This is a genomic window from Bacillus sp. EB106-06-01-XG163, assembly GCF_058791615.1.
On record NZ_JBYTDS010000002.1, the window covers coordinates 113,321 to 169,853 of the forward strand.

At 46.6% G+C, this 56,533-nt stretch carries 64 protein-coding genes, 1 other RNA gene and 1 pseudogene (1 of these 66 only partly in view); 60 read left to right on the top strand and 6 right to left on the bottom strand.

Features of this window, described 5'->3' with window-relative positions; all coding sequences use genetic code 11:
- The first annotated feature begins 153 nt into the window (after window positions 1-153).
- The 29 genes from hbs to AC3WTF_RS02590 all read left to right on the top strand — a co-directional run bounded on the left by hbs (window position 154) and on the right by AC3WTF_RS02590 (window position 25,558).
- Complete coding sequence (hbs, locus tag AC3WTF_RS02450) at window positions 154-432, top strand: non-specific DNA-binding protein Hbs (RefSeq protein ID WP_003153447.1); 279 nt, start codon at window positions 154-156, stop codon at window positions 430-432.
- Window positions 433-618: 186 nt separating this feature from the next.
- Complete coding sequence (folE, locus tag AC3WTF_RS02455) at window positions 619-1,191, top strand: GTP cyclohydrolase I FolE (protein ID WP_003153448.1); 573 nt, start codon at window positions 619-621, stop codon at window positions 1,189-1,191.
- Between the two features lie 20 nt (window positions 1,192-1,211).
- Window positions 1,212-1,439 (top strand): trp RNA-binding attenuation protein MtrB, encoded by a 228-nt coding sequence (gene mtrB, locus AC3WTF_RS02460; RefSeq protein ID WP_003153449.1) that lies wholly within the window; start codon window positions 1,212-1,214, stop codon window positions 1,437-1,439.
- A 156-nt stretch (window positions 1,440-1,595) separates the two neighbouring features.
- Window positions 1,596-2,351 carry a heptaprenyl diphosphate synthase component 1 gene (gene hepS, locus AC3WTF_RS02465; protein WP_007409455.1) on the top strand — a complete coding sequence of 252 codons (756 nt, stop codon included), beginning with the start codon at window positions 1,596-1,598 and terminating at the stop codon, window positions 2,349-2,351.
- 5 nt (window positions 2,352-2,356) lie between these two features.
- Entirely contained in the window at window positions 2,357-3,058 is a 702-nt protein-coding gene (gene menG, locus AC3WTF_RS02470) for a demethylmenaquinone methyltransferase (protein ID WP_003153453.1), read from the top strand.
- 28 nt (window positions 3,059-3,086) lie between these two features.
- The gene (hepT, locus tag AC3WTF_RS02475; protein WP_003153454.1) at window positions 3,087-4,049 is read left to right on the top strand and encodes a heptaprenyl diphosphate synthase component II; all 963 of its coding nucleotides are present in this window, start codon (window positions 3,087-3,089) and stop codon (window positions 4,047-4,049) included.
- Between the two features lie 121 nt (window positions 4,050-4,170).
- Window positions 4,171-4,617: a nucleoside-diphosphate kinase gene (ndk, locus tag AC3WTF_RS02480; protein WP_007409456.1), complete on the top strand. Its 447-nt coding sequence runs from the start codon at window positions 4,171-4,173 to the stop codon at window positions 4,615-4,617.
- Between the two features lie 189 nt (window positions 4,618-4,806).
- Window positions 4,807-5,577: a protein-glutamate O-methyltransferase gene (locus AC3WTF_RS02485; protein ID WP_007409457.1), complete on the top strand. Its 771-nt coding sequence runs from the start codon at window positions 4,807-4,809 to the stop codon at window positions 5,575-5,577.
- Between the two features lie 71 nt (window positions 5,578-5,648).
- Window positions 5,649-6,821 (top strand): chorismate synthase, encoded by a 1,173-nt coding sequence (aroC, locus tag AC3WTF_RS02490; protein WP_003153459.1) that lies wholly within the window; start codon window positions 5,649-5,651, stop codon window positions 6,819-6,821.
- Window positions 6,821-7,909 carry a 3-dehydroquinate synthase gene (gene aroB / locus AC3WTF_RS02495; protein ID WP_007409458.1) on the top strand — a complete coding sequence of 363 codons (1,089 nt, stop codon included), beginning with the start codon at window positions 6,821-6,823 and terminating at the stop codon, window positions 7,907-7,909. Before aroC ends, aroB begins: the two co-directional genes overlap by 1 nt.
- The gene (gene aroH, locus AC3WTF_RS02500; protein ID WP_003153463.1) at window positions 7,906-8,289 is read left to right on the top strand and encodes a chorismate mutase; all 384 of its coding nucleotides are present in this window, start codon (window positions 7,906-7,908) and stop codon (window positions 8,287-8,289) included. Before aroB ends, aroH begins: the two co-directional genes overlap by 4 nt.
- Before the next feature lie 223 nt (window positions 8,290-8,512).
- The gene (trpE, locus tag AC3WTF_RS02505; RefSeq protein WP_007409459.1) at window positions 8,513-10,060 is read left to right on the top strand and encodes an anthranilate synthase component I; all 1,548 of its coding nucleotides are present in this window, start codon (window positions 8,513-8,515) and stop codon (window positions 10,058-10,060) included.
- Window positions 10,032-11,048 (top strand): anthranilate phosphoribosyltransferase, encoded by a 1,017-nt coding sequence (gene trpD / locus AC3WTF_RS02510; protein WP_047935898.1) that lies wholly within the window; start codon window positions 10,032-10,034, stop codon window positions 11,046-11,048. The genes trpE and trpD overlap by 29 nt, the downstream gene beginning before the upstream one ends.
- Entirely contained in the window at window positions 11,041-11,793 is a 753-nt protein-coding gene (trpC, locus tag AC3WTF_RS02515; protein WP_007612237.1) for an indole-3-glycerol phosphate synthase TrpC, read from the top strand. Before trpD ends, trpC begins: the two co-directional genes overlap by 8 nt.
- A gap of 4 nt (window positions 11,794-11,797) precedes the next feature.
- Complete coding sequence (locus tag AC3WTF_RS02520; RefSeq protein ID WP_047935897.1) at window positions 11,798-12,451, top strand: phosphoribosylanthranilate isomerase; 654 nt, start codon at window positions 11,798-11,800, stop codon at window positions 12,449-12,451.
- Complete coding sequence (gene trpB / locus AC3WTF_RS02525) at window positions 12,432-13,634, top strand: tryptophan synthase subunit beta (RefSeq protein ID WP_020954213.1); 1,203 nt, start codon at window positions 12,432-12,434, stop codon at window positions 13,632-13,634. Before AC3WTF_RS02520 ends, trpB begins: the two co-directional genes overlap by 20 nt.
- Window positions 13,627-14,424, top strand: a complete 798-nt coding sequence (gene trpA, locus AC3WTF_RS02530) for a tryptophan synthase subunit alpha (protein ID WP_007409464.1) — start codon at window positions 13,627-13,629, stop codon at window positions 14,422-14,424. Before trpB ends, trpA begins: the two co-directional genes overlap by 8 nt.
- Before the next feature lie 11 nt (window positions 14,425-14,435).
- The gene (gene hisC, locus AC3WTF_RS02535; protein WP_047935896.1) at window positions 14,436-15,518 is read left to right on the top strand and encodes a histidinol-phosphate transaminase; all 1,083 of its coding nucleotides are present in this window, start codon (window positions 14,436-14,438) and stop codon (window positions 15,516-15,518) included.
- A 51-nt stretch (window positions 15,519-15,569) separates the two neighbouring features.
- Complete coding sequence (locus tag AC3WTF_RS02540) at window positions 15,570-16,685, top strand: prephenate dehydrogenase (protein WP_041482497.1); 1,116 nt, start codon at window positions 15,570-15,572, stop codon at window positions 16,683-16,685.
- Between the two features lie 11 nt (window positions 16,686-16,696).
- Window positions 16,697-17,983, top strand: a complete 1,287-nt coding sequence (gene aroA / locus AC3WTF_RS02545) for a 3-phosphoshikimate 1-carboxyvinyltransferase (protein WP_042635305.1) — start codon at window positions 16,697-16,699, stop codon at window positions 17,981-17,983.
- A 317-nt stretch (window positions 17,984-18,300) separates the two neighbouring features.
- The gene (locus tag AC3WTF_RS02550) at window positions 18,301-19,572 is read left to right on the top strand and encodes a tetratricopeptide repeat protein (RefSeq protein ID WP_047935895.1); all 1,272 of its coding nucleotides are present in this window, start codon (window positions 18,301-18,303) and stop codon (window positions 19,570-19,572) included.
- A gap of 73 nt (window positions 19,573-19,645) precedes the next feature.
- A complete protein-coding gene (locus AC3WTF_RS02555; RefSeq protein ID WP_003153482.1) occupies window positions 19,646-20,185 on the top strand; it encodes a ReoY family proteolytic degradation factor in 540 nt (179 codons plus the stop codon).
- A gap of 54 nt (window positions 20,186-20,239) precedes the next feature.
- Window positions 20,240-20,686, top strand: a complete 447-nt coding sequence (locus AC3WTF_RS02560) for a YpiF family protein (protein ID WP_012117852.1) — start codon at window positions 20,240-20,242, stop codon at window positions 20,684-20,686.
- 137 nt (window positions 20,687-20,823) lie between these two features.
- A complete protein-coding gene (locus AC3WTF_RS02565; RefSeq protein ID WP_003153484.1) occupies window positions 20,824-21,327 on the top strand; it encodes a Rieske (2Fe-2S) protein in 504 nt (167 codons plus the stop codon).
- Window position 21,328: 1 nt separating this feature from the next.
- Complete coding sequence (gene qcrB / locus AC3WTF_RS02570) at window positions 21,329-22,003, top strand: menaquinol-cytochrome c reductase cytochrome b subunit (protein ID WP_003153485.1); 675 nt, start codon at window positions 21,329-21,331, stop codon at window positions 22,001-22,003.
- Between the two features lie 31 nt (window positions 22,004-22,034).
- Complete coding sequence (locus AC3WTF_RS02575) at window positions 22,035-22,802, top strand: menaquinol-cytochrome c reductase cytochrome b/c subunit (RefSeq protein ID WP_007409471.1); 768 nt, start codon at window positions 22,035-22,037, stop codon at window positions 22,800-22,802.
- A 107-nt stretch (window positions 22,803-22,909) separates the two neighbouring features.
- A complete protein-coding gene (gene lhaT / locus AC3WTF_RS02580; protein ID WP_021734183.1) occupies window positions 22,910-23,503 on the top strand; it encodes a lipoprotein heptaprenylglyceryl N-acetyltransferase LhaT in 594 nt (197 codons plus the stop codon).
- 67 nt (window positions 23,504-23,570) lie between these two features.
- Window positions 23,571-24,353, top strand: coding sequence for a sporulation protein YpjB (gene ypjB / locus AC3WTF_RS02585; RefSeq protein ID WP_020955993.1), 783 nt, complete (start codon window positions 23,571-23,573; stop codon window positions 24,351-24,353).
- Between the two features lie 29 nt (window positions 24,354-24,382).
- Entirely contained in the window at window positions 24,383-25,558 is a 1,176-nt protein-coding gene (locus AC3WTF_RS02590; protein WP_039063261.1) for an oxalate decarboxylase family bicupin, read from the top strand.
- Between the two features lie 23 nt (window positions 25,559-25,581).
- Here AC3WTF_RS02590 and AC3WTF_RS02595 read toward each other — a convergent pair whose 3' ends face one another.
- On the bottom strand, window positions 25,582-26,454 hold the full coding sequence (locus AC3WTF_RS02595; RefSeq protein WP_003153493.1) for a YitT family protein: 873 nt from the start codon (window positions 26,452-26,454) through the stop codon (window positions 25,582-25,584).
- 142 nt (window positions 26,455-26,596) lie between these two features.
- Between AC3WTF_RS02595 and AC3WTF_RS02600 the strand changes: the two genes are divergently transcribed.
- The 18 genes from AC3WTF_RS02600 (at window position 26,597) to AC3WTF_RS02685 (ending at window position 42,812) form a co-directional block, all read left to right on the top strand.
- Window positions 26,597-26,932, top strand: coding sequence for a nucleotide pyrophosphohydrolase (locus AC3WTF_RS02600; protein ID WP_003153495.1), 336 nt, complete (start codon window positions 26,597-26,599; stop codon window positions 26,930-26,932).
- A gap of 8 nt (window positions 26,933-26,940) precedes the next feature.
- Complete coding sequence (dapB, locus tag AC3WTF_RS02605) at window positions 26,941-27,744, top strand: 4-hydroxy-tetrahydrodipicolinate reductase (protein ID WP_003153497.1); 804 nt, start codon at window positions 26,941-26,943, stop codon at window positions 27,742-27,744.
- Between the two features lie 23 nt (window positions 27,745-27,767).
- The gene (gene mgsA, locus AC3WTF_RS02610; RefSeq protein WP_003153499.1) at window positions 27,768-28,181 is read left to right on the top strand and encodes a methylglyoxal synthase; all 414 of its coding nucleotides are present in this window, start codon (window positions 27,768-27,770) and stop codon (window positions 28,179-28,181) included.
- Window positions 28,174-28,887, top strand: coding sequence for a bacillithiol biosynthesis deacetylase BshB1 (gene bshB1, locus AC3WTF_RS02615; RefSeq protein WP_032866298.1), 714 nt, complete (start codon window positions 28,174-28,176; stop codon window positions 28,885-28,887). Before mgsA ends, bshB1 begins: the two co-directional genes overlap by 8 nt.
- Window positions 28,884-30,017 carry an N-acetyl-alpha-D-glucosaminyl L-malate synthase BshA gene (bshA, locus tag AC3WTF_RS02620; RefSeq protein ID WP_020955989.1) on the top strand — a complete coding sequence of 378 codons (1,134 nt, stop codon included), beginning with the start codon at window positions 28,884-28,886 and terminating at the stop codon, window positions 30,015-30,017. The genes bshB1 and bshA overlap by 4 nt, the downstream gene beginning before the upstream one ends.
- A gap of 4 nt (window positions 30,018-30,021) precedes the next feature.
- Window positions 30,022-31,212 carry a CCA tRNA nucleotidyltransferase gene (locus AC3WTF_RS02625; RefSeq protein WP_335390355.1) on the top strand — a complete coding sequence of 397 codons (1,191 nt, stop codon included), beginning with the start codon at window positions 30,022-30,024 and terminating at the stop codon, window positions 31,210-31,212.
- On the top strand, window positions 31,197-32,174 hold the full coding sequence (locus AC3WTF_RS02630; protein WP_012117846.1) for a bifunctional biotin--[acetyl-CoA-carboxylase] synthetase/biotin operon repressor: 978 nt from the start codon (window positions 31,197-31,199) through the stop codon (window positions 32,172-32,174). The genes AC3WTF_RS02625 and AC3WTF_RS02630 overlap by 16 nt, the downstream gene beginning before the upstream one ends.
- A 244-nt stretch (window positions 32,175-32,418) precedes the next feature.
- Window positions 32,419-33,252 carry a 3-methyl-2-oxobutanoate hydroxymethyltransferase gene (gene panB / locus AC3WTF_RS02635; protein ID WP_492314169.1) on the top strand — a complete coding sequence of 278 codons (834 nt, stop codon included), beginning with the start codon at window positions 32,419-32,421 and terminating at the stop codon, window positions 33,250-33,252.
- A 3-nt stretch (window positions 33,253-33,255) separates the two neighbouring features.
- The gene (gene panC / locus AC3WTF_RS02640; protein ID WP_007409481.1) at window positions 33,256-34,116 is read left to right on the top strand and encodes a pantoate--beta-alanine ligase; all 861 of its coding nucleotides are present in this window, start codon (window positions 33,256-33,258) and stop codon (window positions 34,114-34,116) included.
- Between the two features lies 1 nt (window position 34,117).
- On the top strand, window positions 34,118-34,501 hold the full coding sequence (gene panD, locus AC3WTF_RS02645) for an aspartate 1-decarboxylase (RefSeq protein ID WP_003153510.1): 384 nt from the start codon (window positions 34,118-34,120) through the stop codon (window positions 34,499-34,501).
- 121 nt (window positions 34,502-34,622) lie between these two features.
- Entirely contained in the window at window positions 34,623-37,409 is a 2,787-nt protein-coding gene (dinG, locus tag AC3WTF_RS02650; RefSeq protein ID WP_492314170.1) for an ATP-dependent DNA helicase DinG, read from the top strand.
- A 147-nt stretch (window positions 37,410-37,556) separates the two neighbouring features.
- Complete coding sequence (locus tag AC3WTF_RS02655; RefSeq protein ID WP_003153512.1) at window positions 37,557-37,727, top strand: YpmA family protein; 171 nt, start codon at window positions 37,557-37,559, stop codon at window positions 37,725-37,727.
- A gap of 9 nt (window positions 37,728-37,736) precedes the next feature.
- Window positions 37,737-38,222, top strand: coding sequence for a cell wall elongation/penicillin-binding protein regulator TseB (gene tseB, locus AC3WTF_RS02660; protein ID WP_047935890.1), 486 nt, complete (start codon window positions 37,737-37,739; stop codon window positions 38,220-38,222).
- A 22-nt stretch (window positions 38,223-38,244) separates the two neighbouring features.
- Window positions 38,245-39,426, top strand: a complete 1,182-nt coding sequence (locus AC3WTF_RS02665; RefSeq protein WP_007612190.1) for a pyridoxal phosphate-dependent aminotransferase — start codon at window positions 38,245-38,247, stop codon at window positions 39,424-39,426.
- A 134-nt stretch (window positions 39,427-39,560) separates the two neighbouring features.
- Window positions 39,561-40,853 carry an asparagine--tRNA ligase gene (gene asnS, locus AC3WTF_RS02670; RefSeq protein ID WP_003153515.1) on the top strand — a complete coding sequence of 431 codons (1,293 nt, stop codon included), beginning with the start codon at window positions 39,561-39,563 and terminating at the stop codon, window positions 40,851-40,853.
- A 94-nt stretch (window positions 40,854-40,947) separates the two neighbouring features.
- On the top strand, window positions 40,948-41,646 hold the full coding sequence (gene dnaD / locus AC3WTF_RS02675; RefSeq protein WP_003153516.1) for a DNA replication protein DnaD: 699 nt from the start codon (window positions 40,948-40,950) through the stop codon (window positions 41,644-41,646).
- 18 nt (window positions 41,647-41,664) lie between these two features.
- The gene (gene nth, locus AC3WTF_RS02680) at window positions 41,665-42,324 is read left to right on the top strand and encodes an endonuclease III (RefSeq protein ID WP_047935888.1); all 660 of its coding nucleotides are present in this window, start codon (window positions 41,665-41,667) and stop codon (window positions 42,322-42,324) included.
- Complete coding sequence (locus tag AC3WTF_RS02685) at window positions 42,321-42,812, top strand: YpoC family protein (protein WP_015240085.1); 492 nt, start codon at window positions 42,321-42,323, stop codon at window positions 42,810-42,812. The genes nth and AC3WTF_RS02685 overlap by 4 nt, the downstream gene beginning before the upstream one ends.
- A 77-nt stretch (window positions 42,813-42,889) precedes the next feature.
- Here the strand turns inward: AC3WTF_RS02685 and AC3WTF_RS02690 are convergent, their stop codons facing one another.
- Both AC3WTF_RS02690 and recU read right to left on the bottom strand, forming a co-directional pair.
- Window positions 42,890-45,673 carry a PBP1A family penicillin-binding protein gene (locus AC3WTF_RS02690; protein WP_042635292.1) on the bottom strand — a complete coding sequence of 928 codons (2,784 nt, stop codon included), beginning with the start codon at window positions 45,671-45,673 and terminating at the stop codon, window positions 42,890-42,892.
- 38 nt (window positions 45,674-45,711) lie between these two features.
- The gene (recU, locus tag AC3WTF_RS02695) at window positions 45,712-46,320 is read right to left on the bottom strand and encodes a Holliday junction resolvase RecU (RefSeq protein WP_007409489.1); all 609 of its coding nucleotides are present in this window, start codon (window positions 46,318-46,320) and stop codon (window positions 45,712-45,714) included.
- Between the two features lie 41 nt (window positions 46,321-46,361).
- Here recU and AC3WTF_RS02700 point away from each other — a divergent pair, with 41 nt between their 5' ends.
- On the top strand, window positions 46,362-47,324 hold the full coding sequence (locus tag AC3WTF_RS02700) for a DUF2515 domain-containing protein (protein WP_032866291.1): 963 nt from the start codon (window positions 46,362-46,364) through the stop codon (window positions 47,322-47,324).
- Window positions 47,325-47,367: 43 nt separating this feature from the next.
- Here AC3WTF_RS02700 and sspM read toward each other — a convergent pair whose 3' ends face one another.
- Window positions 47,368-47,472, bottom strand: a complete 105-nt coding sequence (gene sspM / locus AC3WTF_RS02705; RefSeq protein ID WP_003153525.1) for an acid-soluble spore protein SspM — start codon at window positions 47,470-47,472, stop codon at window positions 47,368-47,370.
- Between the two features lie 205 nt (window positions 47,473-47,677).
- On the opposite strand from sspM, the gene AC3WTF_RS02710 reads away from it, so the two are divergent.
- Both AC3WTF_RS02710 and AC3WTF_RS02715 read left to right on the top strand, forming a co-directional pair.
- Window positions 47,678-47,923, top strand: a complete 246-nt coding sequence (locus AC3WTF_RS02710; protein ID WP_007409491.1) for a DUF5446 family protein — start codon at window positions 47,678-47,680, stop codon at window positions 47,921-47,923.
- Between the two features lie 45 nt (window positions 47,924-47,968).
- Window positions 47,969-48,337, top strand: coding sequence for a YppE family protein (locus AC3WTF_RS02715; protein WP_007409492.1), 369 nt, complete (start codon window positions 47,969-47,971; stop codon window positions 48,335-48,337).
- Window positions 48,338-48,375: 38 nt separating this feature from the next.
- On the opposite strand, the gene AC3WTF_RS02720 is transcribed toward AC3WTF_RS02715, so the two are convergent.
- Entirely contained in the window at window positions 48,376-48,558 is a 183-nt protein-coding gene (locus tag AC3WTF_RS02720) for a YppF family protein (RefSeq protein WP_003153532.1), read from the bottom strand.
- A gap of 186 nt (window positions 48,559-48,744) precedes the next feature.
- On the opposite strand from AC3WTF_RS02720, the gene AC3WTF_RS02725 reads away from it, so the two are divergent.
- Window positions 48,745-49,179 carry a YppG family protein gene (locus AC3WTF_RS02725; RefSeq protein ID WP_032866289.1) on the top strand — a complete coding sequence of 145 codons (435 nt, stop codon included), beginning with the start codon at window positions 48,745-48,747 and terminating at the stop codon, window positions 49,177-49,179.
- 29 nt (window positions 49,180-49,208) lie between these two features.
- Here AC3WTF_RS02725 and AC3WTF_RS02730 read toward each other — a convergent pair whose 3' ends face one another.
- Window positions 49,209-49,622 (bottom strand): Hsp20/alpha crystallin family protein, encoded by a 414-nt coding sequence (locus AC3WTF_RS02730; protein ID WP_017418017.1) that lies wholly within the window; start codon window positions 49,620-49,622, stop codon window positions 49,209-49,211.
- 138 nt (window positions 49,623-49,760) lie between these two features.
- Between AC3WTF_RS02730 and AC3WTF_RS02735 the strand changes: the two genes are divergently transcribed.
- The 9 genes and pseudogenes from AC3WTF_RS02735 to AC3WTF_RS02775 all read left to right on the top strand — a co-directional run.
- Window positions 49,761-50,267 carry a PTS sugar transporter subunit IIA gene (locus AC3WTF_RS02735; RefSeq protein WP_012117833.1) on the top strand — a complete coding sequence of 169 codons (507 nt, stop codon included), beginning with the start codon at window positions 49,761-49,763 and terminating at the stop codon, window positions 50,265-50,267.
- Between the two features lie 98 nt (window positions 50,268-50,365).
- Window positions 50,366-52,612: a DEAD/DEAH box helicase gene (locus AC3WTF_RS02740; protein ID WP_032866287.1), complete on the top strand. Its 2,247-nt coding sequence runs from the start codon at window positions 50,366-50,368 to the stop codon at window positions 52,610-52,612.
- Between the two features lie 19 nt (window positions 52,613-52,631).
- On the top strand, window positions 52,632-53,870 hold the full coding sequence (locus tag AC3WTF_RS02745; protein WP_032866286.1) for a ribonuclease H-like domain-containing protein: 1,239 nt from the start codon (window positions 52,632-52,634) through the stop codon (window positions 53,868-53,870).
- Window positions 53,871-53,991: 121 nt separating this feature from the next.
- A pseudogene (locus AC3WTF_RS02750) lies at window positions 53,992-54,099 on the top strand (hypothetical protein); the annotation flags it as partial.
- Between the two features lie 83 nt (window positions 54,100-54,182).
- Window positions 54,183-54,419 carry a spore coat protein CotD gene (gene cotD, locus AC3WTF_RS02755; RefSeq protein WP_003153539.1) on the top strand — a complete coding sequence of 79 codons (237 nt, stop codon included), beginning with the start codon at window positions 54,183-54,185 and terminating at the stop codon, window positions 54,417-54,419.
- 88 nt (window positions 54,420-54,507) lie between these two features.
- On the top strand, window positions 54,508-55,056 hold the full coding sequence (locus tag AC3WTF_RS02760) for an SLOG family protein (protein ID WP_007409499.1): 549 nt from the start codon (window positions 54,508-54,510) through the stop codon (window positions 55,054-55,056).
- A gap of 79 nt (window positions 55,057-55,135) precedes the next feature.
- A complete protein-coding gene (gene gpsB / locus AC3WTF_RS02765; RefSeq protein ID WP_003153541.1) occupies window positions 55,136-55,435 on the top strand; it encodes a cell division regulator GpsB in 300 nt (99 codons plus the stop codon).
- Window positions 55,436-55,490: 55 nt separating this feature from the next.
- Window positions 55,491-55,872: RNase P RNA component class B (gene rnpB / locus AC3WTF_RS02770), an RNA gene on the top strand.
- 96 nt (window positions 55,873-55,968) lie between these two features.
- Window positions 55,969-56,533 carry the 5' portion of a THUMP domain-containing class I SAM-dependent RNA methyltransferase gene (locus AC3WTF_RS02775; protein WP_015417697.1) on the top strand. 602 nt of this gene lie beyond the right edge of the window, so the window shows 565 of its 1,167 coding nt (coding positions 1-565); its start codon is at window positions 55,969-55,971; its stop codon lies beyond the right edge, outside the window.

Below are 56,533 nucleotides of genomic sequence, written 5' to 3' on the forward strand. Positions count from 1 at the left end.
TCCTCAAAGTGTCTGTTTTCTTTTGAAAAGCCGTTTACTTGTCTGTTCTTCCCTGCTTTGATTTTTTATCAGACAGGTTTAGAATCAGGCTGAACTGTGAAGAAATGATAATAAACTGCTGATTTGATACCCTTTTGGGAGGAGGTGAAAGGCATGAACAAGACAGAACTAATCAATGCGGTTGCTGAAGCAAGCGAATTGTCTAAAAAAGACGCTACAAAAGCAGTTGATTCTGTTTTTGATACGATTTTAGATGCACTTAAAAACGGTGATAAAATCCAACTGATCGGTTTCGGTAACTTTGAGGTGCGCGAGCGCTCTGCACGTAAAGGACGTAACCCGCAAACAGGTGAAGAAATCGAAATCCCTGCAAGCAAGGTACCTGCTTTCAAACCAGGTAAAGCTCTTAAAGACGCTGTTGCAGGAAAATAATTGTGAATATAGATCGTGTATGCATCTGATACATACACTTTGTTTCTTCACAGAAAAGCCCCTTGATAAAGGGGCTTTTCATATTTAAGCAGCCTCGGTCACCGGGCAGGACTTTCGTTTTGCTTTTGGCGCGGCAAATGTGCTAGAATCGAAATTAAATGTATTCAATGGTGGAGGACACAGACAATGAAAGAAGTTAATAAAGAACAGATTGAACAGGCGGTTCGCCAGATTTTAGAGGCGATTGGAGAAGACCCGGACCGGGAAGGGCTTTTAGATACGCCGAAACGCGTGGCAAAAATGTACGCGGAAGTATTCTCGGGATTAAATGAAGACCCGAAAGAACACTTTAAAACCGTTTTCGGAGAAGACCATGAGGAGCTTGTTCTTGTAAAAGATATCGCGTTTCATTCCATGTGTGAACATCACCTTGTTCCTTTTTACGGAAAAGCGCATATTGCCTACATTCCGCGCGGCGGCAAAGTGACGGGCCTGAGTAAATTGGCGCGGGCGGTGGAAGCCGTCTCAAAACGCCCGCAGCTACAGGAGCGCATCACTTCAACGATTGCAGAAAGCATCGTAGAGACCTTAGATCCCCACGGCGTCATGGTTGTCGTCGAAGCTGAGCATATGTGCATGACGATGAGGGGCGTAAGAAAGCCGGGTGCAAAAACAGTGACTTCCGCTGTAAGAGGTATTTTTAAAGATGACGCAGCGGCGCGTTCCGAAGTGTTAGAACATATTAAACGTGCGGATTAATAATGATAGAGGGTGCAGATATGAATTCAAAGCATTCAAGTGATTTTGTCGTCATTAAAGCGGTCGAGGACGGCGTGAACGTCATCGGTTTAACGAGAGGAACGGATACGAAATTTCACCATTCCGAAAAACTGGACAAAGGCGAAGTGATTATCGCTCAGTTTACTGAGCATACCTCTGCCATCAAAGTGAGAGGCAACGCCCTCATCCAGACCGCTTACGGAGAAATGAACAGCGAAAAAAAATAAGCCGGCTGTTTCCCGCTTTTGCCAAATGCCCGCAAACGGCGGGAGAATACAGCCAATTTCTTTTTTTTATGCTATAATGATACCTGCGTATAATAATGACGAGTAAATCTCATACATATTAGAATAAATGTGAATTTGGGGACAAGGGTGATATTTTTGCAAGACATCTACGGAACTTTAGCGAATCTAAATACGAAATTAAAACAAAAGCTGTCTCATCCTTATTTAGCGAAACATATTTCCGCGCCTAAAATCGATGAGGATAAGCTTCTTCTTTTTCACGCTTTGTTTGAAGAGGCGGACATTAAGAACAACGACAGAGAAAATTACATAGTAACTGCGATGCTTGTCCAAAGCGCCCTTGATACCCACGATGAAGTGACAACAGCCAGAGCGTTAAAGCGAGACGAAAATAAAAACCGGCAGCTCACCGTGCTTGCCGGCGACTATTTCAGCGGACTGTATTATTCGCTTTTATCTGAAATGAAGGATATCTATATGATTCGGACGCTCGCTACGGCAATTAAAGAAATCAATGAGCATAAAATCCGTCTGTACGATCGGTCTGTCAATGACTTGAATCAATTGATCGAAAGCATGGCGATTGTGGAAGCGGCCCTGTTTCACAGAGTGTCAGACCACTTTAATCTTCCGCGCTGGAAAGAGCTGGCGAGTGATTTTTTTGTATATAAGCGGCTGATGAATGGCAATGCTATATTTCTCGATGTCATCGGCAATATTGTAAAGTCAGGGAAATCAAAGGCTGACATAATGGAAGATAGCTTCCGAAAGGCAAAGCAAAGCATTGAAACGCTGCTGCCGCTCAATTCACCAATCCAAAACCTAATGCTGAACCGGCTTAAAGCGATCAGCCAGGACAAAACATATCATCAGAAAGTGGAAGAAGGGTAATCAACATGCAGGAGTCAAAAGAACAGCGCGTACACGGCGTGTTTGAAAAAATCTATAAAAATTATGACCAAATGAACTCTGTTATCAGTTTTCAGCAGCATAAAAAATGGCGCGATAAAACGATGCAGATCATGAATGTAAAAGAAGGCGCAAAAGCGCTTGATGTCTGCTGCGGGACGGCTGACTGGACGATTGCCCTCGCAGAAGCTGCCGGAAAAAGCGGCGAAATCAAAGGACTGGATTTCAGCAAAAATATGCTGAGCATCGGTGAGAAAAAAGTGAAAGAGGGCGGTTACAGCCAAATTGAGCTTTTGCACGGAAATGCGATGGAGCTTCCTTTCGCTGATGATTCTTTTGATTTTGTCACCATCGGCTTCGGGCTGCGGAACGTTCCCGACTATCTGACCGTGCTGAAAGAAATGCGGCGGGTCGTCAAACCGGGCGGGCAGGTCGTATGTCTGGAAACATCCCAGCCGGAAATGTTCGGATTTAGACAGGCATATTTTCTTTATTTTAAATACATCATGCCTTTCTTCGGAAAAATGTTTGCGAAGAGCTATAAAGAATATTCTTGGCTTCAAGAATCGGCAAGAGAATTTCCCGGTATGAAAGAACTTGCGCGTCTGTTTGAAGAAGCGGGCCTGACGAATGTCAAATACCATTCGTTTACCGGCGGAGTGGCCGCTACGCATATCGGTTGGAAATGATGAATATACAGATGTTTGGGTGAATGATATGAAATTTAAAATGGCCTATTCTTTTTTAAATGACGATATTGATGTGATCGAAAGGGAGCTTGAGCAAACGGTGCGGTCAGACTATCCTTTGCTGAGTGAAGCCGGGCTCCACCTGCTCCAGGCGGGCGGCAAGCGGATCCGCCCTGTTTTCGTATTGCTTTCCGGCATGTTCGGCGACTATGACATTAATAAAATAAAATATGTTGCGGTGACGCTGGAAATGATTCATATGGCGTCCCTCGTGCATGACGACGTCATTGATGACGCCGAGCTGCGGAGGGGAAAACCGACCATCAAAGCCAAGTGGGACAACCGCATCGCCATGTATACCGGTGATTATATGCTTGCGGGCTCACTTGAGATGATGACGAGATTGGATGAGCCGAAAGCCCACCGAATCCTGTCCAAAACCATCGTAGAAGTATGCCTCGGAGAAATTGAACAGATCAGAGATAAATACAATATGGAACAAAACCTCAGAACCTATTTGCGCCGCATCAAACGGAAAACGGCTCTTCTCATTGCCGTCAGCTGCCAGCTCGGCGCCATCGCTTCGGGAGCTGATGAGAAGATTCACAAAGCATTATATTGGTTCGGTTATTACGTGGGCATGTCCTATCAGATTATTGACGACATTCTTGATTTCACTTCAACGGAAGAGGAACTGGGAAAACCGGTCGGAGGGGATCTGCTGCAAGGAAATGTCACTCTGCCCGTTTTGTACGCGCTCCGTCAGCCTGAATTGAAAAATCAGCTGAAATTAATTAACAGTGAAACAACACAGGAGCAGCTCGCCCCCATTATTGAAAATATTAAACGCACAGACGCGATTGAAAAATCAATGGCCGTCAGTGACAGGTACTTAAAAAAAGCGTTTGAAAAACTGAATACACTGCCGAGAGGACGTGCGCGCTCATCATTGGCCGCCATCGCCAAATATATCGGCAAACGGAAATTTTAAATTCCTTTTTACGAACAAGATGTGAACATTCTCCGCCCTGGATTGATTAATTGTCAGAAAGATGTTACGATTTCGGTGTGCAACTTGAAAGCCTATACATAATGATGGGGTGGAGAATCTTATGGAAAAAACTTTTATCATGGTAAAACCGGACGGCGTACAGCGCCAGCTGATCGGAGAGATTTTATCCAGATTTGAGCGTAAGGGCTTACAATTGGCAGGAGCCAAGCTAATGCAAGTTTCAGAACAGATGGCTGAAAACCATTATGCTGAACATAAAGGGAAGCCGTTTTTCGGCGAGCTTGTGGAATTCATTACATCAGGACCCGTATTTGCAATGGTATGGGAAGGGGAAAATGTAGTAGAGATCACAAGACAGCTGATCGGAAAAACGAACCCGAAAGATGCACTGCCGGGCACAATCCGCGGTGACTACGGCATGTTTGTCGGCAAAAATATCATTCACGGTTCAGACTCCTTAGAAAGCGCTGAGCGGGAAATTCACATTTTCTTTAAACAGGAAGAGCTTGTACCGTATCAAAAATTAATGGCCGACTGGGTGTACTAAACCGTCAGCCTTTCTTTTTCTCGTATTATGAAAAGGTTTACATCATTTATGAAAGACAGAGGCTGCGCTGCCCTGTCTTTTCGTTTCTCACAAATCAGCCCGCGGGCTGATTTTTTTATTGAAATCGTACAATTTCGACAGAAAACAGGCTATACTAGGACAAAAGACAGCGAGATTGGGAGAGAAGCAATGGAGCCTTACGACATTTTTATCACCAAGTGGAAACAAATAACCGGCGTTGATTTATCTTTATACAAAGAAGCACAGATGAAAAGGCGGCTGACGTCCCTTTATGAAAAGAAGGGGTTCAGAGATTTTCAGGAATTTGCCGCCGCTTTGGAAAAGGACAAGCTTTTATTAAACGAAACATTGGACAGAATGACGATCAATGTTTCTGAATTTTACCGAAATTATAAACGGTGGGAAGTTCTTGAAACCTCAATTCTTCCGTTAATAAAGCATAAAAAACCGTTAAAAATATGGAGTGCGGCCTGTTCAACGGGAGAGGAGCCCTATACTTTGGCTATGATTCTCAATCAGCAGACGGGACTGGCCGGATTTGATATATTGGCGACAGATATTGATGAAAAGGCGTTAAGCAAAGCCAAGCGGGGCATCTATCAGGAACGCTCGCTGCAAGAGGTGCCGGCTTCCGTGAAAAGCCGTTATTTCACTAAGCAGGCTGACAGCAGTTATCAAGTAAAACAAGAGATTCAGAAAAACATCCGGTTTAAGCGGCACAACCTGCTTGCCGACAGCTATGAACAGGATTTTGATCTGATCGTCTGCCGCAACGTCTTTATTTATTTTACTGAAAAAGCAAAAGAAGAGCTGTATGTAAAAATGGCGGGCAGTCTGAAAAAGAACGGAATTCTGTTTGTAGGCAGTACAGAACAAATTTTCAGCCCGGAAAAATTCGGCCTTGAGAGCACTGATACATTTTTTTATCAAAAAAGATAGAAGACATTTAATGAAAACTTGTGGTATAGTTTTACTTAAAAGCGTTAATGCGATGAAGGGAGAAGAAAGAAATGAGATACTTAACAGCCGGAGAATCACACGGTCCGCAGCTGACGACAATTATAGAAGGTGTGCCTGCGGGGCTTTATATAACTGAAGAAGACATTAATTTTGAGCTTGCCAGACGTCAAAAAGGGCACGGCCGCGGACGCCGCATGCAGATTGAAACGGACAGAGCGAAGATCACAAGCGGCGTGCGGCATGCCCGGACACTCGGTTCACCGATCGCGCTCGTTGTAGAAAATAAAGACTGGACCCACTGGACAAAAATTATGGGCGCCGCACCGATTACAGAAGAAGAAGAAAGTGAAATGAAACGCCAGATTTCAAGACCGAGACCGGGACACGCAGATTTGAACGGTGCTATTAAGTATAATCACCGTGATATGAGAAATGTGTTAGAACGATCTTCCGCGCGTGAGACAACGGTTCGCGTGGCTGCCGGAGCCGTCGCTAAAAAGATTTTAGCGGAGCTTGGCATTAAAGTCGCCGGGCATGTCCTGCAAATCGGCAGCGTAAAAGCAGAGAAAACCGATTACACATCCATTGAGGATCTCAAACGGGTAACGGAAGAATCACCGGTCAGATGCTACGATGAAGAAGCAGGCCGTCAAATGATGGCAGCCATTGATGAAGCGAAGGCAAACGGCGACTCGATCGGCGGAATCGTTGAAGTGATCGTCGAAGGTATGCCGGTCGGTGTCGGAAGCTATGTCCACTATGACCGTAAGCTGGACAGCAAGCTCGCTGCTGCCGTTCTGTCGATTAACGCGTTTAAAGGCGTAGAGTTCGGCATCGGTTTTGAAGCGGCCGGCAAAAACGGCAGTGAAGTTCATGATGAAATCGTATGGGATGAAGAGAAAGGCTATACACGCGCCACAAACAGGCTCGGAGGATTAGAAGGCGGTATGACGACGGGAATGCCGATTGTCGTCCGCGGCGTTATGAAACCGATCCCTACTTTGTACAAGCCGCTGAAAAGCGTCGACATTGAAACGAAAGAACCGTTTACAGCGAGCATTGAACGTTCAGACAGCTGCGCGGTTCCGGCAGCAAGTGTAGTGGCTGAAGCAGCAGTGGCCTGGGAAATCGCAAATGCTGTCGTAGAACAATTCGGGCTTGACCAGATCGACCGAATTAAAGAAAATGTTGAAAACATGAAAAAATTATCGAGGGAATTCTGATGAAAGAGCTTGAGGTTCGGACAGCTTCCTCCGCATATCCGGTGTATATCGGTGAAGGTATAAGGAAACAGGCCGCTGCCCTTTTGTCTTCACTGAACAGGCCGCTGACAAAGATCCTTCTCATCATTGATGCTGAAGTTGACCGGCTTTACGGTGATGAGATGTTCCGGCTTTTAAACGAAACATGGTCCGTGAAAAAAGTGATCGTTCCAAGCGGAGAAGAAGCGAAGTCTCTAAAAGAGTATGAACGGATTCAAACGGAAGCGATCGCTTTCCATATGGACCGCTCCTCATGTATGATCGCCTTTGGAGGCGGCGTGACGGGTGATTTGGCTGGCTTTTGCGCAGCAACTTTTATGCGCGGAATTGATTTCATTCAAATGCCGACGACACTGCTTGCCCATGACAGCGCGGTCGGCGGCAAGGTGGCCGTCAACCATAAACTCGGAAAGAATTTAATCGGCGCGTTTTATCAGCCGAAAGCGGTGATTTACGATACGGAGCTACTGAAAACCCTGCCGGAACAAGAGCTGAGATCGGGCATGGCTGAAGTGATCAAACACGCGTTTATCGCCGATCATGCTTTTTTAGAAAAACTTCTCACGTTTGACACGTTACAAGGACTGACAAGCGCTGAGCTGAATGAAATGATTTATAAAGGAATTTCAATCAAATCGGCCGTCGTGCGTGAGGACGAAAAGGAAGAGGGGATAAGAGCTTTTCTGAATTTCGGCCATACGCTTGGCCATGCCGTTGAGGCGGAATACGGCTACGGACGGATTACACATGGAGATGCGGTCGCCCTCGGCATGCAGTTTGCCCTTTACGTGAGTGAACAGGTTGCGGGTTGCAAGATGAACAGGAAAGAACTCACACAATGGCTGATTGGGCTCGGCTACCCTGGAAGCATCAGACAAGATATTGAAACGCCGGTTCTCTCCGCCCGGATGATGAATGATAAAAAAACGCGCGGAGGCATGACACAGTTCATCGTGTTAAAAGAATTAGGCGAAGCGCGGGACTGCATGCTTTCAAAAGATGAGCTCGAAAATTTGCTGAACAAATGGCGAATGGAGGAAACAGCATGATGATACGCGGCATTCGCGGAGCAACAACGGTGGAACAAGACACCGAACAAGAAATTTTAGAAAAAACACAGCAGCTGCTTGAAAAAATCATTGAACAAAATGGATGCAAGCCGGAAGACGTTGTACAGATCCTGTTATCCGCCACGCCTGATATCCATTCCGTATTTCCGGCAAAAGCGGTCCGCCGCCTTTCCGGGTGGCAGTACGTCCCGGTGACGTGCATGCAGGAAATGGATGTCACCGGCGCTCTGCAAAAGTGTATCCGTGTCCTGATGACGGTTCAGACGGATACGCCTCAGGATGAAATCAAGCATGTCTATTTAGAAAAAGCCGTTGTGTTAAGGCCGGATTTATCATTGACAAAAAATACTGACATGTAATACGATAAACAAAGCTTAGAAATACACAAGAGTGTGTATAGAGCTGGTAAGTAAGACATTGAACAGTTGAGTTTAGAATAGGGTAGCAGAGAATGAGTTTAGCTGAGCTGAGATAAACACGTTTTTATTCTGCCCAAAAGAAGCCTTTCTTTTGGGTTTATTTCTTATACGCAAGACTCCTCTCACTCTTCATCTCATTCTCCTTACCGTAAGGAGGAGAATCATGAATTTACAATCGGATGTTTCTTTATTTTTAAAGGACAGTCTGACACACCGCACCATTCCAATCGCAGAGACTTTTACGGTCGACACGATCACACCCATTCAGATGGTTGAAAAACTGGACAGAAACATTACGTATCTTTTAGAAAGCAAGGATGAGTCGTCAAGCTGGTCGAGATACTCTTTTATCGGCCTTGATCCTTTTATCACCATTAAAGAGAGTCATAACACATTCACTGCCGCTGATCCAAACGGGCATACGCTGTTTGAAGCCGGAGAATTAAAAGCCGTGCTTGACTGGATGAATGAGAGCTTCCGCATTAAAACACCCGAGCTTGATATCCCATTTTCGGGAGGGGCGGTCGGTTATCTGAGCTATGACATGATTCCTTTGATTGAGCCTTCCGTGCCAAGCCACGCGAAAGTAACAGATTTCGAAAAATGTATGCTGTTTGTCTGCCGGAAAATCATCGCGTACGACCACGAAACGAAACAAGTGCATTTCATTCAATATGCGGAGCTTAACGGCCGGGAGACGGAGGGAGAAAAGCGGGCCGTTTTTAAAGAAAATTGCGCGGAGCTTCGTAAGCTTATCGGTATTTTGACAGAATCGAAAGATATGAAAGAGCCGTTTTTTTCTAAAGAAACGTTTGACACGCCAAGTTTTGCCGCTGTGACATCCAATTATACGAAAGAAGAGTTTATGGCCGGCGTCGATAAACTGAAAGAATATATAAAAGCGGGAGACATTTTTCAAGGGGTGCTTTCGCAAAAGTTTGACATTCCGGTATCCAGACATTCATTTGAGCTGTACAGGGTGCTCCGCATCATCAATCCTTCACCCTATATGTACTATATCAAACTGCCTGACAGAGACATTGTCGGGAGTTCGCCTGAACGTCTGATCCGCGTGCATGACAGGCACCTGGAAATTCATCCGATTGCCGGAACGAGAAGAAGGGGCGCCGGAAAAGAAGAGGATGAACGCCTGAAAAAAGAGCTGATGAATGACGAAAAAGAAAAAGCTGAACATTACATGCTCGTCGATCTTGCGCGCAATGACATCGGCAGAGTTGCGGAGTACGGTTCCGTAGCCGTTCCGGAATTCACAAAGGTCGTTTCTTTTTCACATGTGATGCACATCATCTCTGTTGTAACCGGCCGTTTAAAACAGGGCGTCCATCCCGTTGACGCGCTGATGTCAGCATTCCCGGCAGGAACACTCACGGGCGCTCCGAAAATCCGCGCGATGCAGCTTTTAAATGAATTAGAACCGACTTCCAGAGAAACCTACGGCGGATGTATCGCTTATATCGGATTTGACGGGTCAATTGATTCGTGTATTACCATCCGCACCATGAGTGTCAAAAACGGTACGGCATCGGTGCAGGCGGGCGCGGGAATAGTCGCCGATTCCGTCCCGGAAGCCGAATATGAAGAAAGCTGTAACAAAGCGGGGGCGCTTTTAAAAACGATTCAAATCGCAGAAGACATCTTTTCTGGCGGGGAGGAGAAGACGGATGAACAAATTTCTGCAATCGTGCGTTAATGGCCGTACGCTGAAAACCGGAGAAGCCGAAAAGCTGATGGAGATGATGATGAACGGGGACATGTCGCAGTCTGAGATCGGCGGGATTTTATCGGTATTAGCCCACCGAGGTGAAACGGCGGAGGAGCTTGCCGGATTTGTAAAAGTGATGCGGGCGCGGGCACAGACATCAGGTTACTTGGCGGATGTCGTTGATACGTGCGGAACAGGCGGAGACGGGATTTCTACGTTTAACATATCCACGGCAGCGGCGATTACAGCTTCTGCCGCCGGAGCTAAAGTTGCCAAGCACGGAAATCGCTCCGTTTCGTCTAAAAGCGGCAGCGCGGATGTGCTGGAAAAGCTGGGGGTTTCCATTCAAGCCACTCCAGAAAGCGTTAAACGCAGCATTGAAATGAAACAAATGGGGTTTTTGTTTGCGCCGCTGTTTCATTCGTCAATGAAGCACGTCGCCGCCGCAAGAAAAGAGCTTGGCTTTCGAACCGTATTTAATCTGCTGGGCCCGCTCAGCAACCCGTTGCAGGTGAAGCGGCAGGTGATCGGCGTCTATTCATTTGATAAAGCGCGCCTGATGGCAAGCGCTTTGGAACAATTTGATGTCAGACACGTCATGCTTGTGTCGGCCCGTGACGGATTAGATGAACTGTCCATCTCAGCACCGACCGATATCATTGAACTGAAAAACGGTGAATGTCTGGAATATTCCGTTTCACCTGAACAATTCGGTTTTACAGAAGGTTCACTAAAGGATATTCAAGTGAGTTCATCGGAAGAAAGCGCGCTCCTCATTCAGAATATTTTTGCAAATAAAGCTCCGTCATCCGCTCTGCATATTACCGCCTTAAATGCGGGCGCGGCCATTTATACGGCAGGTCTTGCAAACGATCTGAAAGAAGGAACGAAAACCGCCTTAGAAGCGATTCAAAACGGAGATGCCAAAAGGCAGCTCGAACGTCTGAAACAGAAAGAGGAAGAAATGTATGCTTGATCAAATCATTCAGCAGAAAAAAGAAGAAATCAAATCCATCGTGCTGCCGGAAACCTGTCAAATTGAACGGAGATCCTTTAAAAAAGCGCTCCTGAACCCGAACCGTTTTATCGGGCTGATTGCCGAAGTGAAAAAAGCTTCGCCGTCTAAAGGATTGATTAAAGAGCATTTTGTTCCGGAAACGATTGCGGCGGATTATGAAGCGGCTAAAGCTGACGCCCTTTCAGTTCTCACGGATACCCGTTTTTTTCAGGGGAGAAATCAATTTCTGACAGATGTTAAACAAACCGTGTCTCTTCCCGTGCTGAGAAAAGATTTTATTATTGATTCCCTTCAGGTGGAGGAATCGTTCAGGATCGGCGCCGATGCCATTTTGCTGATCGGGGAAGCGCTGGAACCTTCAGAGCTTCATGAGCTTTATCTGGAAGCCCGCGAGAAGGGCATGGACGTTCTCGTTGAAGTCCATGATGAAACTGTGCTTGAACGGATTTTACAAGTGTTTCAGCCGGACATTCTCGGCATAAACAACCGGGACTTAAAAACGTTCCGTACTTCTGTTTCGCAAACGGAAAAAATAGCGCAGCTTGTACCGGACGGCTGCCTGCTGGTCAGCGAAAGCGGCATCGGTTCTTTGGCTGACCTGCAATTCGTCAACAAGCACGGGGCGCAGGCTGTATTGGTCGGAGAATCCTTAATGAGAGAGGATTCGCAGCAAAAGGCGATCCGCGGACTGTTCGGGGAGTGACGATATGAAAAAGCCTGAGGTAAAGTACTGCGGAATACGATCGAAGCGTGATTACGAACTTGCGGCAGCTTCAGGAGCGGATTATCTGGGATTTATTTTTGCCGCAAGCAAACGGAGAGTAACGCCGGATGAGGTCCGGAAATGGAAAGAGCAGGTCCGGACAGACAAGAAACATGTCGGAGTATTTGTAAATGGAACGATAGAAAACATCGCGCAAATCGCCTCTGATCTGGCACTTGACGCCATCCAGCTTCACGGTGATGAATCGCCTGAGGATGCCCGCCGCCTCCGTCCGCTTGTGCGCTCGGAAATATGGAAAGCGCTCCATCACGGGGAAGGGACGCTTCGTCAGATGGCTCAATTTGCACCTGCTGTCGACGGCTATGTCATTGATTCTTCAGTAAAAGGAATGAGAGGCGGCACGGGAATCGCGTTTTCGTGGGCCCGTGTCCCCTTGTACCGAAAGCAGGCTCAAAATGCAAACAAGCGCTGTTTTATCGCGGGCGGCGTTAATCCTAAAACGATTACCGGCTTACTGAAATCGCGTCCGTGCGGTATAGATCTTGCCAGCGGAATTGAAAGAAACGGACAAAAGGATCAAACACTGATCCGGCTTTTAGAAGAAAGGATGAACCACTATGTATCCATATCCAAATGAAATCGGAAGATACGGCGAATTCGGCGGTAAATTTGTCCCTGAAACATTGATGCGGCCTCTTGAGGAAATCGAAACGGCTTTCAAAGAATTAAAGAATGATCCCGTTTTTCATGCCGAATATAAAAAACTACTGTTTGATTACTCCGGAAGACCGACCGCATTAACGTTCGCAGACAGGGTGTCAGAGTATTTGGGAGGGGCGAAAATCTATCTGAAAAGAGAAGATTTAAACCATACCGGCTCTCATAAAATTAACAACGCGTTAGGCCAGATTCTGCTTGCCAAAAAGATGGGCAAAACGAAAATCATCGCCGAAACCGGCGCGGGACAGCACGGTGTGGCTGCCGCGACAGCCGCCGCAAAATTCGGTTTTAAGTGTACAGTTTTTATGGGTGAAGAAGACGTTGCACGCCAGTCGCTGAACGTATTCCGGATGAAACTGCTCGGCGCGGAAGTGGTGCCGGTCACAAGCGGCAACGGCACGCTGAAAGATGCGACGAATGAGGCGATCAGGTATTGGGTCCAGCATTGTGAAGATCATTTCTACCTTATCGGTTCTGTAGTGGGGCCGCATCCGTATCCGTATATCGTTCGCGAATTTCAGAAAATCATCGGCGAGGAAGCGAAAGAACAGCTCCGCCGGGTTGAAGGAACGCTCCCGGACAAGGTTGTTGCATGTGTCGGCGGCGGAAGCAATGCGATGGGCATATTTCAGGCCTTTTTAGACGAAGATATTGAGCTGATCGGCGCCGAGGCTGCCGGAAAAGGAATTGATACGCCGCTGCATGCGGCAACGATCGCAAAAGGGACGCTCGGGGTGATTCACGGTTCAATGACCTATTTAATACAAGATGAATACGGGCAGATTATCGAACCGTATTCCATTTCAGCAGGCCTTGATTACCCGGGGATCGGCCCTGAGCACGCCTATCTGCATAAAAGCGGCCGTGTAACGTACGAAAGCGTGACAGACGATGAAGCGATTGCCGCGTTACGTCTGCTTTCTGAAACAGAAGGTATTCTTCCGGCTATTGAATCTGCCCACGCTCTGGCCAAAGCGTTTGAAATGGCAAAAGACATGGATAAAGACAAAATCATTCTCGTCAGTTTGTCGGGAAGAGGAGATAAAGATGTTCATACGCTGATGAATGTTTTGGAAAACGGGGTGGAGACACATGTTTAATCTGCGAGATTCTGAAAAATTATTTATCCCTTTTATTACAGCTGGCGATCCGCTTCCTGACATTTCTGTTGAGCTGGCAATATCATTGCAGAATGCAGGCGCTTCTGCCCTTGAAATCGGCGTTCCTTACACAGATCCGCTTGCGGACGGACCCGTCATACAACGGGCTTCAAAACGGGCTCTGGAAAACGGAATGAATATCGTAAAAGCAATTGAACTTGGCGGCAAAATGAAAAAAAACGGCGTTCATATTCCAATTATCCTCTTTACGTATTATAATCCTGTGTTACAATTAGAAAAAGAATACTTTTTCGCTTTACTGCGGGAAAACGACATAGACGGTCTGCTTGTACCCGACCTTCCATTAGAGGAAAGCGCCCTTTTGCAAATGACATGCAAAAAGGAGAACATCGCTTATATCTCACTGGTTGCGCCGACAAGTGAAGACCGTTTGAAAATAATTACTGAACAGGCCTGCGGCTTTGTGTATTGTGTATCCTCTTTAGGAGTGACGGGCGTACGCAGCGAATTCGATCCGTCTGTATACTCTTTCATACGTAAGGTGAAAGAATTCAGCCCTGTTCCGGTGGCGGTCGGTTTTGGCATTTCAAACCGCAAACAGGTTGACGGGATGAATGAAATATCTGACGGTGTCGTTGTCGGCAGCGCGCTTGTCAAAAAAGTTGAAGAGCTTAAAACAAAGCTTGTGAATCCCGGAACAAGAGCTGATGCGCTTCTTGAATTTGAAGAATACGCAAAGACGTTCGGACGACTGTACAGTGTAAAATGAGGTGACTGGATTTGCAGATTAAAGAACAGCTGCGGCAGCTGAAACCGTATCAGCCGGGCAAACCAATAGAAGAAGTGAAAATGGAATACGGGCTTGAGAAAGTAGTAAAACTCGCTTCTAACGAAAATCCGTTCGGCTGTTCACAGGCCGCTAAAGATGCGCTGCATCAGGAGATTGAGCAGCTTGCGCTGTATCCCGACGGTTACAGTGCCGCTTTGAGAACACGGCTCAGTGAGCATCTGCAGGTCAGTGAATCTTCGATCATTTTTGGCAACGGCTCTGATGAGCTTGTGCAGATTATCTGCCGTTCTTTATTAAATGATCAGGCAAACACGATTACCGCCGCCCCGACTTTCCCGCAATACAGACACAATGCGGTGATTGAAGGCGCTGAGGTGCGCGAGGTTCCGCTCCGCAGTGACGGCGCTCATGATTTGGACCGGATGCTGAAAGCAATTGACGGCGAGACGAAAATCATATGGGTATGCAACCCCAATAATCCGACGGGGACATATACTTCTGAGCAAGAGCTAATTGCCTTTTTAAACAGAGTTCCCGAGCATATACTCGTTGTACTTGATGAAGCGTACTACGAGTATGTTACGGCGGAAGATTACCCAGAAAGCATTCCGCTTTTAAAGCAATATCCGAATGTTATGATCCTCCGCACCTTCTCTAAAGCGTATGGACTTGCCGCGCTGCGCGTCGGATACGGCATTGCGGACGAAGCACTGATCCGCCAGATTGAACCGGCGAGAGAGCCGTTCAATACGAGCAGAATCGGTCAGGCTTCAGCACTGGCAGCGCTTGATGACCAGACATTTATTCAGGAATGCGTCGAGAAAAATAAAGCAGGCCTTAAGCAGTATTATGATTTTGCAGAAACTCACGGATTAACTTGTTATCCTTCACAAACCAACTTTGTGCTCATTGATTTTAACCGCCCGGCGGATGAACTGTTCCAAGCCCTGTTGGAAAAAGGATATATCGTCCGCTCAGGACAGGCGCTCGGATTTCCGACAGCGTTAAGGATTACGGTCGGTACGAAAGAGCAGAATGAGGAAATTCTCACAATTTTAGCTGAAATATTATAAGAGGTGATCAGGCATCACCTCTTTGCTCTATTAAAATAGTTGAAAAAGGAAATGAGTGAAATGAAGGATACTATATTGCTTGCGGGGATCGGGCTGATCGGCGGATCGATCGCATTGGCCATCAAAAAGGAGCATCCGCATAAACGGATTATCGGTGTGGATATTTCGGAAGAACAGCTCACTGCCGCGCTGAAGCTCGGAATTATTGACGAGCGGGCCGGCTCATTTACGGAAGGGGCGCAGCAAGCGTCTGTTGTCATTATCGCCACGCCTGTCGCCCAAACGCTGAAAATGCTCGATGTGCTGGCCGCATCAGACATCACCCATGAACTCCTGATTACGGATGTGGGCAGCACGAAACAGAAAGTCGTCAGCTACGCCGACAAAGTGCTTCCGGCTCACTATCAATTTGTCGGCGGCCATCCGATGGCGGGATCTCATAAATCCGGGGCCGCTGCCGCGAAAGAATTTTTATTCGAAAATGCGTTTTATATTTTAACACCCGGAAAATCAACTTCTAAAGAGTCAGTAACGCATCTGAAGGAACTCTTGAAAGCGGCAAACGCCCACTTTGTGGAGATGACCCCCGAGGAGCATGACGGCGTAACGAGCGTCATCAGCCATTTCCCTCATATCGTTGCTGCAAGCCTCGTACATCAGGCTCATCATGCTGAAGAAGATTATCCGTTTTTGACACGTTTCGCAGCCGGCGGTTTTCGGGACATCACCAGGATCGCCTCAAGCAGTCCGGCGATGTGGAGGGACATACTTCTTCATAACAAAGATAAACTGCTTGACCGCTTCAAAGAATGGAAACGGGAGATTGACACGATCGAATCTTATGTGGAAAATGAAGATGCGGACAGCCTGTTCGGATATTTTAAAAAAGCGAAAGATTATCGCGACGGTCTGCCGCTCCGTCAAAAAGGAGCGATCCCGTCCTTTTATGACCTTTATGTCGATGTTCCCGATCATCCGGGGGTCATTTCGGAAATTACGGCGATATTGGCAGAAGAAAAAATCAGTATCACCAACATCCGCATTATCGAAACAAGAGAAGATATTAACGGAATTCTCAGAATCAGTTTCCAGACTGATGATGACCGGAAGCGTGCGGAAATCTGCATTCAATCCCGCGCCAAATATGACACATTTTACGCTGACTGAGGTGGAAAACATTGAAAAGAGAAAAAGTGACGTCTTTAAACGGTGAAATTCATATTCCGGGGGATAAATCCATCTCCCACCGTTCTGTTATGTTCGGAGCGCTTGCGGAAGGTACCACAACTGTAAAAAACTTTTTGCCCGGAGCCGATTGTCTGAGCACCATTGCCTGCTTCAGAAAAATGGGTGTCTCCATTGAACAAAACGGAAGTGATGTAACGATTTACGGGAAGGGCATTGACGCACTTTGTGAGCCTGACAGCCTTCTCGATGTCGGAAATTCCGGCACGACTATCCGCCTGATGCTCGGCATTTTAGCCGGACGCCCATTTCACAGCACGGTAGCGGGCGACGAAAGTATTGCAAAGCGCCCGATGAAGAGGGTGACGGAGCCTTTAAAACAGATGGGAGCCGCGATTGACGGAAGAGCGGACGGAGGATTTACGCCTTTATCCGTAAGAGGCGGACAATTGAAAGGCATTGATTACGTCTCCCCTGTTGCAAGCGCGCAGATCAAATCCGCCGTGCTGCTTGCCGGATTGCAGGCTGAAGGGACGACGACCGTCACTGAGCCTCATAAATCAAGAGACCATACGGAACGGATGCTGAACGCTTTTGGCGCCGAGCTTGCGGAAACGGAGACGAGCGCTTCCGTAACGGGCGGTCAGAAGCTTCAGGGGGCTGATATTTTCGTGCCCGGCGATATTTCTTCAGCGGCCTTTTTCCTCGCGGCAGGCGCTGTCGTTCCCGGAAGCCGGATTGTGCTGAAAAACGTCGGCCTGAACCCGACACGCACGGGAATGATTGATGTCTTAAAGCAAATGGGAGCTTCACTTGAAGTGATTCCTTCAGAAGCGGACAGCGCAGAGCCTTACGGAGACCTGGTTATTAAAACCTCAGCTCTGAAAGCGGCAGAAATCGGCGGAGAAATCATTCCCCGTTTAATTGACGAGATCCCGATTATCGCCCTTTTGGCAACGCAGGCTGAAGGCACAACTGTCATTAAAGACGCTGCGGAGCTGAAGGTGAAGGAAACGAACCGGATCGACACCGTCGTATCAGAGCTCCGGAAAATCGGCGCAGACATTGAACCGACTGAAGACGGCATGAAAATACACGGCAAAAAAACGCTTGCGGGCGGAGCCGATGTGTCAAGCCACGGTGACCACCGCATCGGCATGATGCTCGGTGTCGCTTCATGCCTGACAGAAGAGCCGATTGACATCCGTGATACTGAGGCAATCCATGTCTCATATCCGACATTTTTTGAGCATTTAGATCAATTAGCCAAAAAAGCCTGAAGACGATTCTTCGGGCTTTTTTCTTCATGTGTCATAAAACCTTGGGCTTTGACATAGCTTGTCTTAAACAGAAAAATAAAAGAAAGGGGGAATGCGTTTTCGTTACAGAAACAGCCGGAACAAATTGCGCTGTTTGCGTATAAAGATGCCGTCCCCTTTTTTGCCGTTTTCCTCTTAATCATTTTCTGATAAACTATAATGCCGGGTGAAGCATCTTATTTGCGGGCAGGCCCTGTCTGAATTATGATAAGAATAACCCGAATAAAAACCCTTTTCATTGGTTGATGAGGTATAGGAAAAGAAAGGACCGGTCTGATTTGAATACATTGATCCAAGAAGCCATAAAATTAGTTGAAGCAGGTGAAACCGAAAAGGGACTCAAAGCGCTTTCAAAAGCTGAAACGCAGCTTCATGACGAAGACAAAGCCATTGCAGCCCAGCTCTACTATGAATGGGGAAACGCCGAAAAAGCGTTAGCGCTGATCAGTGATCTGCATGACCTTTATCCGGATGAGTCTGAGCTGACGAATTTTTACGCCGAATTGTTAATAGATATTGATGAAGAAGAAAAAGCTCTTGAGGTGCTGGAGACAATTTCTCCGGAAGACCCGTCTTACGCGGAAAGCCTTCTTTTAATGGCTGATCTGTATCAGATGCAGGGCTTATTTGAAGTAAGTGAGCAAAAGCTGTTACAGGCGAAAGCGATGTTACAAGATGAACCTGTTATTGATTTCGCTCTGGGGGAATTATACTTTACTCAGGGATCATACGCAAAAGCCGTTCCTTACTATGAAGAGACGGCAAAAGAACGGCACGAAATCGGCGGCGTAAATGTTCATCAGAGGCTGGCTGAGTCATTGAGCGCGGCGGGTGAATTTGAGGAAGCGATTTCATGGTATGAAAAAGCGGCGGCAGAACATACAGAACCGAATACGATTTTCGGGTACGGGTTCACAGCCTATCAGGCGGGAATGGTCAAAACAGCCATCAAGCAGCTGTCTGATTTAAAAGGGCTTGATCCTTCCTATTCATCGCTTTATATGCCGCTTGCAAAAAGCTACGAGGCAGAAGGCATGTATGAAGATGCATTAAAAACCGCTGAAGAAGGTATTACTTACGATGAATACAATAAAGAGCTTTTTCTCTATGCGGCGAAAATGGCGTTAAAGCTCGGCAACGCAGAAGAAGGCAAAAAGCTTCTTCAGGAAGCGCTGGCGCTCGATCCGGGTTACGTGGAAGCGCTCCATACTCTTTTAGCCGTCTATCATAAAGAAGAAAGCTTTGAAGAGATTATTGATCTGATTCAGGAAGTCCGCGGCTACGGAGAAGAAGATCCGAAATACAATTGGTATTTGGCGGGTGCTTATACAGGCCTTGAGCAATACGCTGAAGCGAAAAAAAGCTTCGAAGCTGCGTATCTCCATTATCAGGATGATCGGGATTTCTTATATGAATACGCTCACTTCTTATTGGAAGAGGGTCTCCAGAAAGAAGCGCTGCCGCTTTTAAAACAAGTGCTTTCAATGGATGGAACAAACGAAGAGCTTGAAGAAACAATCTTACGGATAGAGGATGAATTTTTAAGATAAGCAGGATTTTGAACCATGCTTGCTGAATGTATAAGTGATGTCAGATTATACGATCGATAGAGGAGGGAATTACATGCAGACCCCTGTTTCTGTCAATGAAAAAAAGGATTTTATCCGTTGGTTTTTAAATCATTATCAGCTTAAACGCCGGGAGTGCGTCTGGATTTTAAATTATTTAATGAGTCATGATTCATTAATGGAAAAAGTCCATTTTGTAGAACAAGCCGAATTTTGCCCGAGAGGCATTATCATGTCTACTCATTGCGTTGATGAGGTGCCGTTTAGGTTTTACAAAGAAAATGTCATGACTACGGACGCGGAAAAATCTTTTCACGACATCCGGTTAAATAAACAGCAGGATTTATTTATCCAGCTGAATTTCCGTTCGGCCTACAGCTCACCGGAATATGCCGCTGTTCTTGAATCAAATCCGCATCTGCCGAAAGACCTGTTTGAAAATAAACAGGATCAGGGGATGGCCGAAAAAATATTAGAACACGCCATTTCCACTTTCCAGCGGGAAAAGCTGCTTAAAGATATCGACGAGGCGCTGGACCGCCACGACAAAGAAACATTTGAAAAGCTTTCCCGCCAATTGAATCAGCTCACATAAATGACAGCCTTGCAGAATATGCAAGGCTTGTTGCGTAAAGAGGAGGAACGAGACATGAGATGGAGGGCCGCTGATGCCGATGCCTATTTACAATCTGCGGATTACATTGATACCGCTGTCATTCCGTTAATTTCCATAACATCTTCAGGAGGCTTAAAAGAGGCCGTTGAACAGGGGGAAAGCACCCAATTGCTTTCTGAAGAGCTTGAGCGCCAATTGAAGGGACGGGTATATTTATTCCCCTCTTATACATATGTTGATATAGACCAATCACAAATCGCCCTGCTTCAAAAACTCAAAGACGAAGTGATGACCAACTTTCGGCACGTCTTGTTCCTGACGGCAGACGAAAAATGGAAGGATTCTGAAATAGGGTCTGATGTCATATACATACCTGCCGTTCCGTTTGAACATATGAAAGACTCTCTAAAGAGAAAAATAGCGGATGACAAGTGCGGAGAAATTTTGAACGTTTTGTTACAGAAGTGGAACAATTCATAAAAACTACAGGCATCCCGCAAAACACCCGTTTTGCCTCTGTTGACCTTGCTGAAAGATTCATATATTATGAGGGTGTCAAATCTCAGAATTATTTTCTATTTTAGTTAATTTTTGGTCAATCTTTAGGGGGGGAAGAGATGGGCGGAAAACAAGATATATCAAGAAGACAATTTTTAAACTATGCGCTCACCGGCGTGGGGGGATTTATGGCCGCCAGTGCGCTTATGCCCATGGTCCGTTTTGCGCTGGACCCGGTATTAAAACCGACGGGAGATCAAAAAATGGTGCAGGTTGTCAGTGTGGATGAGCTGACGAAGGAGCCGAAGCGGTTTGACTTTAAAATTCATCAAGTCGACGCCTGGTACGAATCGGAAGAATCCAGGTCAGCCTGGGTTTACAAGCATGGGGATGAAATTATAGCGCTTTCTCCGATCTGTAAGCATTTGGGCTGCACCGTAAACTGGAACAATGATCCTAAAAATCCGAACAAGTTCTTTTGTCCCTGCCATTACGGGCTGTATGAAAAAGACGGCACGAACGTTCCGGGCACGCCGCCGCTCGCGCCTCTTGACCGTTATGAGCAAAAAGTAAAGGATGGCTTTTTGTATCTTGGAAAAGCAAAGCCTAGGGGGGAAGGGTGACATGCTGAACAAAATTTATGACTGGGTGGATGAACGTCTCGATATTACGCCGATGTGGCGGGATATCGCCGACCATGAAGTGCCGGAACATGTAAATCCCGCTCACCATTTCTCGGCTTTTGTCTATTGTTTCGGCGGTTTGACGTTTTTTGTAACCGTTATCCAAGTGTTGTCCGGGATGTTTTTAACGATGTATTATGTGCCGGATATAAAAAACGCGTGGGAATCTGTGTATTATTTGCAGAATGAAGTCGCTTTCGGGCAGATTGTAAGGGGTATGCACCATTGGGGTGCAAGTTTAGTCATTGTGATGATGTTTTTACATACGCTGCGGGTTTTCTTTCAGGGAGCTTATAAAAAGCCTCGGGAATTGAACTGGATCGTCGGTGTTCTGATCTTTTTTGTGATGCTCGGTCTCGGTTTTACAGGGTATCTGCTCCCATGGGATATGAAGGCGCTGTTTGCGACAAAGGTAGGTCTTCAGATTGCGGAGGCGACGCCATTGATCGGAGCGCAGGTGAAAACTCTTCTTGCCGGCCACCACGATATTGTCGGCGCCCAAACGCTGACGAGATTTTTTGCGATTCACGTATTTTTTCTCCCTGCCGCTTTGTTTGCGCTCATGGGCGCCCACTTTGTCATGATCCGCAAGCAGGGAATTTCAGGACCGCTTTAATACAAATCTGATATAAAAGGGAGGGGATGACATGCACCGGGGGAAAGGAATGAAGTTTGTAGGAGATTCAAGGATACCGGCTGAAAAAAAACCGAATATACCGAAAGACTATTCAGAGTATCCTGGAAAGACAGAGGCGTTTTGGCCGAACTTCCTGCTGAAAGAATGGATGGTCGGGGCCGTTTTCCTCGTCGGATTTCTCGTTTTAACGATTGTGCACGAGCCGCCTTTGGAACGGGTGGCGGACCCGACGGATACAGGGTATATTCCGCTGCCGGATTGGTATTTTCTATTTTTATACCAGCTATTAAAATATGAATATGCCGCAGGGAGCTACACCGTTATCGGCGCGATGATTATACCGGGTCTTGCCTTCGGGTCGCTGCTTTTGGCTCCGTTTCTCGACAGGGGGTCTGAAAGAAGGCCGTGGAAGCGTCCGGTTGCGGTCGGCATGATGCTTTTGGCGCTTTGCGCTACGGTCTTTTTAACGTGGCAGTCAGTCGCGACGCATGACTGGGCGAAGGCGGAGGAGCAAGGGAAAATCAAAAAAGAAGCCGCCATTGATACTGAATCAGACGGTTATAAGGTATTTAAAGAACAAGGCTGTATTTCCTGTCACGGGGATAATCTTCAAGGCGGAAGCGCCGGTCCGTCCCTGGTCGATAACGGGCTGAGCCCGGAAGAAATTAAAAAAATCGCCGTTAAAGGGAAAGGGCAGATGCCAGCCGGTATTTTTAAAGGGAATGACAAACAGCTTGATCAGCTGGCGAAGTTCATTTCTGAAACGACAGCGAAATAACGTATTGTGAAGTAGACAATAGCAGGATATACTTTTATGAAAAGAGCTGACCGGATGTCAGCTTTTTTTGCATGATACATACTTTTTACGGACTGAGAGTTGATGGTATGAGGTGGATTTCTTATCTTTTAGGGTTGCGCGGCATGCTTCTGCTTGTTCTTGCCGTTAATTTTATCGGTACGGTGTACGGCTATTATTGGTATGTGCCTCAGCTTGCGGACACGCCGTTCCGATTTCTGATATTTGTGCCTGACAGCCCGACGGCGACGTTTTTCTTCCTGTTCGTGCTTCTGGCATTTCTCATGGGAAGAAACGCGCCGCTGTTTGAAGCGCTGGCTCTTGTAACCCTTGTAAAATACGGGCTGTGGGCGGTCGGAATGAATGTCTTTGTGCTGGTCAAAATGGGGCAGATGCCTTGGGAAGGGTACATGCTGATTGCTTCACATTTTGCCATGGCCGTTCAAGGCGTTTTATACAGCCCGTATTTTCGGTTCCGGTTATGGCATCTTGCCGTTGCCGCTGTTTGGACGCTTCATAATGATGTCATTGATTATCTTTTCGGCATGATGCCCCGCTACTCAATGCTCAATGACTATATGCAAGAGATCGGCTATGCTACATTCTGGCTGAGCATATTTTCACTCGGCCTTGCATACTATTTGGTGATTTCTAAAAGACGGATAAAGCTTGACTTACACTGATAGAATCTTGGTCTAACCTTGTCCCGCTCCTCATATTCTGTAAAGAGAAGGAGTGGGAGGGACCTCTATGAAACGAAAGCTGACGATCTGTCTTTTACTTGCTCTTATGTGTTTCATCACAACTGCCAAAGCTGAAGATGAGGGCGGTCTCAAGGAACTGAACGACCTTTCGGATACCGTTTTCCAAATGACGCGGCGTTCGCAGTATGATGAGGCTCTGCAAGTGCTTGGCTACTTTAAGAAAAAAATGACACACGTAAACTCACTGAGCGGCGCCGAAGTCAGGCAGGTGACTCTGGGTTTCAATGATTTAGTGCGCGTTCTGAAACAGGCAGACGCCTCAGATACCGAAAAAATCCGGGCAGCCGCCCAGTTCAGGTTGGTAATGGATGCGATGGAAGACCACTCCGATCCGCTGTGGGGTTCGCTTGAAAGACCGATTATGGCGACATTCAGCGCCTTAAAAGAAGATGTCAGCGGAAACGGAAGTGAAAATTTCAATGAAAAGTGGAATGAATTTATATCATTATATGATTTAATTTATCCCAGCCTGACAATGGATGTGTCGGCCGGCCAGCTTGATACGGTGGCGAAACATATCGAGGTGATTGAGCAGGACGGGTTTCAGCAGATGACAAAAGGAACAAAGCTTGAGCGTCTGACGCTCCTGCAACAGGATTTAAAGCGGGTTTTTGACAAGGTGGAGCGGGATGACGCTGACCCTTCGCTGCTCTGGGTCATTCTGACAACAGGCGGTATCATTATTACTGCGCTGACATATGTCGGCTACCGAAAATACAGAGCGGAAAAAAAGAAAGAGAAAAAGCGTGAGTATCCTAAGTCTAAATAAACACAAATTGCTGTAAAGGAGCTAAGCCAGTGAAAAAACTCATCCAGCAATTGGCTTCAAAACACCTCCCGCAGCCGATCAGAGGCAGAAAAGGGGCGACTGACGAAGGACCGCGAAACCTCGCGCGTGACTTCCAGAATCCTGACATGCTCGTTCCGCCTTCAACGGATGCAGGAACGGTTCAAAACTTGAAATTCTCATTTTCTGATACGCATATGAGGCTTGAAGACGGCGGATGGTCCAGAGAGGTGACGGTCAGGGAACTGCCGGTATCCAAAAACATCGCGGCGGTGAACATGAGACTGAAGCCGGGAGCTGTGCGGGAGCTTCATTGGCATAAAGAAGCCGAATGGGGATATGTGATTAACGGAGGAGTCCGTTTAACTGCGGTCGATCAAAATGGGAGGAATTTTATTGACAACGTAAGTGAAGGGGATCTGTGGTATTTTCCTTCCGGCATTCCTCATTCCATTCAAGGATTAGAGCAGGGCAGTGAGTTTTTGCTCGTCTTTGATGACGGCTCTTTTTCAGAAAACAGCACCTTTTCAGTAACGGACTGGTTTGCCCATACCCCGCGCAGCGTGCTGGAGGCGAACTTCGGTGTTCCCGGATATGATTTGGCTTACATCCATAAAAAAGAGCGTTACATGTTCCAGCTGGAACCGCCTCCCCCTATTGAAAAGGCAGCAGTTTCTTCCCCGGAAGGCACCGTTTTGGAGCCGTTCAGCTACAAGCTTTCCCGGCAGGAGCCTCTTGTTACCAGCGGGGGAAGAGTAAAGATTGTCGATTCAAAAACGTTTAAGGTGTCAAAAACGATTGCCGCAGCTCTCGTGGAAGTCGAACCCGGAGGCATGAGAGAATTGCATTGGCATCCGAATACGGACGAGTGGCAGTACTATCTTTCAGGAGAAGCGAAAATGACGGTGTTTGCGGCGGAGGGAAGAGCGCGGACATTTAACTATCAAGCAGGTGACGTAGGATATGTTCCTTTTGCAATGGGACATTATGTTCAGAATACCGGTGACACCGTGCTTCGCTTTCTGGAAATTTTCAAAAGCAACCGTTTCGAAGACGTCTCCTTAAACCAATGGCTGGCACTGACGCCGCAGCGCTTCGTCGAACAGACGCTCAATGTCAGTCCGGCATTCGCCCGCCGATTGAAAAAGAAAAAATCACCGGTTGTCAAATGGAAACACAAACAGTAAAGGCGGCAAAAGCCGCCTTTTTATTATCGTCTGATCGGATTTTTATTTTCATCAAGCGTAAATCCTTCGCCGAGCACATCATGAACGTCGCTTACTGCAACAAAGGCGTGCGGGTCAACGGAAGTGATGACGCTTTTCAAAAGCACAATTTCGTTTTTCGGAACGACGCAGTAAAGAACGTCCCTGTCTTCTTTTGTATAGGATCCCTGTCCTTTTAAAACGGTGACGCCGCGCTCCATCTCTTCAATGATTTTTTGCTGGATCAAATCGTTTTTCGAAGAAATAATCGTTGCCCCTTTTGCGGCATAGCCGCCTTCCTGGATAAAATCAATCAATCTCGCAGCGACAAAAACGGCTACAAGCGTGTACATCGCTTCCTTGTAAGAAAGATACGTAAACAAAGAAAGCAGAATGACACAGGCGTCAAAGGCAAACATCGTCCGGCCCATCGGGATTCCGAAAAACTTGTTGATCAGCCTGGCGATGATATCGACCCCGCCCGTCGTGCCGCCGTATTTAAAAATAATGCCGAGACCCGCGCCGATAAATACACCGGCGAACAAGGCGGCCAGCGCTAAATCATGCGACAGCGGCATATGAATTTCGTAACGCTGAAAAACACTCAGAAAAACAGAAAGAGAGACGGTGCCGATCAGGGTATAGACAAACATCGTCCGGCCGAGCATACGCCAGCCGATGAAAAAGATAGGAATGTTCAATACCAGGTTGGAAATAGAAGGGCTGATGTGGAATAACGCATATAAAAGCAGCGTAATGCCGGTAAATCCGCCTTCCGCCAAATTGTTCTGCATATTAAAGTGAACCAGTCCGAATGAAAAAACAGCGGCGCCGATTAAAATAAAGCAAATGTTTTTGATTCTGATTTCTCCAAGCATTGCATCAAACCCCTTTTCCTTCCATAAGATTGCGTAAATATTATAGTGGATACAAAAGAAAACAGCAAACTGCCGTTTTTAACATTTGTCAAATGTACTTGAATTAGCTAACATGGAAGAGATGACAGGAGGTATTCGCACAGTGAGTGACAAAACGATGAAAGACTTACAAGCTGAGGTCGATGAATATATCGGCCAATTCAAAGAAGGCTATTTCAGCCCGCTTGCCATGATGGCCCGTCTCACGGAAGAACTGGGCGAACTTGCAAGAGAAGTCAACCATTATTATGGGGAAAAGCCGAAGAAAACGACGGAAAATGAGAAAAGCATGGAAGAGGAAATGGGCGATGTGCTGTTCGTCCTGATCTGCCTCGCCAACTCCCTTGATATTTCATTGGAGGAAGCTCATAACCGCGTCATGCATAAATTTAATACACGTGATAAAGACCGCTGGACTAGAAAAGAAGAAGGAAAGTAGGAGAAACCATGTCAAATGAAACCATTAAAGTCGTCATTGCCGGACCAAGAGGCAGAATGGGTCAGGAGGCCGTAAAACTTGCCGTCCGCACGCCTCATTTTGAGCTTGTCGGCGCCATTGACCATACATACGATCAGCAAACATTGCGGGAAGTGATGTCAGCTGATTCAGACGCTCTTATTTATACGGATATCCGCGCATGTTTCCAAGAAACAAAACCGGATGTGCTGATCGATTTGACAACGCCTGAAATCGGCAAAAAACATACGAAAGCCGCTCTTGAACACGGCGTCCGCCCCGTTGTGGGAACGACCGGATTTTCTGAAGCGGATTTAGAGGAGCTTCAAGCCTTGACTGAAGAAAAAGGAATCGGCGCCATCATCGCTCCGAACTTTGCATTGGGCGCGGTACTGATGATGAAGTTCTCACAAATGGCCGCCAACTATTTTGAAGATGTAGAAATCATTGAGCTTCATCATGATCAAAAGCTGGATGCCCCGAGCGGAACGGCGCTGAAAACAGCGGAAATGATCTCAAGCGTCCGTACAGAAAAGCAGCAGGGCCATCCTGATGAAAAAGAAATTCTGCCGGGCGCCCGCGGTGCTGAATTAAACGGCATCCGCCTTCACAGCGTGCGTCTGCCGGGCCTTATCGCCCACCAGGAAGTCATGTTCGGCATGGACGGCCAGACGCTGAAACTGCGCCATGACTCCTATAACCGGGCTTCCTTTATGTCAGGAGTGAAGCTGTCAGTGGAGCAAGTGATGAAAATCGACCAGCTTGTATACGGACTCGAAAATATTATCGACTGAATCGGCAAGGGGGAGAACATCAAATGAAAATCGCTTTGATTGCTCACGATAAGAAAAAGCAGGATATGGTTCAGTTTACGACCGCATATAAAGATATACTGAGCCATCATGAGTTATACGCGACAGGTACGACAGGCCTGAAAATCCAGGAAGCGACCGGATTGTCCGTTGAACGTTTTCAATCCGGCCCGCTCGGCGGAGATCAGCAAATCGGCGCATTGATTGCGGCAAATGCCCTGGATCTCGTCATTTTTCTGCGCGATCCGTTAACTGCGCAGCCTCATGAACCGGATGTCTCGGCGCTGATCCGGCTGTGTGACGTATACGCGATCCCGCTCGCCACAAATATGGGGACAGCGGAAATCCTCGTCCGGACGCTGGACGGCGGGGCATTTGATTTCCGCAATCTTGTGCGCGGAGGAGAGCCGAATGTCTGAACACGTTGATATTCTGGCGTTCGGCGCCCATAGTGATGATGTCGAGATCGGTATGGGCGGCACGATCGCAAAATTTACGGCTCAAGGAAAAACCGCGGTGATATGCGATTTGACCGAGGCCGAACTATCATCCAACGGAACGGTAGGGATAAGAAAAGAAGAAGCGGCAGAGGCGGCACGAATTCTCGGCGTAAAAGAGAGAATCCAGCTTACGTTTCCCGACCGCGGGCTTTTGAAAAGTGAGGACGGCATCCGCCGGATTGTCAGTGTCATCAGAGCCTGCCGGCCGAAAACCGTTTTCATGCCTTATCCGAAAGACCGCCATCCTGACCACGGCAATGCGGCGGCTTTGGTCGAAGAAGCGGTGTTCTCGGCGGGAATTCATAAATACAGAGATCACCAGGAACTGCCGGCTCATAAGGCTCAGCGCGTATACTATTATATGATCAACGGGTTTCACCGTCCGGACTTTGTAATCGACATAACGGAAACCATCGATCTGAAAAAAGAAAGCCTGCACGCCTATCAAAGCCAGTTTATTCCTACGGCGCAGTCAGTGAACACACCGCTGACCAACGGTTATATTGAAATGGTGGAAGCGCGGGAAAGACTGTATGGCAAAGAAGCCGGGACGGGGTATGCCGAAGGCTTCTTTTCAAAACAGCTTCCCGTTTTGAATGATGATGTTTTTGGGGGCGGACAATGAGACCATTAAAAATAGGGATTACATGCTACCCGAGTGTCGGAGGCTCGGGTATTATTGCGACGGAACTCGGCAAGCTGCTTGCGGAAAAAGGGCACCAGGTTCATTTCATCACATCAAGCATCCCGTTCAGATTAAATACATATCATCCGAATATTCATTTTCATGAGGTGGAAGTCAACCAATACGCGGTATTTAAATATCCGCCTTATGACCTTACGCTGGCGAGCAAAATCGCCGAGGTTGCTGCGAGGGAAAATCTTGACATCATTCACGCGCATTATGCGCTGCCGCATGCGGTATGCGCTTATCTCGCCAAACAGATGCTCAAGCGCGACATCGGCATCGTGACGACGCTTCACGGTACGGACATCACCGTTTTAGGATATGATCCGTCATTAAAAGATTTAATCCGTTTTGCCATCGAAGCGTCCGACAGAGTGACGGCGGTATCAACCGCGCTTGCCGGAGAAACATATGACTTAATCAAGCCGGATAAAAAAATTGAAACCATCTACAACTTTATTGATGAACGTGTTTATCTTAAGAAAAATACAGAGAGTATAAAAGAGAAACATGGCATTTTGCCGGATGAAAAGGTCGTCATCCATGTTTCGAACTTCAGAAAAGTAAAACGTGTTAAAGATGTCATCCGCGTTTTCCGTAATATCGCAGCCAACACAAAGGCGAAGCTCCTGCTTGTCGGCGACGGGCCGGAAAAGTGCGTCGCTTGGCAGCTTGTCGAAAAATACGGACTGCAGGATCAAGTGCTGCTCCTCGGAAATCAGGACAGGGTGGAAGAGCTGTATTCCATCAGTGACCTTAAACTTCTTCTGTCTGAAAAAGAAAGTTTCGGACTCGTCCTCCTTGAAGCGATGGCCTGCGGCGTGCCGTGCATCGGAACAAATATCGGCGGAATCCCGGAAGTGATTAAAGATCAAGTAAGCGGTTTTCTGGTGGAAGTCGGCGATATTCAGGCGGCATCTGAAAAAGCGCTTGCCGTTTTAGAAGATAAACAGCTCAGCAAACGATTGACTGATCATGCGCTGAAAATGGTGGAGACCGCCTTTTCTTCGCAAAGAATCGTCAGTCAGTATGAACGGATTTATGACGAATTGGCAGGACCGGAGTGATCTTATGGAACAGGAATTTGTCAAAGCCCTCCCCATCCTTCATCATCTGATGAAGGCGGGCCATCAGGCGTACTTTGTCGGGGGAGCCGTCAGAGACAGCTATATGAAACGAAAAATAGGTGATGTGGACATCGCAACCAGCGCTTCGCCGAATGAGGTTGAGCGTCTCTTTAAGCGGACTGTCGATGTAGGAAAAGAGCACGGCACCGTCATCGTCCTGTGGGAAGATGAAACCTATGAAGTCACCACTTTTCGTGCCGAATCAGAATATAAGGATTACCGGCGCCCTGAAGCTGTGCGGTTCATTACTTCTTTATCAGAAGACTTAAAGCGGAGAGACTTAACGATTAATGCGATGGCGATGTCTGCCGAAGGAGAGCTGCTTGATTATTTCGGAGGCGCACATGATATTGGACAAAAGCTGATCCGAACGGTGGGTAACCCTGAAGACCGTTTTCGGGAAGACGCTCTGCGGATGATGAGAGCCGTCCGCTTTATGAGTCAGCTCGGCTTTCTGTTAGAAAAAGAAACAAGAGAGGCCGTCATAAAAGACAGGGAGCTTTTGGCACATGTATCAGTAGAACGAAAGACCGTCGAGTTTGAAAAGCTGCTGCAGGGCGCTTCCTCACAAGAAGCGATTCAAACGATGGTGCAGATAGGTTTGATACAAGAGCTGCCAGGCCTTTCCGGTTATGAGCAGCAAATGCTTGAAGCAAGCGGCTTTCCTTTTTCTTCTTTAGATGCACGCGAAGAACGCTGGGCAGCGCTGTTATTGTTTCTCGGTCTTTGTCCGAAAAGCGCCGAGGCGTTTTTAAAACAATGGAAACTGCCGGGAAAAGTCATAAAAAAAGCGGTGCAGATCATAAGCGTTTATCCGGCGCAGCTGAAAGCAGAAGCGATGTACCGGGCGGGAGAGGCGCTGTTTTCAGCCGTTAAAATCGGGATGCTGAAAAAGCATAAGACGATTGATGAACAAAAGCTGAAAGAGGTTCAGAGCCTGTATGAGCAGCTGCCGATCAAAAGCCTTCGAGACCTCGACATCTCAGGCGCTGATCTGATGGAGCTCAGAAACCGCCGCGCGGGTAAATGGGTAGCCGAAGAACTTCGCCGGATTGAAGAAGCGGTATTGGCAGGGAAGCTCCCTAACCGAAAACATGACATAAAGGAGTGGCTCGCATCATGGGATCAACATTAAGAACCCGATTAATTGATTTATTTTCTGAGGCGGGTGACGGCTTTATCTCCGGGCAGAAAATAAGTGACGCGCTCGGCTGCTCGAGAACCGCCGTTTGGAAACATATAGAGGAGCTCCGCAAAGAGGGTTATGAGGTTGAGGCGGTCAGACGAAAAGGGTACAGGCTCATTAAAAAACCGGGGAAACTCAGTGAATCCGAAATCCGTTTCGGGCTGAAAACAGAGGTTTTGGGCAAACAGCTTCATTACCGGGACGTCCTGCCGTCCACCCAAAAAACCGCTCATGAACTTGCCAATGACGGCGCGCCGGAAGGAACGCTCGTAGTCGCCGATAAACAAACGGCAGGCAGAGGAAGAATGGCCAGAGTGTGGCATTCACAGGAGGGAAACGGGATTTGGATGAGCCTCATTCTGAGACCCGACGTTCCTTTGCAAAAAACGCCGCAACTCACCCTGTTATCAGCCGTTGCGGTCGTTCAGGCCATCGAGGCCTTTACAGGAGTACAGCCCGCCATTAAATGGCCGAATGATTTAATGATTCACGGCAAAAAAGCCGTCGGGATTTTAACTGAGCTGCAGGCAGAAGAAGACCGTGTCCGTTCGGTTATTCTCGGGATCGGGATCAACGTGAACCAGCAGGAAACCGATTTTCCCGGCGAGCTTCAGGACATTGCGACGAGCCTGAGCATGGAAGCCGGCGAGAAAATTGACAGAGCGGGTCTGATACAAGAGATTCTGCTGACTTTTGAAAAACGCTATCAGGATTACTTGAACCACGGCTTTACACCGATCAAGCTGCTATGGGAAAGCTATGCGGTCGGACTGGGGAACGAGCTCAGAGCGAGAACGCTGCAAGGGACGTTTTACGGGAAATCGCTCGGCATTGATGATGAGGGAGTTCTTCTCTTGGAAACGAGAGACGGTATAAAGAAGATCTATTCTGCCGATATTGAGCTCAATTAATCTTAGTTGGTACAAGCCTCGTGAATTTGGTATACTTCCTATGGGCAGTATCATAATGAACTGCACCTGATCAGCAGAACAGAGATTACGAAAAGTCTGCCTTGATCCAAAAAAGGACTGGGACAGAGGGATGACATTCGCCGAACGTTAAACAAGTGGGAATCCTTCTTATTTTACAGAAGGCTTTTTTGCTTGCGAAGAATTGGCGGCTCATCTCCTCACCGTTTAGAGGAGGAGAAACAGAATGAAAACAAAACTGGATTTCATGAAAATGAAGGAAAACGGAGAGCCGATCGTGATGCTGACCGCTTACGATTATCCGCAGGCAAAGCTTGCGGAACAGGCGGGAGTCGACATGATTTTAGTCGGGGATTCGCTCGGAATGGTCGTGCTCGGACTCGATTCAACAGTCGGCGTAACGGTCAGTGACATGATTCACCATACAAAAGCGGTAAAACGCGGTGCGAAAAATACGTTTATCGTAACTGACATGCCGTTTATGTCTTACCACCTTTCAAAAGAGGATACATTGAAAAACGCCGCGGCCATTATTCAGGAAAGCGGCGCGGACGCGTTAAAGCTTGAAGGCGGAGACGGCGTTTTCGAATCCATCCGCGCGCTGACTCTCGGCGGAATTCCTGTCGTCAGCCATTTAGGCCTCACACCGCAGTCTGTCGGCGTATTAGGCGGATATAAAGTGCAGGGAAAAGATGAGCAAAGCGCGAAAAAGCTCATTGAAGACAGCATCAAATGCGAGCAGGCGGGAGCGATGATGCTCGTGCTTGAATGTGTGCCTGCTGAACTGACTGTTAAAATAAAAGAAGAAGTATCCATTCCCGTCATCGGAATCGGAGCCGGTTCAAAAGCGGACGGCCAAGTCCTTGTCTATCATGACGTCGTCGGCCACGGCGTGGACAGAACACCGAAGTTCGTGAAGCAATACGCCAAAATCGACGGCACGATTGAGTCGGCCCTCAGCGATTACGTCCGTGATGTGAAAGAACGGGTTTTCCCGGAAGAAAAGCATTCCTTTCAGATAAACCAAACTGTGCTGCAAGGCTTGTACGGAGGAAAGTAAGCGATGAAACAACTGACAGAAACTCAACAGCTGAAAGAATTGATTGCACAATACCGCTCAGAAGGCCGGACGATCGGATTCGTCCCGACAATGGGTTTTCTTCATGAAGGACATCTGACGCTGGTTGAAAAAGCAAGCAAAGAAAACGATATTGTCGTGATGAGCATCTTTGTCAATCCGACTCAATTCGGACCGGGCGAGGATTACGAAGCATATCCGCGAGATTTAAAGCGCGATGCCCGGCTTGCAGAACAGGCGGGGGCAGATGTTTTGTTTACGCCGTCTCCAAGTGACATGTATAAAGGCGAGCAAAATGTTGCCGTGCAAGTGAAAAGGAGAACTGACGTGTTGTGCGGCGCCTCCCGCGTCGGCCATTTTGACGGAGTGGCCACTGTGCTGACGAAGTTTTTCAATCTCGTTAAACCGACCCGCGCCTACTTCGGCCTGAAAGATGCCCAGCAGGCAGCAGTTGTGGACGGATTGATTGAGGATTTCTTTATGGATATCGAATTGGTTGCAGTGGACACGGTCAGAGAAGAAGACGGACTTGCCAAAAGCTCTCGCAACGTCTATCTGACTGAGCAGGAACGCAAAGAAGCGCCGATGATCTATAGAGCATTGCAGCAAGGTGCCGAACTGATCAGAGACGGTGAAAGAAATCCGGAAACCGTTATAAAAACCGTCACCGATATCATCGAAAACACAAGCGGCGTCATTGATTATGCCGAACTGTACGCTTATCCGGAGCTGACTCCGCTTAAAACATTAAACGGCAAGGTCATTCTGGCCTGTGCCGTCCAATTTTCTAAAGCCAGACTGATTGATAATATCATTATTGATATTGATGAATGGGAGAGATCATAATATGTACCGCACTATGATGGCCGGAAAACTGCACCGCGCTACCGTGACGGAAGCCAATTTAAACTATGTCGGCAGCATTACGATTGATGAAGATCTTTTAGATGCCGTCGGAATGCTCGCTAATGAAAAAGTTCAGATTGTGAATAATAATAACGGAGCGAGACTTGAAACGTATATTATTCCCGGTAAGCGGGGGAGCGGCGTCATCTGTTTAAACGGAGCAGCTGCCCGTCTCGTCCAAGAAGGAGATAAAGTCATTATTATTTCTTATCAAATGATGTCTGATCAGGAAGCAAAAAGCCATCAGCCGAAGGTGGCCGTTCTGGATGATCAGAATAAAATCGAGCAGATGCTGGGTCAGGAGCCGGCACACACGATTTTGTAAAAGAGCCCCCTTCATGGGGGTTTTCTTTTAAGATTTAGGGGCAAAAGCTGTTTTTCCGCTCCATTTCTCAACAAAACGTGTTACACTTTTCTCGTATGCAAGAATTGAGGTGTCCATTTTAATGAACAAACAACGGTTCGTTGTCATAGATGTCGAAACAACAGGAAATTCGCCGAAAAAGGGCGATAAAATCATTCAAATCGCAGCGGTTGTCATTGAAAATGGACAAATAACTGAGCGGTTTTCAAAATATATCAATCCGAATCAGGCCATCCCGCCGTTTATTGAACAGCTGACCGGAATTTCGTCCGGAATGGTTGAAAATGAACTGCCGTTTGAAGAAGTCGCGGAGGAGATTTTTCATCTGCTTGACGGCGCGTATTTTGTTGCCCACAATATTCATTTCGACCTCGGATTTGTCCGGCATGAACTGAGCGAAGCGGGCTATGAGCTGCCGGATTGTGAAGTGCTTGATACGGTTGAGCTTTCGCGTATTGTTTTCCCGGGGTTTGAAGGATATAAGCTCGGTGAGTTGTGCGCGGAGCTGAATATTGTTCATGATCGACCTCACCGCGCAGACAGCGATGCGGAGGTTACGGGACTGGTCTTTTTAGACATTTTACATAAACTGAAACATTTGCCTTTACCGACATTAAAGCAGCTTAGAAGGCTTTCACAGCATTTTATCAGCGATTTGACGCTGCTTTTGGATTCTTTTATACATGAAAGCAGGCCGGCGGAAGAAAAGCGCTGCATTCCATACGCCTCTTTTTCAATTAAAGAGCCCGATCACATTCCGGTTTCCCGTCCGGTGAATGCGGCCATTGACCTTGAAAAGTGGAACGAAGAAAAAGAACAGATCTTATCCGGCATCATCCCCCGCTATGAAAAGCGGAAAGGGCAGCTTTCGATGATGGATGAAGTGCTTGGCGCCTTCCGCAATCGGGAGCATGCGCTGATTGAAGCGGCGCCCGGCATCGGAAAAACGATCGGTTATCTCGTTCCGGCTGTTTTATTTGCCAAAGCGGAGCAAACTCCCGTGATTATCAGCACGTACTCTACTCTTTTGCAGCAGCAGATCATGTCTAAAGATCTTCCGCTTTTGGAGCGTATGTTTCCTTGGCCGGTCAAAGCTGCTATTTTAAAAGGGAAATCACATTATCTGTGCCTGCCTAAGTTTGAACATATTCTGCATGAGGAAGATGACAACTATGATGCGGTTTTGACGAAAGCGCAGCTTCTCGTCTGGCTGACGGAGACTGAAACGGGCGACGCCGCTGAGCTGAATCTTCCATCAGGCGGCAGATTGCTGTGGGAGCGCATGGCTTACGATGAGAATTCTTTTTTTAAAAAAGGGAAGGACTCGGCTGCCGGGTTTTATGAACGGGCTAAAGAAAAGGCGCAGGCCGCAGATCTGATTATCACAAACCATGCTTTGCTGTTTTCAGATCAAAGCAGTGAAACGAAAAAACTGCCTGCAAGCGGAACGATCATCATTGATGAAGCGCATCATTTCGAACGCGCTGCCAGCGAGCACCTGGGGAAGAGAGCTTCATACATCGGACTGCACACAAAGCTCAGCCGAATCGGAACCTTAAAGGAACACGGACTGTTAAAGCGGATGAGAAAACTGTTTTATACGTATGAACTGCCGGCGGAAAGTTTTTTTGACGCCGATGAGTGGATGAAGCATATTCAATCGGAAAGCGACGCATTTTTCAGTTCAGTGCATTCTTTTGTCAAACGAAGAAAACCTAAAGACGATCTGAACCGTCTCGTTTATAGTCTCAATCATAAAAGCCAGGATAAAGGGTTTCACATGATAACGGACGGAGCCGAGCGGCTTTGTGCGATGCTGGATCAGCTGCTTGACATGTTTTCAGTACAGGAGAAACTGTTACATCAAAAGCTTGATCAGATGAAAAGCGGAGCGGCTTTTTTAGCGGCCGAATATGTAAAGTGTATCAGGGGGCTGAAAGAATATCGCGATACGTTCAGCAGGCTGCTGTTTGAAAATGATGAGAAAGAAGCCGTTTGGGTTGAAATTGACGCGAAGGGCGCAAAAAATGCCGTCAGCATCTATGCGCAGCCTTTGGAGCCCGGTGAAATGCTGGCAGACCAGTTTTTCGCCCGCAAAAAAAGCGTTGTGCTCACATCAGCGACCTTAATGGTGGAGCATTCTTTTCAATTTATGATTGAAAGGCTCGGACTTGCGGATTTTTATCCGCGCACCAAAAGCATCCCGTCTCCTTTTTCTTACGATGATCAGATGAACGTCATCATTCCGAAAGAGATGAAATCCGTTAAATATGACGGAGAGCGGGAAGTCATTGAGCATATTGCCAAGTATGCAGAAATCATGTCAAAGGGAAAACAGCCGAAGATCCTTGTCCTGTTTACGTCTCATGATATGCTGAAAAAAGTGTATCAGGAACTGAAACTCAGTATGGAGATATCAGGCATTCAGCTTCTCGCCCAAGGTATTTCGGGCGGGAGTCCCGGTAAATTAATGAAAACCTTTAAAACGGCAAGCAGGGCGATTTTGCTCGGGACGAATCATTTCTGGGAAGGTGTTGATTTTCCGGGGGATGAATTGTCAACCGTCATGATCGCAAGACTTCCTTTCAGGGCGCCTGACAATCCGCTTCATGCCGCAAAATGCGAATTTGCCAAGAAGCAGGGGAAAAATCCGTTTCAGACGATTTCCCTGCCTGAGGCCGTGTTAACGTTCAGACAGGGGATCGGGCGCCTGCTCCGTACGGCGGGAGACAAGGGAACAATCGTTCTTTTAGATCAGCGTGTAAAGACGGCGGGATACGGACGGCTGTTTCTTGAAGCGCTCCCGACTTCATCCCTTTTGGAGCTGACGGATGCCGAACTCGGGGCTTATGTCAGCCAAACGGAATAAAAGCCGCATAAACGCGGCTTTCGTGGTGTGGGATGAGGAATTGTTTTTATAGTAAAAGCGGGTTCATGCCGCCTTGTGATTTTATTATGCCGCGGGCGCATCCCGTTATGACTAACAAAATTTGTTCGACCGATGGAGGGTATAAAAATGGAAAGCAAAATTGAAATTCTGTCAACGATTAATGTGGAGCATTCAGATGATTTATATAAAATCGTCGATACATTAAACCGGACTTTGAAACGGGACAATCTGATGTTCGGCCTTGCGCTCGACGAAGAAAATCAAAATGAAGCGGTCTTCACCATTTATCGCACATAGGTGAAAAAGATGAGAAAAAAAGCATTAATATTTACAGCCGTATTTGGTATTATTTTTTTAGCAGTGCTTTTATTTTCGGCCAGCATTTTTAAATCTGCAATGGCTCAAAAAGAAGAAGGCCACGAAACAGCTGCCTCAGCCGCTAAAGAAAAAACGGATCTGACAGATGCTGAGAAAGTGGAGACCTTTGTCGGCAAACAGAAATATTATGTTGTTACCGGAACGGATAAACATGGAAAAGATATGTATGTATGGGTTCCGGCCGACAAAAAAGCAAAAATTCTCTCAAAAAAAGCCAGTGACGGCATTTCAAGCGGCAAGGCTGCCAAGATCGTTCGGGACGAAGGGCTTGTTTCCAAGCTGAATGGCGTTCACCTGGCGAGAGAAAACAATGTTCCGTTATGGGAAGTGACCTATATCAACAAAAGCGGGCAGTATAGCTTTAGTTATGTGGATTTTACAAGCGGCAAGGTTCTCAAAAACATCACACCGTGAGACGTATTAGGGGGAGTTCAAATTGAAATTGGCAAAAAGAGTATCCGCATTAACACCGTCTGCAACACTTGCAATTACTGCAAAAGCGAAAGAGCTGAAAGCAGAAGGCCATGATGTCATCGGCCTCGGAGCAGGAGAACCGGATTTTAATACGCCTCAGCACATTATAGATGCCGCGGTGCGTTCCATGAATGAAGGCCATACGAAATATACGCCTTCAGGCGGTCTGCCGGCGCTGAAAGACAGTATCGCAAAAAAATTCAAAAACGACCAGGGGATTGAATATAAGCCGTCAGAAATCATTGTCTGCACCGGAGCGAAACACGCTCTGTATACATTATTTCAGGTTATTCTCGATGAAGGGGACGAAGTGATTATACCGACTCCTTACTGGGTCAGCTACCCTGAGCAGGTGAAACTGGCAGGGGGGCGTCCCGTCTATGCAGAAGGGCTGGAATCCAATCAGTTTAAAATTTCACCGGAGCAGCTGAAGCAGGCTATCACCGAGAAAACAAAAGCGCTCATTATCAATTCACCGAGCAACCCGACAGGTGTTATGTATACGAAAGAAGAGCTTGCGGAACTCGGAAAAGTGTGTCTGGAGCATGGCATTCTGATCGTTTCTGACGAGATTTATGAGAAGCTTACATACGGAGGAAAAAAACACGTCTCAATCGCACAGCTTTCAGATGAATTGAAAGAGCAGACGATCATCATTAACGGCGTGTCGAAATCTCACAGCATGACGGGCTGGAGGATCGGCTATGCGGCGGGTTCGGAGACGATTATTAAAGCGATGACGAGCCTTGCGAGCCACAGCACATCAAATCCGACGTCCATCGCTCAATACGGCGCCATTGCGGCCTATAACGGTCCGGCTGAGCCGCTGGAAGAGATGAGACAGGCATTTGAGCACAGACTGAACACCATTTACGCTCAGCTCAGTGAAATTCCCGGATTCACCTGTGTCAAGCCTGAAGGGGCGTTTTACTTGTTTCCTAACGCCAAAGCGGCCGCAGAAAACTGCGGATTCAAAGATGTCGATGAATACGTCAAGGCGCTTCTGGAAGAAGAAAAAGTCGCCATCGTGCCGGGTTCGGGTTTCGGTTCACCGGATAACGTCCGCTTATCTTACGCAACGTCACTTGATCTTTTAGAAGAAGCGGTCGAAAGAATCCGCCGCTTCACGGAAAAACACAGCTGATTCTGAAAAAGCGGCTTTTAAAGCCGCTTTTCACTTGCATTGACCCCGTTAGAGTAGAACGGGTATAATAAAGTGATGAAAAAAGAGATTCAGGCAGATTCCTGAATGTCTTTCTTGTTCTGGAGGGAAAGAGTTTGAAAACAACAATTAACCAAGTGTATAAACACACAGGCGAGGAAGTAACGATTGGAGCTTGGGTCGCTAATAAACGCTCAAGCGGTAAAATCGCATTTTTACAGCTGAGAGACGGTACCGGCTTCATTCAGGGAGTTGTCGTCAAAGCTGAAGTAGAAGAAGACATCTTCCAAATCGCAAAATCAGTGACGCAGGAAACGTCACTTTATGTAAAAGGAATTGTGAAAGAGGACGAGCGTTCACCGCTTGGCTATGAGCTTGCTGTTACATCCATTGAAGTCATTCACGAAGCGACTGATTATCCGATTACGCCTAAAGAGCACGGTACGGAATTCTTAATGGATCACAGACATTTATGGCTCCGTTCGAAACGCCAGCACGCAATTATGAAAATCCGCAACGAAATCATCCGTGCGACTTATGAATTTTTCAATAAAGAAGGCTTCGTGAAAGTTGATCCGCCGATTTTGACGGGAAGCGCTCCGGAAGGCACGACTGAGCTCTTCGCGACAAAATATTTTGATGAAGACGCCTTCCTGTCTCAAAGCGGCCAGCTGTATATGGAAGCAGCTGCAATGGCGCTCGGAAAAGTATTCTCTTTCGGACCGACGTTCAGAGCGGAAAAATCGAAAACGAAACGCCATCTCATCGAATTCTGGATGATTGAGCCTGAAATGGCATTTGTTGAATTTGAAGAAAACCTTGAAGTTCAGGAGAATTATGTTGCATACATCGTACAAAGTGTGCTGGAACATTGTAAGATCGAGCTGAACACATTAGGAAGAGACACATCGAAGCTTGAACAAATCAAAGCGCCTTTCCCGCGCATTACGTACGATAAAGCGATCGAATTCCTGAAAGAAAAAGGCTTTGACGATATTGAGTGGGGAGATGACTTCGGTGCGCCGCATGAAACAGCGATCGCAGAAAGCTATGACAAACCGGTGTTTATCACTCATTACCCGACGTCATTAAAACCGTTTTATATGCAGCCTGCCAAAGATCGTGACGATGTCGTGTTATGTGCCGACTTAATCGCTCCGGAAGGCTACGGGGAAATCATCGGCGGTTCAGAACGCGTTCATGATATGGATTTATTGGAAGAAAGATTAAAAGAACACGGTCTGGATTCAGATGCTTACAAATGGTATGCTGAACTCAGACAATACGGTTCTGTTCCGCACTCCGGCTTTGGCCTCGGACTTGAGCGGACAGTGGCTTGGATCAGCGGAGCGCCTCACGTGCGTGAAACGATTCCGTTCCCGAGACTTCTGAACCGTCTGTATCCGTAATAGTTATGAAAAACGAAGTCTCCTGCAAGGGAGACTTTTTCTAAGTAAAGGGGAAAGCTCCCGGAGATAACCTTTTACAGTAAGAGGTGTAAGGATGAAAAAACAGCAATTTATAGATATGCAGGAACTCGGCATTTCAAGCATTCCCAACCTGCTGCTGACACATTACCGGCAGCTCGGGCTGAATGAAACCGAATTGATCCTGCTTTTGAAGATTAAAATGCATTTGGAAAAGGGCTCTTATTTTCCGACGCCGTTTGAACTTCAGTCAGGCATGTCCATCTCTGCTGAAGAATGTACAAGCTGCCTGAGAATGTTTATTCAAAAAGGTTTTCTGTTTATTGAAGAATGTGAAGACCATAACGGCATAAAGTTTGAAAAATATTCTCTGCAGCCGTTATGGGCGAAGCTGTATGATTACATGCAGCATTCACAAAACGAAACGCAGGAAAGAACGTCAGAAAGAGAACAAAAAAGCCTGTATACCATCTTTGAAGAAGAGTTCGGAAGACCGCTGTCGCCGCTTGAATGCGAGACGCTGGCCATATGGCAGGACCAGGATCAGCATGATGCGATTCTGATTAAGCACGCCTTAAAAGAAGCCGTTTTATCGGGGAAACTCAGTTTTCGCTATATTGACCGGATTTTATTTGAATGGAAAAAGAACGGCTTCAAAACGGTTGAGCAGGCGAAGGCGCACAGTCAAAAATTCCGGCGTGTTCAAACGAAACAAAATGATCCGCAAAAAGAGTATACGAGGCAGGTGCCTTTTTACAATTGGCTGGAACAATAACATGAGAAGGGGAGAAACGTGTTAAATTTAAAGCAGATTGAATATTGTCTTGAAAAAATCGGCGATATGTTTCCGCACGCAGAATGTGAACTTGTCCATTCAAATCCTTTCGAACTGGTTGTGGCAGTCGCACTATCCGCGCAATGTACGGATGCTCTCGTCAACAGAGTGACAAAAACGCTATTTCAAAAATATAAACGGCCCGAAGATTATCTTTCCGTATCGCTGGAAGAACTCCAGCAGGATATTAAATCAATCGGTCTGTACCGTAATAAAGCCAAAAATATTCAAAAGCTGAGCAAAATGATCATCGAAGAGTACGGCGGAGAAGTGCCGAAAGACCGGGATGAGCTTGTGAATCTGCCGGGTGTCGGACGGAAAACGGCAAATGTGGTCGTGTCTGTTGCTTTCGGCGTACCTGCGATCGCAGTAGACACTCATGTGGAGCGGGTCTCTAAACGGCTCGGTATCTGCCGATGGAAGGACTCTGTTTTGGAAGTAGAGAAAACATTAATGAAAAAAGTGCCAAAAGAGGATTGGTCTGTTACGCATCACAGATTAATATTTTTCGGCAGGTATCATTGTAAAGCGCAATCTCCCCGCTGTGCGGAATGTCCTTTGCTTCCGCTATGCAGAGAAGGGCAGAAGCGTGACAAAAAAGGGCTGGTGAAACGGTGACGGCGATTGACATTCTGGCAGGCTATGAAACATACCTGCGCAGCCTTACGGACTTGGAAAGCCTTGAGATCAAAACGGCGCTGCGCCGCCATCCGCTGTATATGGATTTCAGCGGTCAGCCAACCGTGCAGCCATGGAGGGAAAGGGGCGAATATGTCCCGTTTCTGTTTCAAGTTTGGAATGAAACGAAAGAAACGCTGCTTCCCGTTTTTCAAACAAGAAAATCGAGATGTGATCAAAATGACATGCTGAAGGGAATTGCCTGTCTGATTGCCGCTTTTCACTGGACGGCAGGGGAGCGGGTCACATCACTCGATTGGTCTGTGCTTGAAACAAAGCATTTTCCCGCCGAACCGATCAATTGGGCGGAGCGAATGGCGTTTATTTTAACAAAACCGACTCAATATCACTCGTTTATTCAGCTTGATGAATTGATGACGGAGATGAAGAAACAATATCATAAATATGAAGCCATGAACAAAGGTTAAAAACCTCCTTTTCTCATAAGGAGGTTTTTTTGTATGAAAAAAATCCTTCACCTGGTTGAGGTGAAGGATTTCGTCCGCTAATGAGCGGGATTTGACTGGATGGTTGACGAATTGGACTGCCCGTTGATATTTGAAGATGAGTCTTGGTTTTTGTCCGTTTGACCGTTGTCAGGTTTATTTGAGCCGTCTGAACCGGAATCGGAATCATTATCAGAGCCGTTATCTTGCTGTCCGTTGTTATCGGTCCCGTTACCGGGCTGATTCTGATTGTTGTTATCTGTTTGATCCTTATCGGATTGATCCTGATTTTTATCCGGGTCATCAGTTGGTGTTTGATCCGATCCGTCAGACGTATCTGTCTGATTGTCATCTGTGTTTGAATCATCGGTTTGCGTTTTGTCTTTGTCTTTATCTTCATCAGACTTCTGTTCATCGTCAGTCGCTTTATCTTTATCCGCATCGTCTTCTTCATCTTTCGGGACTTTGAAAGAAGCTGATGCCGTATCGCTTTTTCCGTCATCGTTTTCCGCTGTCACCTGGAAGCTGTATGTGGAGCCTGGTGTGACATCTGAGACGACGGCTTCTTTTGCCGAACTGTTTTGAATGTCACTGTAGCTTCCGCCGTCAACGGATTGTTTGACATTGAATGTTGCATCACCGTCATAATTCCAGCTTAAAGTTAATGATTTTTTATCTTTGTCGTATTTCACTTGCAATCCTGTCGGTTTATCGGCTTTTTCTTTCGTGTATGTTTTAGAAACGGCAGTTGGCTGCGTTCCTTTCACGAAGTACTCCGTCACTTTTTTATCATCCGGCGTATTTGGTCCGGCTAAAGCGGCAGGATTCGAGCCTTTCTCAACTGTTTCTTTGACGACACTGTCAGGCTGCTTGAAGCTTCCTTTACCGTCATCAACGTATGAGATCAGCTTTTGAAAAATCCGTTTTGCGACTTGCTGGTCTGCAGAAGACAGTGATTTCTTGCCTGCTTTGTTGCCAGACTCAACTCCGGTCCAAACCGCTGCTGTATATTGAGGGGTGTATCCGACAAACCAGGAGTCTGGGACTCCGCCTTGTGCGATATTATATCTTTGGATATCCTCTTTAGTAAAGTTGGTCGTACCCGTTTTACCGGCGACTTCCACGTTCGGTACTTGAGCTAATCTGCCTGTTCCTGACTGCACGACTGTTTTGAGCATATCTGTAACCATGAACGCCGTGTAGTCGCTCATAGCACTTTTCGGTTTCGGTGTTAAATCAAGCTTAGTGCCGTCATTAAATTCAATCGATGTGACCGCGTGCGGTTCATTGTACGTTCCGTTATTTCCGAAAGCACTGTAGGCGCCCGCCATTGTCATAGTAGATACACCGCGGTTATCCTCACCAAATCCTCCGATCGAATAAGATTCGGTTACACTCTCTTTGTTTAATCCTAGTCCTAAGTCATTTGCGAAGTCGACGGCATTATCTTTACCTGCTGCTTGGAATGCCTTCAGAGCCGGGATATTACGTGAGTCTGAGAGGGCCTCTCGCATTGATATCTGGCCTCTGTATCTATTGTCATAATCATGGATTGGTGTGCCGTTAGAGTACGTATAAGCCGAATCATCAATCTGCTCATACGTCGACCATTTTTTATTTTCAATGACCGGGCCGTAATCAAGAATAGGTTTTATCGTTGAACCGGGCTGGGTTTTACCTTGTGTTGCATAATTGAATCCCCCGGTAGTTCTGTTCCGTCCTGCTCCGATAGCGCGGATTTCTCCGTTTGTCGTATCAAGGAGCGTGACGCCGCCCTGCATGCCTTCCGAAAAGCCGGCTGTATCTCCGTTCATCAATTGATCAAGATAATCTTGTGCTTTCGTATCAAGAGTCGTGTAAATTTTCAATCCGTCAGTTGAAATATCGACGTCTTTCTTTTCTTTTGTCTCAATTTCTTTCATAACTTCTTCGACAAAAGCGCTGTATTTATTTGTGTCCTTTTTATCGTATTCCTTTTGGCTGACGACGCCTTCATCTTTCATGGACACTTTCTTTGCTTTTTGGTAGTCAGAATTTGAAATGAATCCTTGTTTTTCCATTAAGCTGAGAACAATGTTTCGGCGTTTTTCGGAAGCCTTCGGATTTTTAACCGGGTTATATCCGGTCGGGCTTTGCGGCATTCCGGCAAGCGTCGCCGCCTGTTCAACCGTAAGCTTGCTCAAGTCTTTTACGCCGAAGAATTCTTCAGCCGCTTTACCGACGCCGTAGGCACGCGGTGAGAAATAAATTCTGTTTAAATACATCTCTAAGATTTCATCTTTAGAATAATGGCGCTCCAGCTGCAGTGAAAGCCACACTTCCTGTGCTTTCCGTTTAATCGTTTTCTGATGGGTCAAAAGCGAGTTTTTCACAACCTGCTGGGTGATTGTGCTTCCTCCCTCTGAACCGAATCCATCCGTAAAGTTGGCGACCAAGGCGCCTCCGATCCGGATCGGGTCTATACCGTGGTGCTTATAAAAACGGGCGTCTTCAGTTGCGATAAATGCTTCTTTCACAACATCGGGTATATCCTTAATCGGGACGTAGGTTCGTTTTTCACCGCCCACTTCCGCTATTTCTTTGCCGTTTTTATCGTAAATCGTTGAAGAGTAAGGCGTTTTCAGCTTGGCTTCGTCCAAAGACGGCGCGCCGGAAACCAAAACGGCAAATGCCGCCGCTCCGCCGACTATGCCAAGGACAAACAGAATAACCAAGGACAGCACAATCTTTTTGAATAAACCGCCTTTACGCTGTTTCTTGCCTTTTTTCGGTGAAGAGGGCTTAGTGCTTTTCGTCTGCCTTGCCTTACGGCGTTCTTCACGGCTCGTAAATTGATCTGACATAACATCTCAACCTTTCGTTTATCAACCTTTCGCTCAGTCTACTGTTCCTGCGAAAAATAAAGCTGTTCAATAATACTAATATAATCAATTCTCGGTGAGTATCCAAGGGAAATCGGAAAGGAAGCATCTTCTAATTCGTCTTTGCGAATCGATTTTCTGCCATTGTTCTCCTTTCTCTCCCAAAAGACAAACAGCTTGTCGGCTTCGAGGAAATAAACCTTTCCGAAAGCGGATATAATAACAAAACAAATGCCGTCTTGTCTGACCACCTGCTTCATATGCTCAATCTGATGATCATGAAAATTCTGCAGGGGAAATGCCGTTTTGTTTTTTGTTTCTTTTGCCTCAAAATCAATGTAGCGCCCTTTATAAATGCCGTTGTAGTCAGTTGTGGAAGACTGTTTAAAATAAGCTTCCTTAATGACTGCGGCGCTTCTTTTCGGATAGTGGACGTTTACAATCTGGACGGGTGTCGGCTTTTTGTGAATGACAGCAATTTGGTTAACCAGATAATACTTATTCGTTTCATTCAGGTCGTCTTCGAGGGTCATGCCGCGATTACTGTATGAATGAGACCGTTTCTGGCTGTTTTGGGATGAAACCGTTTTGTTCGGCTGAAAAGTTTTTCCATTCGGGTACCGAATCACTTTTTCCATCCTCCTTATCAAACTAATAGTGACGGAAGTGAATGAACGTGCATAAACGACAGACCGTAACCGCCATTCTTCGCCTGATCGAAAAAGAGACGAAAATAAAAAATGCCGATAATATTTCCCGGACGAATGCCTATAAAGCATATTATGACCGCCATCCTGAGATCAAGTGGCCGCTTTTGGCATCCTTTGTGTCCCGCAATGCGGGCTGGTCGATGACTGATTTAAGAGGCATCCTTTATCAGGAGGGCCTTGACAGCAGTCAGAAAAATTGGTTTTTCCTTTCGTATGAAAGGGCGAATTGGCTGATTTTTTCTGATGCCTATCCTCAGCTTCTGGTCTACCAGTGGTCAAAACAAATCGGCGAACCTCTTTTCCGTCATCTTCCTCATTTCCGCGTCTCGGCTTTTATGCAGGAAGAATGGTTCCGCTTTTGGCGTCACGGAGATACGGAACGGCTCATGTATGCTCTTATTATAAATGAACAAAACACTATCCAAGCACCTATTATACAAAATCCTTCGTTTAAAAAGAATGTTTTTGGCACGATTCCTTTTTATTTAAGTGATTGGTTTCACTTTAATACGGTGATATTCCCTTCATTTGACGGACAATTATACGGAATTTCCGTCAAACGGTTTTCAAAAACCGAAGAGAGAATTACGCTTGGAAAACAGCTGGCCCGCCTTCTGTTCAGCCCTGATCTTCACGCTTCTTTTTACCGTTTTCTTGATACCGTTCCTCATACCGGATCACGCTTTGATATGGAGAAAATGATCGGCATCAAAAAAAGAACATCACCGATGCTGAGGACAACCTATCCCATTGTTGCCCACCCATTAGACGGCGAAAGGGCGGATTGGTTTCAAAAAAGGTTAAGAAAAGGGGCTTTCTTACAGGAGAAAATGCCGAAACAGCTTGAACTGACGGACTGGTACTTCCAGAAAAGACGGGAGCTCCATGCGCTCTTCGCGGTTAAAGAGTGGCTGAAGAAATGAAAAAGCCCGAAACCGTTCGCTGGGGTTTCGGGCTGCTGATGTGTTACGTGGAAGGGCGGTTTGGGCCGCCTAATTTTTTATCAAGCGTATCAGTCGTTTTTGCTTCGGTTTTTTGCTGTTTACCTGCATTTTTCGGTCTCGTTTTCATACGGCACCTCCTCAACTGTATCGTTTGCATTAACGTGCCGGTTCATACAAAGTTTGCGGCACTTTTTTGTCGAAAGGCACGCCTTTTAGGATAATCTCTGTTTGTTTGCCGAACTGCTTCTAGTTTTGTCATGTGCAAAGGAGAGCGGTATGAAAACGAGAATTATATTCTAAAGAAACGCAAGTGATAAAAGGGAGGAACATGAATGTCTGTTTACACGAGCAAGGCTGATATTCTCCGTCTGCTTTCTGATATCGAATTCCGGATTTCTGCTGCTGAAAAGACGCTTACCCAAGCAGTCAGATCCTGTCAGGCGGAAGCTGAAGAAATCAGACAGGAGAAACTTTCCCGCCTTGAGGAAGAGGCGCGGGAGCTTCATGTTTGTATTGATGACCTGTTTTTGGCTGACCGGCGTAAAAAGGATTTGCCGAGAGCCTGCCGGATCAGCTGATTTTATGCAAAAACTTTGGTACCATATGTACTGAGGTGAGTCCGTTTGCAGACACAGTCGTTATTGGAGCTGACAGAACAAATGATAGAGGCGGTTCTGGAAGCCGAAAAAAGGTATCAGGATGGAAAAGAGTCAGGCCGTTCATATGATTTTTTTGAGATTATTAAACCCGATGTTGAAAAAAGAGACCGGCTTTGCGCGCTTTGGACAGAAGCAGCGCTTGCGTTTATTCAGGAAAACCGTCCGAAATACGTTCATCACGCACAAATTCAGGCCGTTACAGAAAATTTCGGAGAGCTGATGCTCCAATCATATGTTCATCATATTCATAAAAAAAGATACAGGGATTTAACTGAATCTGTTTTATATACGCTTCGTATATTAAGGGATGAAATTGAAAAAGAAGGCAGCTGAAAACGGCTGCCTTCTTTTATATAAAGGGGTCGGGTATGTTATTCATACGCCGGGTTTTCTGCTCCACTTGCTTCGAGAACCTTCATACTGTTTCGAAATTCGGTTGCGGTGAGATGGCCTTGAATATAGAGGAATTTTGCAAAGTCCATCAGTTTATCTGCACAATCTGTTTCATATTTTTTCACTTCAGCAAAACGCTTTCTTAAGTATGATACGTTCATAATGGTGCATCCCCTCTCATGTATGTTGAGATTATGGTAACATAACGATTCGACTTTTTTCTGTTTTTAAAAAATTAAGACTTTCGACAGCATTTGACAAAAATCAGAATCACCGAAAGCACATAACCACGGCGGAATTCATACATATATAGCAGAAACTTAGTGAGAGACAAGGGGGAATGTCATATGCAATGGAGAGCGCAGCCATATCAAAATATGTACCAGCAGCCGGCGGGATATTTCTACCCGCAGCAGATACAGCCATTACAGCAGCCGTATCCGCAGCAGATACAGCCATTGCAGCAGCCGCCCTATCATCAGCAAGGGCAGTACCCGCAGCAATTTTATCCGAATCAGGAATACGGTCATATGCAGCAGCCGTTTGCTCCCTCTCCTCCTCAGGCAGCCATGCCCGGGGGGCAGCCGGGGTTTGTGAATCCTTACCCCGTTCCCAGACCGAATCAGCAGCAGTCTTCCCAATTCTCAGGCATACTCTCCCAGTTTAAAAAAACGAACGGACAGTTTGACTTTAATAAAATGATAGATACAACGGGGCAGATGGTAAGCGCCGTAAATCAGGTCGGATCGCTGGTGAAAGGCTTCACCAGTATCTTCAAATAAAAAGCATGAATGATATCCATCATTCATGCTTATTTTTTAGGGAAAAAGAGGGTAAGCGTCTGTTCATTCCAGGATGTTTCCATATCTTCTTCACTCACCTTATACGGGAGGACAACGGTTCTTGTCATGCTTGAAGACACATGGGATGAATGAGCCTGTTTATGATCGTAGCGGATTGTAACGTGAAGGTAGCACCCCTTCGTTTCCACCAGCATATCACCGTCACGGAATGTCTCGGGAACGCTGATATCAACCGCGAGGCCCGTCGGCTCTTCTCTGACGTCAATCGTCACTTGCGCTTCAGTAAAAGCCGAATTGACAAGGTGCTGAAAACCCTGCATCAATTCTGCGAAGGGACCTGAGTGAAAAAATTGGTCCATCGCATGGCTGATGATGTCCTCATTTCTTTGCGGATCAAGTTTATCGTTTTGTGATTGATCCATATGACCACCGCCTTTTTACAAACAGACTATGCGATGTTATGCCGTATGGTTAAGAATTGAAGGAAAAAAGAAAGTATGGTTAAATAGTGGAGAATAAACTGGTAACGGATTCACATTTAGGAAGGGGAGCACAACACATTGCTGAAAAAATTATTCGGATTGGGAGACAGCCGGAAAAAGCCGGCCGAGGAAGTGATTTTTTCTCCGGCTGACGGAGCGGTGATGGATTTGGCTTCAGTGCCGGATCCCGTATTTTCACAAAAAATGATGGGGGACGGGATCGCCGTCGAGCCTGCAAACGGAGACATTGTTTCACCGGTTGAGGGAGAAGTGATTCAGCTGTTCCATACAAAACATGCTGTCGGCATCCGCACCCTTTCCGGAGCGGAACTTTTGATACATGTCGGTTTGGATACCGTCAATATGAACGGCGAAGGCTTTGAAGCGCATGTAAAAGAAGGAGACAAAGTGAAAACAGGCGATCTGCTTTTAACGTGCCGGCTGGATTTAATAAAAGAAAAAGCAAGCAGCACCGTCATCCCTATGGTGATTATGAATGGCGATGCCGCAGAACCTTTGCAATTTGCAGGCGCAAATGAAGCGAAAAAAGGACAAACAGAGCTTTTCACGATAAAAATGAAGTAGGCAGGGGCTGATTCCCTGCTTTTTTTCTTGTGCAGGATTTTCATCTAGCCAGGCAAACAAATATTCGGTAAACTGTACCTCATAAAGAGGTGTGAACGATGAAGAAAAAATCACTGAGCGAACTGATTCAGGAATTAAAAAATCATGAAAATATTGTGCATTGGCATGAAGAGGAACCGCGGGAGGCGAAAACCATGCCGATGCCGGAGCAAGTAGATCCGAACATTCGGGCGGCTCTCGAAAAGAGGGGGATCAAGCGGCTCTTTACACATCAATACTCCGCTTTTCAGACGGTTCAAAACGGAGAAAGCATTGTGGCTGTCACACCGACGGCCTCCGGAAAAACACTGTGCTATAATCTTCCGGTTCTTCAGTCTATCGCGGAAGATGCCTCAAGCCGCGCGCTTTATTTATTTCCGACAAAGGCGCTCGCGCAGGATCAAAAAAGCGAGCTGAACGAAATCATAGACGAGACGGGCATGGACATTAAAAGCTTTACCTATGACGGAGATACGTCTCCGGGCATCAGGCAGAAAGTCAGAAAGGCCGGGCATATTGTGATCACAAACCCTGATATGCTTCATTCAGCCATTCTTCCCCACCATACAAAATGGGTGAGTCTGTTTGAAAACCTGAAATATATCGTCATTGATGAATTACATACGTACCGCGGCGTATTCGGCAGCCATGTGGCGAACGTCATCCGCCGTTTAATGAGAATCTGCGCTTTTTACGGAAGCACGCCGTCATTTATCTGTACATCCGCCACAATCGCCAATCCGAGGGAATTGGCGGAGCAGCTGACGGGAAAATCAGTGCGCCTGATTGACGATAACGGCGCCCCGGCCGGAAGAAAGCACTTTGCTTTTTACAATCCTCCGATTATAAATAAACCGCTGCATATTCGAAAAAGCGCCACCGTGGAAGTGAACGAACTTGCCAAAACTTTTTTGAAAAATAAGATCCAGACGATTGTTTTTGCCAGAAGCCGTGTCCGGGTTGAAATTATTTTAAGCCACATTCAGGAGATCGTAAAAAAAGAAATCGGCGCGAAGTCTGTCAGAGGCTATCGCGGCGGATATCTTCCAAAAGAAAGAAGAGAAATAGAGCGGGGGTTAAGAGACGGCAGCATTCTCGGCGTTGTCAGCACAAACGCGCTGGAGCTCGGCGTTGATATCGGCCAGCTTCAGGTCTGCGTGATGACGGGGTACCCGGGCAGTGTCGCGAGCGCATGGCAGCAGGCGGGCCGGGCCGGGCGGCGGCAGGGAGAGGCGCTTATCGTGATGGTGGCGAACTCTGATCCGATTGACCAATATATTGTGCGCCATCCTGATTATTTCTTTAAACGCTCGCCTGAATCTGCAAGGATTAATCCCGATAATCTCATTATACTGGTCGATCACCTGAAATGCGCCGCGTATGAGCTGCCTTTCAGAGCCGATGAAACATTCGGAGAAAATGATGCAAGAGACATTCTCGAGTATTTAGAAGAAGAAGGGGTGCTTCATGAAAACCGCGAACGCTATCACTGGGCGAGCGAATCTTTTCCCGCCTCCAACATCAGTCTCCGTTCGGCGTCACAGGAAAACGTGGTCATCGTTGACCGGTCAGAGACGGCTGATGTAAAAATCATCGGAGAAATGGACCGCTTCAGCGCGATGACGCTTCTTCATGATGAAGCGATTTATCTTCATGAAGGGGTGCAGTACCAGGTTGAAACGCTTGATTGGGACCATAAAAAAGCGTACGTGCGAAAGGTCGATGTCGAATATTATACAGATGCCAATTTAGCGGTGCAGCTGAAAGTGCTGGACATTGACAGAACGGACAGCAGAAAGAAAACGGCCTTACATTTCGGCGATGTAACCGTGAACGCACTTCCGACAATATTTAAAAAAATTAAAATGACGACATTTGAAAATATAGGATCAGGGCCGATTCATCTTCCAGAAGAAGAACTGCATACCAGTGCTGCCTGGCTTGAATTGAAAGAGACGGATTCGGAGATCGGCGAAAAAACGCTTGAACAGCTGCTTTTAGGCATTGCCCACGTCCTGCAGCATATCGTGCCTGTATACGTCATGTGCGACCGAAATGACGTGCATGTCGTGCCGCAAATCAAAGCCGCACATACCGGACTTCCGACAATCTTTCTGTATGATCATTATCCGGGCGGAATCGGACTTGCCGATGAAGTATATAAGCGATTTGATGAAATCAATGAAGGGGCTGAGCGCCTGATCAGACAATGTCCATGTCAAGACGGATGTCCTTCCTGCATCGGCTCCGAAATAGAAGGAATAGATGCAAAGAAAGCGATACTCCGGCTCTTGAATTACGTGTAAAAGAAAAGGGGGACGAAAGATGTCCTTGAAAAATAAATTAAAGCGGATGAAAAACCACCTGAATGTGCCGGAAGCTGAAAAAAAGCCGGCAGCTTCACAACTTTCGGTCCCGGATATTCAAGTCCCATTTAGAGAAGAATGGGAGGCATTCGGAGTGAAGCCTTTCTTTTTTGAGGATGAATACTGTCTTATCCGCGAAACCGTCTATCCGCTTTCGCACCGCCACGGACGGTACAGCTTCAGTGAACTTGATGACGTCATGGCATTATGGAATAAAGGCGGTTTGACACATACTTTATCAGCAGAAGGATACGAAAAAAGCCAGCTGTTCTTCTTTGATACTGAAACGACCGGCCTCGGCGGCGGGGCCGGCAATATGATTTTTTTGCTCGGTCATGCAAGAGTGTATGAAGACCGTGTCGCGGTTAAACAGCATCTGCTTCCTAAACCGGGAAACGAGACGGCTCTTTACAAAAGCTTTTTAAGTGAGGTTGACATTACGTCCCTTGTTACGTATAACGGAAAAGCCTTTGACTGGCCGCAGGTAAAAACTAGGCATACATTGCTCCGGGACAGGCTTCCGAAGCTTCCTGACTTCGGTCACTTTGATCTTCTGCACGGGGCGAGACGGCTTTGGAAACATAAATTAGAGCGTGTATCGCTTTCGGCGGTTGAAAATGAAGAGCTTGCTTTTAAAAGGGACGAAGACACACCTGGTTATTTGGCGCCGATGCTGTATTTTCAATTTTTAAAGGCGGAGGATCCGGCTCTTTTAAAGGGAGTGCTCTCGCATAATGAACAAGATGTGCTTTCCCTCATCGCTCTTTACATCCATATGTCAAAAAAGATTTTTGCATCTTCTGATCAGACGTCAGAACGTCAGGAAGCATACGCCATGGCGAAATGGTTTATCGCTCATAAAGAAACCGATCGGGCTGTTTCACAGCTAGAAGCGCTGCAAGGCAAAGACTTTGAAGATTCGGATCGGGCCCTTTTTGACTTAGCAATGCTTTATAAAAAACAAAACCGCAGGCAAGACGCCGTGCCCCTTTGGGAGAAACTGACGGGCTCTGATCTTCACATATGCAGACACCAATCAGCGGTAGAGCTGGCGATCTATTTTGAGCATCACGCAAAAGATTATAAAAAAGCTCTGCAGGCCGCACAGCAGGCGGCAGAAGACGGGGAAATATCGGAAAAAGAAGCCGAGAAGCTCCATGTGAGAATTGCCCGGCTTAAGAGGAAATATCCTTCTTGAAATATTGCCCGGGAAAGCGCAAAAGCCGAGCTGTTTCGCCAAAAATATTTTTTTCTGAATCCGCATCGATTTTGTTGTAGAATGGTGCCGCATCTTGTAAAATAGCGTTAGTTATTTATAGGGGAGAGTTGGTATGTATAAAGGTGTTTTTTACTTGTTCTTTGTCGTGGTTTTTTTGATTGCGTTTGTATTTTCGAATTTTAAAGACAGCTTGCTGACACACTTTTAAATTGGGTGATTGAATTAGAACATGCACCCTCTTTTCTTCATAACCTAACAGTGTAATATAAGTTAATGGAGAGGGGATTTAGCATGTTTCATCATCATTGTTGCAGACCAAACGTGATGCCGCCGATTGTCCATCCGACTCATTGCTGTGAACACCATTGTTTTTCTAACACAGTTGTGCCGCATATTCATCCGCAACATACAACTAACGTAAATCACCACAACTTTGAGCACGTTCATTACTATCCGCACACTTTTTCAAATGTTGACCCGACAACTCACCAGCATTTTCAGTGCGGAAGCCCTTGCTGCGATCATTAGTATTGAACGCTTAAGCAAGATCGGTTAGGATATCAGCAAATCAAAATGGGGCCCGATGGGGAGCCCCATTTTTTAAGCAGGTGATCAATTGAAAGTATTAGCCGTAACAGGATACAAGCCGTTTGAACTCGGAATTTTTAAACAGGATGACCGGGCGCTTGTTTATATAAAAAAGGCGATAGAAACCAGACTCAGAAGCTTTATTGACGAAGGCTTGGAATGGATTCTCATATCCGGACAGCTGGGGACTGAGCTTTGGGCGGCGGAAACGGCGTACGATCTCAGGGAAGAGTATCCGGAATTAAAGGTTGCCGTTATCACGCCTTTCTACGGCCAGGAGGAAAAGTGGAAGGAACCGAATAAAGAAATGTATGAAGCGGTGCTTGCTCAGGCAGATTATGAGGAGAGCCTGACGCATCGGCCGTACGAAAGTCCGCTCCAATTCCGGCAGAAAAACGCGTTCTTTATTGAAAAGTCAGATGCGCTTTTGCTTTTATATGATCCTGAAATGGAAGGATCGCCGAAATATATGCTGCAGCAGGCAGAAAAACGCCGTGAAACAGACGGATATCCGATTTATTCGATCACGATGGATGATCTCCGTGCCGCCGTTGAAGAAGAAGATTTCTTTACATAACACGTCAGAGAATATTTGACAACGGGACGTGTTTCTGAATAAAATATAACATGATGATTCACGATATGAGGTGAAAAAGATGCTTGCTGATAAAGTAAAGCTTTCTGCGAAAGACATTTTGGAAAAAGAATTTAAAACAGGCGTTAGAGGTTACAGACAAGAAGACGTTGACAAATTTTTAGATATGATTATTAAGGATTATGAAACCTTTCATCAAGAAATTGAAGAACTGCAGCAAGAAAATCTGCAGCTGAAAAAACAGCTTGAAGAAGCAAGCAAAAAACAGCCGGTGCAGTCCAATACGACCAACTTTGACATTCTGAAAAGGCTGTCCAACCTTGAGAAACATGTATTTGGCAGCAAACTTTATGACGAATAGGGCAGATGCACTTGTCAAATGAGACAAGTTGCTTTATAATGAACAAGTGTTCTTAACGTTCGGGTAATCGCTGCAGATCTTTGAATCTGTAGAGGAAAGTCCATGCTCGCACGGTGCTGAGATGCCCGTAGTGTTCGTGCCTAGCGAAGAAATAAGCTAGGGCAGCCTTGATAGGCTGACGGCAGGAAAAAAGCCTACGTCTCCGGATATGGCTGAGTATCCTTGAAAGTGCCACAGTGACGAAGTCTCATCAGAAATGGTGAGAGTGGAACGCGGTAAACCCCTCGAGCGAGAAACCCAAATTTTGGTAGGGGAACCTTCTTGAAGGAATTGAACAGATAGAAGGACAGAATGCTTTCTGTAGATAGATGATTGCCGCCTGAGTACGAGGTGATGAGCCGATTGCAGTACGACGGAACAAAACATGGCTTACAGAACGTTAAACATTATTGATATGACAAATTAGAGCTCTCCTTTAAAGGGGAGCTTTTATCTTGAATGAAACGAAAGCTTAAAAGAGACAGGGTGATACGATGAAGAAGTACACACTAATAGCGACGGCGCCGATGGGAATTGAAGCGATCGTCGCCAAAGAAGTGCGTGATTTAGGTTATGAATGCAAAGTAGACAACGGAAAAGTCATTTTTGAAGGAGATGCGCTTGCGATCTGCCGCGCTAACTTATGGCTGCGGACGGCTGACCGCATCAAAGTACAGGTCGCCGAGTTTCAGGCGAAAACGTTTGATGAGCTGTTTGAAAAAACAAAAGCGATTGACTGGCGCGCGTACATTCCGGAAAACGCAAAGTTCCCCGTTATCGGAAAATCCGTGAAATCAGTGCTTGCCAGTGTGCCTGACTGCCAGCGGATCGTCAAAAAGGCGATAGCGGAAAAGCTGAAACTTCAATCAGGAAAACAAAATGAATGGATTGAAGAAACGGGCCCCGAGTATAAGGTGGAGATTTCCCTTTTAAAAGATAAAGCCGTGCTTACACTGGATTCATCAGGAACAGGCCTTCACAAACGGGGATACAGGGTTGATCAGGGAGGAGCTCCGATTAAAGAGACGCTCGCTGCCGCGTTAATTCAGTTAACCAACT

Coding starts and splice junctions, on each gene's coding strand:
- hbs (WP_003153447.1), top strand. CDS start 154: ATGAACAAGACAGAACTAATCAATGCGGTTGCTGAAGCAAGCGAATTG.
- folE (WP_003153448.1), top strand. CDS start 619: ATGAAAGAAGTTAATAAAGAACAGATTGAACAGGCGGTTCGCCAGATT.
- mtrB (WP_003153449.1), top strand. CDS start 1,212: ATGAATTCAAAGCATTCAAGTGATTTTGTCGTCATTAAAGCGGTCGAG.
- menG (WP_003153453.1), top strand. CDS start 2,357: ATGCAGGAGTCAAAAGAACAGCGCGTACACGGCGTGTTTGAAAAAATC.
- hepT (WP_003153454.1), top strand. CDS start 3,087: ATGAAATTTAAAATGGCCTATTCTTTTTTAAATGACGATATTGATGTG.
- ndk (WP_007409456.1), top strand. CDS start 4,171: ATGGAAAAAACTTTTATCATGGTAAAACCGGACGGCGTACAGCGCCAG.
- AC3WTF_RS02485 (WP_007409457.1), top strand. CDS start 4,807: ATGGAGCCTTACGACATTTTTATCACCAAGTGGAAACAAATAACCGGC.
- aroC (WP_003153459.1), top strand. CDS start 5,649: ATGAGATACTTAACAGCCGGAGAATCACACGGTCCGCAGCTGACGACA.
- aroB (WP_007409458.1), top strand. CDS start 6,821: ATGAAAGAGCTTGAGGTTCGGACAGCTTCCTCCGCATATCCGGTGTAT.
- aroH (WP_003153463.1), top strand. CDS start 7,906: ATGATGATACGCGGCATTCGCGGAGCAACAACGGTGGAACAAGACACC.
- trpE (WP_007409459.1), top strand. CDS start 8,513: ATGAATTTACAATCGGATGTTTCTTTATTTTTAAAGGACAGTCTGACA.
- trpD (WP_047935898.1), top strand. CDS start 10,032: ATGAACAAATTTCTGCAATCGTGCGTTAATGGCCGTACGCTGAAAACC.
- trpC (WP_007612237.1), top strand. CDS start 11,041: ATGCTTGATCAAATCATTCAGCAGAAAAAAGAAGAAATCAAATCCATC.
- AC3WTF_RS02520 (WP_047935897.1), top strand. CDS start 11,798: ATGAAAAAGCCTGAGGTAAAGTACTGCGGAATACGATCGAAGCGTGAT.
- trpB (WP_020954213.1), top strand. CDS start 12,432: ATGTATCCATATCCAAATGAAATCGGAAGATACGGCGAATTCGGCGGT.
- trpA (WP_007409464.1), top strand. CDS start 13,627: ATGTTTAATCTGCGAGATTCTGAAAAATTATTTATCCCTTTTATTACA.
- AC3WTF_RS02540 (WP_041482497.1), top strand. CDS start 15,570: ATGAGTGAAATGAAGGATACTATATTGCTTGCGGGGATCGGGCTGATC.
- AC3WTF_RS02555 (WP_003153482.1), top strand. CDS start 19,646: ATGCAGACCCCTGTTTCTGTCAATGAAAAAAAGGATTTTATCCGTTGG.
- AC3WTF_RS02560 (WP_012117852.1), top strand. CDS start 20,240: ATGAGATGGAGGGCCGCTGATGCCGATGCCTATTTACAATCTGCGGAT.
- AC3WTF_RS02565 (WP_003153484.1), top strand. CDS start 20,824: ATGGGCGGAAAACAAGATATATCAAGAAGACAATTTTTAAACTATGCG.
- qcrB (WP_003153485.1), top strand. CDS start 21,329: ATGCTGAACAAAATTTATGACTGGGTGGATGAACGTCTCGATATTACG.
- AC3WTF_RS02575 (WP_007409471.1), top strand. CDS start 22,035: ATGCACCGGGGGAAAGGAATGAAGTTTGTAGGAGATTCAAGGATACCG.
- lhaT (WP_021734183.1), top strand. CDS start 22,910: ATGAGGTGGATTTCTTATCTTTTAGGGTTGCGCGGCATGCTTCTGCTT.
- ypjB (WP_020955993.1), top strand. CDS start 23,571: ATGAAACGAAAGCTGACGATCTGTCTTTTACTTGCTCTTATGTGTTTC.
- AC3WTF_RS02595 (WP_003153493.1), bottom strand. CDS start 26,454: ATGCTTGGAGAAATCAGAATCAAAAACATTTGCTTTATTTTAATCGGC.
- dapB (WP_003153497.1), top strand. CDS start 26,941: ATGTCAAATGAAACCATTAAAGTCGTCATTGCCGGACCAAGAGGCAGA.
- mgsA (WP_003153499.1), top strand. CDS start 27,768: ATGAAAATCGCTTTGATTGCTCACGATAAGAAAAAGCAGGATATGGTT.
- bshB1 (WP_032866298.1), top strand. CDS start 28,174: ATGTCTGAACACGTTGATATTCTGGCGTTCGGCGCCCATAGTGATGAT.
- bshA (WP_020955989.1), top strand. CDS start 28,884: ATGAGACCATTAAAAATAGGGATTACATGCTACCCGAGTGTCGGAGGC.
- AC3WTF_RS02625 (WP_335390355.1), top strand. CDS start 30,022: ATGGAACAGGAATTTGTCAAAGCCCTCCCCATCCTTCATCATCTGATG.
- AC3WTF_RS02630 (WP_012117846.1), top strand. CDS start 31,197: ATGGGATCAACATTAAGAACCCGATTAATTGATTTATTTTCTGAGGCG.
- panB (WP_492314169.1), top strand. CDS start 32,419: ATGAAAACAAAACTGGATTTCATGAAAATGAAGGAAAACGGAGAGCCG.
- panC (WP_007409481.1), top strand. CDS start 33,256: ATGAAACAACTGACAGAAACTCAACAGCTGAAAGAATTGATTGCACAA.
- panD (WP_003153510.1), top strand. CDS start 34,118: ATGTACCGCACTATGATGGCCGGAAAACTGCACCGCGCTACCGTGACG.
- dinG (WP_492314170.1), top strand. CDS start 34,623: ATGAACAAACAACGGTTCGTTGTCATAGATGTCGAAACAACAGGAAAT.
- AC3WTF_RS02655 (WP_003153512.1), top strand. CDS start 37,557: ATGGAAAGCAAAATTGAAATTCTGTCAACGATTAATGTGGAGCATTCA.
- tseB (WP_047935890.1), top strand. CDS start 37,737: ATGAGAAAAAAAGCATTAATATTTACAGCCGTATTTGGTATTATTTTT.
- dnaD (WP_003153516.1), top strand. CDS start 40,948: ATGAAAAAACAGCAATTTATAGATATGCAGGAACTCGGCATTTCAAGC.
- AC3WTF_RS02690 (WP_042635292.1), bottom strand. CDS start 45,673: ATGTCAGATCAATTTACGAGCCGTGAAGAACGCCGTAAGGCAAGGCAG.
- AC3WTF_RS02700 (WP_032866291.1), top strand. CDS start 46,362: ATGAACGTGCATAAACGACAGACCGTAACCGCCATTCTTCGCCTGATC.
- sspM (WP_003153525.1), bottom strand. CDS start 47,472: ATGAAAACGAGACCGAAAAATGCAGGTAAACAGCAAAAAACCGAAGCA.
- AC3WTF_RS02710 (WP_007409491.1), top strand. CDS start 47,678: ATGTCTGTTTACACGAGCAAGGCTGATATTCTCCGTCTGCTTTCTGAT.
- AC3WTF_RS02720 (WP_003153532.1), bottom strand. CDS start 48,558: ATGAACGTATCATACTTAAGAAAGCGTTTTGCTGAAGTGAAAAAATAT.
- AC3WTF_RS02725 (WP_032866289.1), top strand. CDS start 48,745: ATGCAATGGAGAGCGCAGCCATATCAAAATATGTACCAGCAGCCGGCG.
- AC3WTF_RS02730 (WP_017418017.1), bottom strand. CDS start 49,622: ATGGATCAATCACAAAACGATAAACTTGATCCGCAAAGAAATGAGGAC.
- AC3WTF_RS02740 (WP_032866287.1), top strand. CDS start 50,366: ATGAAGAAAAAATCACTGAGCGAACTGATTCAGGAATTAAAAAATCAT.
- AC3WTF_RS02745 (WP_032866286.1), top strand. CDS start 52,632: ATGTCCTTGAAAAATAAATTAAAGCGGATGAAAAACCACCTGAATGTG.
- cotD (WP_003153539.1), top strand. CDS start 54,183: ATGTTTCATCATCATTGTTGCAGACCAAACGTGATGCCGCCGATTGTC.
- gpsB (WP_003153541.1), top strand. CDS start 55,136: ATGCTTGCTGATAAAGTAAAGCTTTCTGCGAAAGACATTTTGGAAAAA.